Here is a 57,671-nt window from a genome sequence, read left to right on the forward strand (position 1 = left end):
TGAGCTGTACTTTAGTCGGATAACCCATATCTAGTCTAATAACTAGATACAATATCCATAAAAAAAGGCCATAACTCCAAATTATGACCTACTTTTTTTCATCGACTAGTAAAGAGCCAAACATCAGAAGGTGTAGATGCAATCTACACCTAGTCCTAATCAACTTTCTTCTACACCCAGAAGGGGGTTGGGCCCTCCGGCCATTTGGCTGTTCAGCGCCAGTTCGTTCAGCTGATCCAGCAGGGCCGTCTTGCCGCCTGCAGTCAGGAAGCTCGCTTCGTTGACTCGTGCTTTCTTCTTGTCCAGAAACTTGCCGTGTACCGATAGGATCACGCTGTCCCCTTCGAAGATCTCCTGTGTGGTGCCCGGTCCCACCATCTCGCCCAGACTGGCATTCAGCCAGGCCACTTCCTGACCGCCCTGGGTTACGTTGTGCTTGGGCTCCCGCTTTCTGGTCGGCTTGATCTGGGTAAACGTGCTCTCTTCTTCGGCCGCATTGGCCTGCTCCATGGTGGCGATGCGGAAGTTGGCCGAGGAGTTTCGCAGCACTTGGCGCACATTGCCGAGGTGGTCCTTCAGGTAGTATTCGTAGAACAGCCCTCCCGGTTCGGACGCGACACGTCCCTCTTCATGGATCAGGTAGTCCAAGGCACCGTTTTGGTACACGTACTCCCCGATATAGTCCTGGGTGGTGGTCAGAGCGCCTGAGGTATTGTACACCTTCTGAGTGAGCTTCGCTCCTTCGGCATTGTAGGTAAAGCGGATACTGGCCCCCGTGTTGAAAGTCACTTCCACAGGTAGATTCAAGTGGTTGTAAGTGATATTATTGATCTGCTTATCCAGATTGGCTTTCAGATTGCCGTTCGAATCGTAGGCATAGGCCGCGGTGCTTCGTTCGATAAAGCCTTTGGAGGTATAGGTTTGAGTCAGATTCGCATCGGCCACCTGACTCAGCTTGTTGCTGTTGGTTTGGTAGGTATAGGTGAGCTGGTCTACCACATCGTAGGTCCCCGGTGTGCGCTCGTTCCTTCGGGTCATGGCAGTAATATTCCCATTCGCATCATACGCCATCCCGCTGACGGTGTACCAGTTGGTTTCCCCTGTTGCCGAATAGTTGGCTGCCGTGATCCGGTTGGCTTTGTCGTAGAGATAATTGTAGGTTCTCACCTTCGGGGGCTCTGTGGTCACGGACTTGCCGCTCCAGTCGATCCGTGAGATGTTTCCGTTCCAGTGGTTTTCCGTACCTCCTGTTTCGTAGTAGTTGGTCTGCTTGTAGCCCTCTGTCAGTCCGCTGCCCAGCGTCTTCAGCCAGCCTCGGATGTTGTAGCTATACGTCTGAGTCCCGCTCGGAAGCTGGGAAAAGGCTTTGGTAGTCAGCTGCCCTAGATCATTGTAGGTATTTTTTGCAATGGTTTTGGCGGATTGACTTCCTATTTTATGGCTAAGAGAATCAAGCATCCCTGCCACATTGTAGGTGTAGGTTCGAAGAACTGCCTGGTTCGGCGAACTGCTGTTCGCACTCAGCGTCTGGGTCGGCTGATCCTCAAAATTATAGGCCGTGGAAGTCCGTACCGTTCCTCCCAACTGCTGCTGGGACAAGGTTTGGATCACTCTTCCTTTGTCATCGTAGTACATTGCCGTGGTGTAATACACGCCCGTCTCCAGATTCCTTACCCTTTTGCCCGTCTGAAGCCCGTGCACACGGGTGCTGGCCGTGGCCGTAAAGCCTGAATAGGGTGAGGTAGGTACTACATAAGAAAAGCCTGTCAAAAACTGGTAGCTGTCGTAGTAGTTTACCGTCAGGATCTCTCCCTCATCCGTAGGCCAACCCCCGGAAGAGACCGGAGAAGTAAGTGATAGGATGGAGGCATTGTTGGAGGCGGACCCATTTAGGGTAGTCTGTATCGCCGCACGGCCAAGGTCTGTGTTTACCAACCCCGTCATCACCACTCTTCCCAATGCATCGTATTTGGTGTATTGCCATTTCTTCGGAGTTCCTGCCGCCATGTTCCCATCCTGATACCCCACCAGCCTGTCCTGATTGTCATACACCATCGATTCTACTCCCTTGCCGGGAACACGCTTCTCAATCATTCTTCCCCGCTGATCATAGCTGTACCGAAAATACAGTTCATTGCCCAGAGAAGTGTTTGTGCTGGTGCTACTTTGCCAGGAAGCTGCTCTGATCGCATCCACTGCCTTTGGAGGAATCACCACCCGAAGCCTGCCATAGGAATCATAAACATAAAACGTACTCAACCAGCCCGTATATCCCGATGTCGGACTCAATCCAACCTGAACCTTCTTCAGGATCACTCTACCCAGAAGATCTTTATATTCAATGACTTTCTGTCCGTTTTCGTCGATCACCTCTTCTTTGGACAGGGCGCCATTTGGGTAGCTGGCAGTGGTAACAGGCATTCCATTGGAATCCAATGTCCAAACCCCCCTCTGGGTGTAGTCAAATCAACGTTGTGACTGGGTGAAGTTTGCAACTTCACCCTCATATCCTTACCAATTTGCAATTGGCTTAGAAACCTTTATTACCAATAATCTACTTCTATCAAACCCTTCAAACCAGAATAATTCCTAGCACTCGAGTATAAATATTCTTCCTCCTTTTCGACAATTCCTGCCCTAACTGGATTCTCGTGAATATACTTCATCCTACTCTCAATCATTTCTGGCCGATACAATTCTATCGCATGATTGTCATGGGTCCAAAACTGCAAATCGCCTGATCGCTTATTAAACTCAGCATGATACTCAAAAATCATCTTCATCCATTCTCGCCTGCTTTCTTGCGGATTCTCTAGGATCATTTTCAATAACTTTTTACTGGTGAACTTTTTAAAATCCCGCACCCAATCCGAAAGCCTTCCGTCCTTTTGCTGAACTAACAAGTGAATATGATTGCTCATAATCACAAAACCATACAAGTACAATCCCTTTTCTAACCGACAATAGGAAAGGTTCTCCAAAATCAGATCCCGATAAACTTTTCTGGTAAATACATCCGCCCAACCTACAACCTGAAAAGTAAGGAAATAGGGCATTTCTTGATCTCTTATCTGATAGGCCTCTCCCATAAATCATGGTTTTTCGAAAATAGCAAATTACAAATTTGTTTGTATAGAAAGGTGTAGTTACAAACTACACCTAGTCCTTATCATATTCCTACTACTCCCAGAGGGGTATAAAAATTTTATCTTAAGTATTCCAGCAATTCATCTTCTGACACTAAATCCTAATCTTTACAGCAGAATCATCCGAACAATTAAATTACAAATTTTTATTTATATAAATGTATAGATTTAATATACACCTAGTCATATTATTAATTCATTTATTAAAGAGGATCTCTCACCTATAATTTTAAACTACCAACCATTAATTGTTTTGCTAAGAAAAATTCCCGAAGCAATCATTACTAAAAAGCATGCCGAAAGAATTGAAATCGCTACTATTTTACCCCTTTTTTTTGAGTACTTGCCATTATATAGATTGTTTATTTTTTCGTACTTTCTTCCTCTTATCAGCACATAGTAATTACCTCCTATTATTATCAACCCCACAACACCAAATAAATACCTGTAGTCTAAAGATCTAAAAGGAAAAAAATTATAAAAATCATAAAAAAGTACTCCTAAACAAGAAAGAAATATTATAAGTAATAAGGATTCAGAAATTGAAAATAAAACCACTGCTCTAATATGACTTGTATCTCCTTTACTTTTCCAAACAAGACTATAAAAACACCAGAACAAATATGTATAAACATTACCTTTCATCTGTATCCAAAATTTTTATCAATCAATGCATCTACCTGTGAGCCTGCAGTTAAACGATAAACCCCATATGCGATACCTATTGTGGCAACGACAGGCGCCGCTGTAATCCCAGTAACTAAACCTCCAACAAATAGCCCACCTGTTATTGTAGCATCAACCCAAGTGGAAGTGTTATCCTTATTGTTCATAACCGAATTATATGCTGACCCAGCACTTACTAAAACTCCTATCCCACCTAAAATACTACCGCCTACTTTTGCTGCTGATCCTGCAGCCCTAAACGCCTTTTGAGTACCAGAAAGCCATTTATTACTACCATAAAATCCTGTAGAATAAACCTTACCATTTTTGCCAATCCATTGCCCTTCATTTAGGAGCTTTTCATGTCCCCAACTTCTTAAATCCATTAAACCTGCAGGTCCTGATAACAATCCACCAGTTATGTTTAAAGTCGAATTCGTTTGACTATAATTATCTTCCGAAGATTTGTCCCCTCCACTACTTCCTCCTCCAAAGAATCCATTAATCCTAATTCCTTCAGAACTATTTTCAGTCATCGGAGCTCTGGAAATAATTTGCCATTTTCCGTCTCTAAATTGAGAAGATCCAAATCTATTTTGAACGACCGCCCCTTCCCGATAATTCACATTATTTCTTTCTCCTTCACTGCATCCATTTGGACATCTTCCATCAGGGTCAATGTATCTTATTGGATTATTCCATCCATAAGCATAAGGTGACTTATCGATTTGAAGTTCATGGTGGGCCAAAGGATCCACCACTCCCCATCTCCCGATCACCGGATCATACATCCTGGCACCATAATCGTAGTACTGAAGGCCCGCGTCCTCGATCAGCTCCTTGCCGTTGTAGAGGTACTTATTCTTCTTGACCCCTTCGTATGCGTAGCCGATACCCGTCAGTTCCAAGCCCCATGGATCATAGTGTGTCTCTTGTACTAGGATCGATTCCTGACTCAGAATCTTGAAGTTATCGAACCAGACATCTTGCGATGTTTCGTTGACGACAAACGTTTCAATATACCCATTTTTCTTGATTGCCAGTTTCTCTTCCAGTTCCTCGTGTTGGTTGGCAGCGTTGCGTGTCAGGACTCCCGCCCTGCAAGCTGGCCCCTCGCTAAAACAGTCCACTGGACTGTTTCTTTACGCTCGGTCCTCAACCTCATATCGGTTGCTGTCTTGGTCATACAGGGCATAGATCAGGTAGGCTTCCGGAGTCTCCTTCTTCTGCAGGTCCTTGGCCACGATGTCCACCAGATTCAGCACCGCGATCGGGTTGGGCCCTCCGGCCATTTGGGTGTTCAGCGCCAGTTCGTTCAGCTGATCCAGCAGGGCCGTCTTGCCGCCTGCAGTCAGGAAGCTCGCTTCGTTGACTCGTGCTTTCTTCTTGTCCAGAAACTTCCCGTGTACCGACAGGGTCACGCTGTCTCCTTCGAAGATCTCCTGCGTGGTGCCCGGTCCCACCATCTCGCCCAGACTGGCATTCAGCCAGGCCACTTCCTGTCCCCCCCCTAGGTGTAGTCTCTACTCAGCAACTCTGAAGTCCAGTTTGGCGCTGGGTGAAGTTTGCAACTTCACCCTAATATCCTTACCAATTTTTAATTGGCTCACTTTCTTCAGATCTTGCATCATAAGCAAATTACAAATTTGTATTTATATAAAGGTGTAGATGCAATCTACACCTAGTCCTAATCATATTCCTACTACTCCCAGAGGGGAGCGGGGCAAAATCCTTTGGAGAAAAGGAGGCATTATCACCAAGCGGGACTTGATGCAGCAGTTGAAAGGGTTTATCTAATGGAAAAAGGCCTCGATCGAGGCCTTTTTCCATTAGATGTAATATTTCAATCGAATCACTTCCTGCTCGGTAAGGAATCGGTAATGACCACGTTTGAGATCTTTTTTATCGAGACCGGCATACATGACCCGATCCAAGCCAATCACTTCATAACCCAAGTGGGAGAAAATCCTTCTTACGATCCTGTTTCTACCGATATGAATCTCCAAACCAAGAATGGTTCTATCCTTGGAAAGTACCTGCATATCATCCACTTTGGCATCCCCGTCTTCCAAGGTTAATCCTTCAAGGATCGCCTCTTCGTCTTTGTGAGTAAGAGGCTTGTCCAAAGTGACCTGATAGATTTTTTTGATCTCATTGGATGGGTGGGAGAGTTTCGCTGCCAATTCACCATCGTTGGTAAAAAGGAGCAACCCAGTGGTATTCCTGTCTAATCGACCTACCGGGAAAATTCGTTCCTCACAGGCATTTTCCACCAATTTCATCACCGTCTTGCGCTCCATCGGATCTTCAGTCGTGGTGATAAAATCCTTAGGCTTATTCAAAAGTACATAGACGGGCTTTTCAGGATTGATTCGCTTTCCCTCAAATACCACACGGTCGGTTTTCTTGACCTTGTAGCCCATTTCTTTGATTACTTCTCCATTGACCATAACCAGCCCTTTGGTGATCAGGTCATCCGCCTCCCTTCTACTGCAAATCCCTGAGTTGGCGATGTACTTGTTTAGCCTAAGCAAATCGTCAGCTTCTTTTTTATTTTTCTTTTGAGGGAGGTTGTCAAAATTATAATCCGGCCGATCGGGATTCAACTCTACCCGCTTGGGATGTTTTTTACCAAACCCGCGTTTTTCACTTCCGCTTTCCGGAGTATATCGCTTCTCTTCTACTCCGAAGATTGGCTTCTGATCCTTACCTCTGCCCTTGTACACGAGCCTTTCACCGGTCTCAGGATTGAATTTTTCGCCGGAGAACTCCTTCTTGAAAGGCTTATCTCCACCGGTTTTTGGTCCTTTTGAAAATTTATCTTTTCCAAAGTCTCCTCGTGATGGTCTTTCCGAACGCTCCGAATAAGGCTTGCCTCCCTCGGTTCTTTTTGGTCCAAACTTCTTCTCAGAGGCACCCTCTTTCCCAAATCGCTCCGGCTTTTCCCCAAAATATTTCTTAGCAAAAGGCTTGTCCTCGCTCTTTTCCCACTTTTTGGGAGCACCGGAAAACTTATCAAATCGCTTCTCTCCAAATGGCTTTCGCTCACCGGAGTCACTGTCGTTTCGCTTGCCAAATGCCGGCTTCTCAAATTTTTTCCCATCATCCTTAAAAAATCTTCCTTTTGGCTTATCTCCAAAAGTTGGTTGATCCTCAGATTTTTTGCGGAAAGGCTTTTTGTCAAATGAATCTTCCTTCTTGCCGAAAGACTTTCCTTTGAACTCAGGCTTGCCTTCAGATTTGTTAAATTTTGACCCTTTGGAAGAAAAGTCCGGTCTCTTAGGTGAATCGAAGTCCTTTTTGTCTTCGCTGAAAAATGGTTTTCTTGAATTGTTCTTTTTCATGATTTTGCAGCATCACTGCTGTAGTTTGGTGTTAAACTAAGCTTAAGAAAGCAGGATTTGATATAAACTCCCATGCTTTCTCCATCCTTTTGAAATCAATTGATAAACCCATGAATTTCAAACGCTTAATCGGGCATCAAAGATACGCGATATCCATCCAATGTGGCTATCAAATACCGAATTTTATTTAAGCTACTTAGAGATTTTTATAATAATATTCTGTAGCATTCCTAACTGATCCTTGAGAAAGCAGTAATTGATTGGCTACTTCGTAAGTCAAACCAGTGGCTTCCATGATCATTTTGGTTCCTCTATCGACCAATTTGGCATTGGAGAGCTGCATATCAACCATTTTATTTCCTTTTACTCTTCCCAATTTGATCATCACAGCAGTCGAGATCATATTCAGAACAAACTTCTGCGCAGTCCCTGATTTCATTCGGGTACTTCCCGTGACAAACTCAGGGCCCACGACTACCTCGATAGGGAATTCGACTGCTTGAGCTAGAGGAGATCCAGGATTACAGGTGATGCAGCCTGTCAAGAGACCCTTTTCACGGGCCATAGTCACACCTCCGATGACATAGGGAGTCGTCCCCGATGCAGCGATCCCAATCACGGTATCCAACTCAGAAAATCCATACTCCTGAATATCCTTCCAAGCTTGGTTTGGATCATCTTCCGCATTTTCCACGGCTTTGCGGATCGCAGCATCGCCTCCTGCGATCAATCCAATGACCCAATCGTGAGGTACTCCATAGGTAGGTGGGCATTCGGATGCATCCAGAATCCCCAATCTCCCGCTTGTCCCAGCTCCGATGTAAAACAGCCTTCCACCCTCCTGCATCCTCGGCACAATCTGCTCTACCAAAGCCGATATCGCTCCCAATTTTTCCTTTACCGCGGGGGCAACTTTGTGGTCTTCGGAATTAATATTTTGGAGCAATTCCATGACCTCCATTTGCTCGAGGTTTTGATAGGAAGAGCTGCTTTCGGTTACCTTGTTCATAGTTTTTCCTGGTGATAAAGTGTCAGTCCGGCGATAGGACTTTCGATGATGATATTGACCTGAATGCCTGTATCAAAGGCTGCCTTTCTCAAAATATCACTGTTGTAAAAAGCGATCGAACCTACAAAACTCACGGGTTTGTTTTGGTAATCCTGATACTTACAGACATGCTTTGCAAAGAAGTCCTTGAATGCCTGATAAAAAAGTCCATAGCAATAGGGTTCGGCTTTGTGCTCAGTAATAAATCGGCAAAAACTTGCCATGTACCTACTTGGATAGGGCTGAAGGTACACATGGTCCTGAATGATATTCTGGGTAATGTGAAAACGTTCGATCGCAGCTTCTCGGATATTCTCTGGCATTTCCTCATGAATAAAATCCTGGAGGAACTTCCGGCCCACATAGCATCCTCCTCCCTCATCACCCAAAATATATCCGGCTGCAGGCCTCGTGGCTATGATATTTTCCCCATCGTAATCGCAGCTGTTTGATCCCGTACCCAAAATACAGGCGATGCCGGACTTGTGCCCACAGGTAGCATGTGCTGCTGCAGAGAGATCGTGATCGATTTGAATTTCAGCCTCGGGGAAAATAGTGAGCAGGGCATTCTTTACTTCAGCCTGACGCTCCGGTGCTGCACATCCTGCTCCGTAGTAGTAGATCTCGTTGATTTCCCCGGAGAGGTCAATCAAGAAATCCTCTCTCATTTGGATAGCCATCTCCTCAGAGGTCATGTAGTAGGGATTAAATCCTACTCCACGGTGCTGACTGATTTGGCCATTTTTGTGAATTACTCTCCAGTCTGTCTTGCTGGAACCGCTGTCTGCGATCAAAATCATGCTATTCGAGTTGGCCGATGGCCGTAAATTTTTCAAATACTTTTTCGGTGTGAGGGGCGTCCGCTAGCTCTTCTGTCAGGTCCTGACCTGCCCAATGCTCGTAATGCTTTCCATTTTTCCATAACCGAGAGCTGCCTACATCGTAGATTATCCCACGGAATGCTACCCAAATCTCAGGCCTGTCCTGCCCATTTCTAAGTGCCAACTGCTGTTTGGTATACACTCTCATCAAGACAATTTGATCTGTGCATTAATCCAGCGCTCCGGAATCTCACCTTTTTGGGCCAATTGGTAATCAGCATAACTACAAGGTACCGTGCTCACCCGATCAAATCGGAAGGTCTCATGATGGGGAATTTCCATCCACCACTTTCCACTTCGCTTACTCTTATAAAAAACAAGTGTATTGGGCTTAAAATCAAGCGAGACAGTATACTTGATATAATCTGCACTTTTGAAAGAAAGGCTGTCCTTTCTGCTGTAAAATCCTTCAATAAAGTACCAAATCATCACTGCCGCCACTTTTGCGGTTTTGTTGTTGGCATCATCAAAATAAGGATCGTACCCATATACCCCGAAGGAGCTCAATTTTTCATTTGTCCCGGCAAACCAAGCTATCTGACAAGCCTCCTCCCCTGTTAAGCCAAAGGGCTGCGCATCCACTGCACCGGGTGCCACAGAGGATTGTATGGAGCAAAGATCAAAACTCATCAAATCGGCATCACGGATTAAGGGCTCAATTTCTTTGAAATTATCTCTGATTTGTCCAAGCCTGATATGGTCAAAGTACAATTTCTCTAGAACATTGACCAAAGTGGAATCCACTAAAAAACTCTGGTAGGCAAGGTGAGTATTTGAAAATAAAAAGTTGGGTTGGTGTAAAACGATTTCTTGGGTGTGTCTGTCACTTTCTGGACCTGACTCTTCCATATCGATCTTGGCATCTACGGTTACCATGGTGATGAGTTTCTTCATCTTTTGATAGGACAAGTATTGTCCATAATCCAAGTCATGGGAACCTCCAAAAAATACGGGTAATACCTGATGCTTCATCAAATAATCGCCAACCTGACGAATATTTTGATAGGTATCATTCAGGGATTCCCCCGAAATCAGGTCTCCCAAATCCGCGATTTTGTAGGAAGTGGGGCCTTTCTTCAATTCATAAAGCTTTTCTCTAATTTCAGAGCTACCTCGCTCCATACTTTCAGAACGTTTGGCACCTCGGCTTTCCTTCAAACCGATCAAAGCTATGTGGGTATTTTTGAGTTCTGGGAATACATCCTGATAGACTGAAATATGATTAAAGAAGGAGTTTTCCTGATAATTTTTCTCAAGGAGAAAAGAGGCTATAGGCTCAAAAAAGGATTGGAGATTCATAGAGGGTGTTTATGATACTGAAATAAACAAAAATGACACTAAACAAAAAATCCCGCCGAAGCGGGATTCTTGTTTTTCATTAACCACCGAAGTCGTCAAATCTGATATTTTCCTTTGGAATACCCATGTCATCGAGGAGCTTCAATACCGCTGAGTTCATCAATGGAGGACCGCAGAGGTAATATTCCACATCATCTGGCTCAGGGTGATTCTTCAAATAATTGTCATACAACACTTGGTGAATAAACCCTACATAGCCATCCGCCTCTCTGTCATCAAGCGACTTCTTGATTTTCCAGTTGTCTTCAGGAAGTGGTTCGGATAGTCCGATATGGAAATTGAAATTCGGAAACTCTTTTTCGATTTCTCTGAAATGAGGGACGTAGAAAAGCTCTTTCTTAGAACGTCCACCGTACCAATAAGACACTTTTCTGTGGGTCTTTTCAGTGTGAAAAAGGTGGAAAATTTGCGCTCTAAGAGGGGCCATACCTGCACCACCACCGATGTAGACCATTTCTCTTTCAGTAGGGTTAATGTGGAATTCTCCGTAAGGACCAGAGACTGTTACCTTGTCACCTGGCTTTCTTGAGAACACATAGGAAGAACAAACTCCTGGGTTGACATCCATCCATCTGTTGTTTGCTCGATCCCATGGAGGAGTAGCGATACGGATAGTCAACATGACAATGTTCCCTTCAGCAGGGTGGTTTGCCATTGAGTAGGCACGGAAGAGGGGCTCGTCATTTTTCATGACCAACGACCAAAGTCCGAACTTATCCCAATCACTCTTATATACATCGGCAGGGTGCCCTAATTCAGGATGTGGAGTGATATCCATATCCTTAAAATTCACTGTGATTGCAGGTACGTCAATCTGGATATATCCACCTGCTTCAAAGTGAAGTGTTTCCCCTTCCGGAAGTTTAACTTTAAATTCCTTAATAAAGGTGGATACGTTGTAATTGGAGATTACTTCGCATTCCCACTTTTTGATACCGAAGATTTCATCAGGTACACGGATTTTCATGTCCTGCTTCACTTTTACCTGACAGGCTAATCTTACCTTACCTTGCTGCTCAGCGCGGCTAAGGTGTCCGACTTCAGTAGGGAGTACATCGCCACCCCCATCTTCTACTACGCACTTGCACATCGCACAAGTACCACCTCCACCGCAAGCGGAAGGAAGAAAAATTTTCTGATTACCTAGAGTGGAGAGCAAGCTGGTACCGGCAGAAGCTACGATAGGATTGCTTTCATCCCCATTGATGATAATCTTGACATCCCCTGAATTGACCAATTTGGATTGGGCAAACAAGAGGATAAGAACCAGTAGCAGGATAATTACCGTGAATGCTACAATGGACGTAATAATTACAGAACCCATGAAATTTTGGTTTTACTTTTCGTAGGAATTAACCCTTTTTTGGGAGCACAAATATATTTATTAATCAATAAAACAGGCCAAAAGAGATTTCAAATTTGGCTTGAATTCAAGAGAGAATTTGATGGAATAACTGATTAATTGTTCAAGAGGTTTAGCAAAGTGGTCAATCTTGATTTCAACTGCCTTCGATCGATGATGAAATCAAGGAATCCGTGTTCCAACACAAACTCTGCACTCTGAAACCCTTTTGGTAAATCCTTTCCGATAGTCTCCCGGATTACCCTCGGACCAGCAAATCCGATAAGTGATCCAGGCTCAGCGATATTGAAATCACCCAACATGGCGTAAGATGCCGTCACACCACCAGTAGTAGGATCTGTCAAAAGTGATATGTATGGGATCCCTGCCTGATCGAGTAGGGCTAGTTTGGCAGAAGTTTTCGCCATTTGCATCAATGAAAAGCCTGCCTCCATCATTCGGGCCCCGCCTGATTTGGAGATCATCAGGAATGGTACTTTATGTTTCAAAGAATGATCGATGGCTCTCGCAATCTTTTCGCCTACCACCGAACCCATAGATCCACCGATAAAATTGAAGTCCATACAAGCGACTACCAGGTCAAGACCGTTCATTTTTCCATGAGCTGTCCTAACAGCGTCATTCAATTCTGCCTTTTTGATGGTAGCCTCGATTCGGGAAGAATAAGGTTTGGTATCTACAAACTTCAATGGATCGCCTGATTTCATTTCAGTATCCATCTCTGTGAATTTATTATTGTCAAATAAGATCTCAAAGTATTCTTTAGAGCCTATTTTGACATGAAAATCATCATTAGGGGACACATAGGCATTGCTTTTAAGCTCTCTTGTGTGAATGATACTACCTGAGGGAGTCTTAAACCAAAGCCCATCAGGTGCATCTTTTTTCTCCGCAGTAGAGGTTTTAATGCCTTTGTCTGTTCTTTTAAACCAAGCCATATCGTTAGTTGGGTTGTTTTTTGACAAGTCAAAGGACACAAATTTAGACCTAATCTCCAGTAATTAAAATTTAATTGCCTTCGAAGCTCCTCCTATCCCCCAAAGTGAACGATGCAATCCTGATTAAAAATCAAGAGTGCATATCTTTATTTTGAAATGCTAGCAAAAACACGGATTTTCAAAGGCTAATTTCACCTTGCCCAAAATAAACATGAGTCTATCGCTATTGCTTCTGATTTCTGGAATTATCCTATTTGCAGCATACAAGATCTACGGAAGTTTTGTTTACAAGCGATTCGGATTGGATGACTCTCGAAAAGCGCCTTCCCACTTACTGAGAGATGGAGTAGATTACGAACCTAGCAAGCCGATCGTAGTCTTGGGTCATCATTTTGCCTCAATCGCAGGAGCAGGCCCGATCGTAGGACCTATCATTGCGGTGACCTTTGGTTGGGTTCCGGCTGTCATCTGGATTTTAGTGGGTGGAATTTTCTTCGGAGCGGTACATGATTTAGGAAGTATGGCCGCTTCGCTGCGAACTGAAGGAAAATCAATCGGAATAATCATTAAAAATCAGATTGGAGCTAAGGGAAAACAATTGTTTGTCATTTTTAGCTTTTCTACATTAATCTTGGTCATTGGTGTTTTCTCGGACATTATTGCAAAAACATTCGTAGCTAATCCCGGTGTTGCTTCAGCCTCCATCCTGTTTATCTTCCTTGCGGTAGCTTTTGGATATGTCAATCGATGGGTGGGAAACAAAACCACTTCTTTTGTCCTATTGACCGTGGTCGGTGTCATCCTGATGTATTTCTTTGTTTACTTAGGCACTCAGCTTCCTTTTGTCTTAGATTACAAAATATGGATCCTGGCACTTTTGGGTTATGCCTTCTTGGCCTCAGTGACTCCCGTTTCGCTTTTGCTTCAACCAAGAGATTACTTGAATAGCTACTTACTCTATGGAATGATGATCGCAGCGGTAGCCGGCGTAGTCGTTGCTAATCCACAGATTGAGATGAGTACCCAAGTGCAGGCTTCAAGCGAAAGTTTAGGCTATGTGTTTCCAGTCCTTTTCGTTACCATAGCCTGCGGAGCCATTTCAGGATTTCATTCTTTGGTTGCTTCCGGGACTACTTCCAAACAATTGGATAAAGAGAGTGACGCCAAGATCGTAGGTTTCGGAGGGATGCTGATTGAATCATTTTTGGCTATTATATCCGTAGGCGCAGTGGTCGTGCTATCTAGAACAGCGTATATGGAGCGACTTTCCGGCGAAGGTCCCGTTGCTTTGTTTTCAACTGGATTGGGAGGTATGATTTCCGCTTTGGGGATTTCAGAAACATTTGCAGTCGGCTTTGTAGCTCTGACGGTTTCGGCTTTTGCCTTGACCACCTTGGATACTTGCACCAGACTTGCTCGATTTACTCTCCAGGAATACTTCGAAGACATGCCTCAACCGGCTGCAAAAGTTTTGGCGACTAATCGATACCTATCAACCACCGTGGTGGTGATTCTATCAGTTTTACTACTCGCCTCGGGAGAATTTTCCACCCTATGGCCGATTTTCGGATCAGCCAATCAGCTTTTGGCTGCTTTGGCTTTGCTAACCATCGCGGTTTGGCTCATTAAGAAAAATATCCCTGCCACGTTTGTTACCATCCCCATGTTCTTCATGTTTACGGTGACTTTGGCTTCTTTGGGTCTTTTTGCCTGGAAAAATTATCAGGAAAAAGGATATGTACTTGCTGTGATTGCAGCATTGCTGTTTGTTCTGGCTATTTCTTTGATTTTTCTAGCTTTCAAGAGCCTCAAAAGTGAAGTCAAAGAGCCCGCGAAGGCCCTTTGACATTCAAGAATGAGAAAATTAAAGCGTTCCAAACGGGGATTCGACTTTCTTTGAGATTCTCCAGGCCACTCCAAAATTGATCAGGTAGTCAGCAAATGCAGCATCGCCATGCCGAAAATTGTCAGGCGTGGAATCTGCAATATCCGTGAGACTTCGTGTACGGTTTCTAACTAAGGCAACCGGCACATTCAAGGTAGCAGTGATATTACCAAGCATGTAGCTTATGCCCGGCTCGACTGAGATCACATATCCAGGACGGCGAAATCCCCCGCTTTCCCCAATCAAATCCCGAACCGGAACTCCTTCCAGTCTCCCTCCCAATGAAAATCCCAATCCGTGGATTTTTTTAATCCCGAAAAATACCCCGGCACGCAAAGCAAACTGATCTGGCACACTCATGATTGCCTCACTTTGCCTAGCCCTGAAGGTTTGTGTACCATTGGTATTTCTTGGATTTAGCAGGTAAAATGCATTGTAATAGCCAAACAGGGAGGATTTGAATTCCTTTAGTCCTTGAGACTCAAGCGTGATTCCAAATCCACCGTCCCCCAATTGGATACTTTGATCAACAGGTCGAATCAGAGAAGTTCCATTGGGTCCGACATTGTAAAATGTACTTTTAGCATTATAGTTTCCAGTTGGAAGCTTAAAGCCAATACCTAATGCCAGGTTTCCTCTAACCGCTCTTTGTCCGGATAGAAGCCAATATCCTGCCCCGACCCTCACATCAGCCAGTCCTCCAGAGTAGGACAAGTGGCGGGACTGTCTCCCATGCTCGTAAAGTGAGCTTCTTTCATTGTAGGCAAAAGGGACAGAAGCTACAGCATATAGCCTTTCTGTTAGCGCATAGCTGATGTTGAAGTCCACACCATGAGACCAATTGATCACTTCTGTCCCCTGCTCCACTCGCTCAGGCTCTTCATGAGTACCTCTGAAATGCCTGAAAGATTTGAAATATCGATAGTTGGTACTGAGATTCCAGTCTCCTTTGGACTGTACATTAAGCTGTCCGACTGCATTTCCGATTCCCGAAAATTGACGGATAGCTACACAACCTTGAGAAAAAGACAGCTGATGTCCTGCCAAGGCTAAAATCAAGGTAACTAGTATTTTCTTCATTGTGCTCAAGGTCAAGGATTAATCTACTCCGTCCAGTTTTGCTTTGGTGACGGAATAGGCTCCTACAGCTTTGCCCTGTTGCAACCCAACCTCAGCATCAAAGCGGTAGTGGATGCCTCCATAAATCCTTGACATCGCTGCTTCTTCAGCCCATTTTCTAAACTCGTTGGCATCAGTAGGGAAGAAATGAGATAAAACCTCCGCAGCAGCTCCTGAAAATGTACTGTGTCCTGAAGTATAAGCCGGAAAATTAGGTGTGCCCAGAATGGTCTTGAATCCGGGAATTGCCTGAATAGGTCTTGGATAATGGTAGTAATATTTCACATCCCAACAACTGATGCCTGCATCCATTACGGCCATATTCATATAGGCAAACACCCTTGCAGTACGAACAGGACTCAGGCGATTTGCCACAGTTTTTTCCTTGGCCAGCCTATTCCAGTGACCTGGAGGGGTGTAAGTATTTAACCCATCATTCCAAAAATTGGCTATTCTTCGCTGCTCCGGTGTAAGATTTGCCGCAAACTTTTTCAACTCTTCCGCATCCTTATTGAATTCAGGAGACCCTGGGGCCGGTGGAGGTCCCACTCGGACAGCCTCTACGTTGGGGATATTCCATGGACGAACCTTTCCGAATAATGGTGCCAATCCGACTGGTCTTTGAGGAGTTTCCAGATTTTCCCAAAACCAGCCAAATCGCTCTTTAGCTGCGTTTTTGATAGAATCTGACTTAGCTTTAGAAGTTTGGGCATTTTTCATTCCGTCTGTAGACGCTCTAGCCAATGCTGTTTTCGCTACTTCTGCACCGATTACTTTTCCTGCTTCTACATCACTGGAGACATTGATACCTGCAAGGACCAATGATTCAAGATGTTCTTCGGCCATTCTGGCTAAGTATTCCTTTTCCAATGGAAACATGGCGGTAAGTATTTCTCTGGATGAAATCGCCACGACCGCACCATCCGAAGGGTAAGAATAGAGGTTATTGGACTCATAGGCAGACTTGATTTGGGGATCGAGCTGATAAGGAGCCTCCCTCTTGAATTTATATTTATAATGCCAAGCCATGATCAATCCATCATACTGCGCCACACTTAAATACGCAAGCATCCGGCTAGTATAAGGGGGATGAGAGTAGGGAAACAGTGGATACTTTCCAGGGTTGGCAGGATCTGGAGAAGGATAGGTCCCATCTGGATTTGGAGCTGGGATCAAGTTATACTTCGTAGCCAACTCCAATGCAATCTCATTCCATCGGAGAAGGGGATTATTAGTCCAATAGGTAACAGATGCTTTTTGATCTGAAGTAGCGCGCGAGATTTTTTCTCTGGCATCGGCCAATTCGCGATTTAACTGAGCAGAACCAGCACTAGATGGAGTTGGGATAGCAATCTGCTCATTGGAATTATGGAGTATCAACTTCCACTTGCCGGCATTAGCATCCAAGTCTGCAAATTCATAGCCTGTATATTCAAAATACTTAGGCAAATCCTCCACACAACTATGGAAAAGGAATGCAGAGGCAAGAAAACTTATAGTGAGGTAGAAATATTTTTTCATGATAGAATAGATTATAAGGCTTTAAACTGATAGGTCATTCCCAGACCAAATCCAGAAAATTGCCCCATGTTTCGCCCTGAAAACATGTGGTTGTAATAGGCAATGACTCCAAAGCCACGCCCGCCTGTGAAGTAATACTGAGCAAAGCCCTCTATTCGGTCAAAGTCAACCTTGTTGGTGGGCTGTGGCATATTATAAGCCCTAATATCATCCCCAGTTGCGCAGCGAAATGTGATTAGGCTAGCCTCTACTCGCAGCTTTTTATTCAAAAACCATGACCCCAAAGCAAGCTGTCCATGAATGGCATCAGGCACATCCATAGTCGAAGTATAGAATGCACCATCGTTGAAATAAAAATTACGCTCTGCCTCCGTAGTCCCCCGATGCAAAAAAGCAAAAGAGCCCCGAAGGTAAGGTCCTTTATCCAACTCATATTGCCCGATAGCTCGCAGACCAAGCTCATTGGCTCCAAATCCCAAGCTAAATGGCATATAGTCTGACAAATAATTGGAAGCCGGTGTGCTAAAGCTGAGATTGGTAAAACCCGTCAGTTTACCCTTTCCGAGTGCTTTGTCCACTAGCTGAGCTTTGAGGGAAAGACTCAAATCTTGGATTCCTTCGACCCCTGCCATCTGGCCACCCGTAGCAGCAGTTTTGACATAGGGTAGACTTACAATAAAATTGATTTTGTCTGTAATCCCTCCTACCACCATGGGCATTAACATTTGTCTGGTAAAGGTCCCAATGTTGGCATTTTCTCGGGTGAAATTACCCTCCCAATAGCGCCCCCAAGACGCATTTTCATAGATTGCGGCAATACAAATCTCCCCTTTAGGCATCATCAAGCCGTCTGTAGGCGTTTGGGCTCTAGATATAGTAACTAATCCCAAGCTTGCACAAAGCAAGCTCAGAACTCTGAATTTAAAGTTCATAGTAATTGATAGTGAAATGAGGAAAAGATTATTCCATCAATTAATAAAAGAGCGATAGCTCCCAAATCAACCGAATAAGTGGAATTAAAATAGTACCCAGAAAAAGTCAGAATTAGACTTACTAGGATTTTAGGAAAAAATCAAACCTGCTGCGGAGGTGGTGAATCTAAAGTGAAAAAAGGACTCATGTAAGGTGAAAAAATAAACCCAATCATTATTTCATAACCTAGCCGGCTTGGCACTTCCAAACCGAAGGTGGATGTCTCTAAGTAATCTTTTGCAAACAGCTTAAGGAAGTTTTTACCGCTTTGGTCTTGTGGCAATTCATCCTCAATAAGGGAAGAAATCCACTTTTTAACGGTATTATCGAGGACTTTTCTTGCTGTATCAGGCACATAAACAACCTGAAGAGTGTCATTTTGATACCGCTGCTTGATAGCTCTGAAGTACTTCCCGTCTTTTTCAAATCGCGTATTTGTCGACTGAAATTCTTCCTGGTTTGCCATGTAGGGTGCATGGAGCGGGATTTCCATAATCCGTTCCTCTAAAGACCCGATTTGATCACCGTAAATCCGGTCCTTCCATCTGTTTTCAATGGACATATTAGCGGAAAAATAGAATGCGTAGTAGCCAAAATGAAATATGGCAAAGCATACTAGAAGCACTATGGAGACCGCTTTTCTCAAGGGAGATAGATTATAATCCGAAAAGTGAATGAAAATCCGAGAAAAAGAAAATCCAAGGCTGCTTTTTTTCAAAAAACAAGGATATCCAATGAAATTTCTTGTTTCTTGAAATTTTCTTCTGAAATCACGCCAAATAGCTGAGTAAAACCCAAACAGCAAACAAGATGAGGGATACTCCTCCATAAATCTTAATCACCCTGAGTCTGTTAAATCGGTCAAGAAACCAAAGGGCATAAACCGGACGAACGAGTCCAAACAATAAGGACCCAATAGCAATTATCAGAAAAATAAGAATGAGCATCTTAAAGGCAGAGAACATGGCACAAAACTAAAAAAGGAACAGCTTCCACTGTTCCTTTCTTTGATGATCAAGTCAAGAAAATTATTTCTTCCTCTTGATTTCCTTCATTTCATAACCTTCGATGGTATCATCAATTTGGATATTGTTGAAGTTTTTGATGGATATACCGCACTCGTACCCTGCCTTCACTTCAGACACATCATCCTTGAATCGCTTCAATTGGTCAATTTCTCCTTCGTGAATGACAATACCGTCACGAACAATACGAATCTTATTCTTTCTAGTGATGAATCCGTCAGTCACATACGAACCTGCGACTGTTCCCACTTTAGAGATCTTGAATACCTCACGGACGATGATGTTACCAGTGATTACTTCTTCGTATTCCGGCTCAAGCATACCTTCGATGGCATCTTTGATCTGATTGATCGCATCATAGATGATCGAATAGTGACGAATTTCAATTTCTTCCTGCTCGGCCAATTTCTTAGCATTGGAAGAAGGACGAACCTGGAATCCGATGATGATGGCATCTGAAGCAGAAGCCAACAATACGTCTGATTCGGAAATCTGACCTACACCTTTGTGGATAATGCTCACCTTCACCTCATCCTTAGACAGCTTGAGCAAGGAGTCGGAAAGAGCTTCCACAGAACCGTCCACGTCACCTTTGATGATGATGTTGAGCTCTTTGAAGCTACCGATAGCCAATCGACGACCAATTTCATCGAGCGTGATGTGCTTCTTGGTACGCAAGCTCTGCTCTCTGTGAATCTGCTCTCTGGAATTGGCAATTTCTCTTGCTTCCCTTTCGGTGTCATATACTTTGATCGTATCACCAGCCTGAGGTGCTCCGCTAAGACCCAACACCTGTACCGGCGTAGAAGGGCCTGCTTCTTTCAGTTTTTTGCCTTTGTGGTCAAACATCGCTTTTACACGACCATAGTGCTGACCTGCCAGCATGATATCTCCGATTTTTAAAGTACCCGCTTGTACCATGATGGTGGCTACATAACCACGTCCTTTGTCCAAAGAAGCTTCGATCACTGTACCCACCGCATTTTTATTCGGATTAGCCTTCAATTCGAGGATTTCAGACTCTAAAAGCACTTTTTCCAAAAGCTCATCTACACCTTGACCTGTCTTTGCTGAAATCTCCTGAGATTGGTATTTACCACCCCAGTCTTCCACCAATAGGTTCATATTAGCAAGCTCTTCCTTGATTTTCTCAGGACGAGCATTTGGCTTATCCACCTTATTTATTGCAAATATCATAGGAACGCCAGCCACCTGAGCGTGGTTGATCGCTTCCTTAGTCTGAGGCATAATGCTATCGTCCGCTGCAATTACGATGATGGCTACGTCAGTGATTTTGGCACCACGTGCACGCATAGCAGTAAATGCTTCGTGACCAGGTGTATCCAAGAAGGCTATTTTGTGTCCAGTCTTGGTCATTACATCATAAGCACCGATGTGCTGAGTAATACCTCCAGCTTCTGCAGCAGTCACTTTTGACATACGGATGTAGTCAAGCAAGGAGGTCTTACCATGGTCAACGTGCCCCATGATGGTAACGATCGGAGCTCTTTCCTCTAGTTCCTCATCCGTATCGGCCACTTCTTCTTCCATCTCATCTTCGATGGATTTGGTAAATTCGACATCGTAACCAAATTCATCGGCAATGATGGTAATTGCTTCTGCATCCAAACGCTGATTGATGGAAACGAACATTCCCAAAGACAAGCAAGTAGAAATAATCTGGTTTACAGAGACATCCAAAAGCGAGGCAAGGTCATTAGCTGAAATAAACTCAGTAACCTTGAGGATTTTGGATTCTTCTCCCTCCATTTCGACATCTCTGTCTCTTTCAGCGCGTTTATCTCGTCTGGATTTGGTCTTTCCTCCGGGCTTGTTGCTCTGAAGTCTCGCCAAAGTCTGCTTGATCTGATCTTGGATTTCCTTTGGAGTAGGTTCGGCCTTTTGAAGACGCTGTTGAGGTTGCTGATTTCCTCCACCACGGTTTTGTTGGCCACCACGGTTCTGCTGACCTCCTCCACCCTGTCCAGGTCTGTTTCCTCGTTGATCTTGAGGTCTATTTTGACCTCCTTGACCACCCTGATTTCCCTGGCCTTGGCCTGTTTGTTGACCACCCGGAGTACCTGGTTTATCGATTCTTTTTCTTGGACGCTTTTTATCTCTTCCTTTTTCGTCAGAGGAAGCCACCGGACCACCTTTTTTCTTAGCTCGGTCAACCGGCAACTCGATTTTACCCAAAACTGTCAGACCCTTTAGGGAATCAGCCTTAGCCGCAATTACTTCATCCTGAACTGGCTCCACCTTAACCGGTTCTGGCTTAGGCTGGGGAGCAGCTGGCTGAGTTGCTACTGGCTGGGGAGCATTTTGAGGTTTTACAGGTTGTGGTGGGGCAGGTGCCGGTTTCGGCTGAGGAGGCTGCTGTTGCTTTTGAGGCTCAGGAGCTCTTTCCACTTTTTGAACCGGTGCTGGTGCTTGCTTAGGCTGGGGAGCCGGAGCAGGGGCTGGTGCAGGTGCAGGCGCAGGTTTTTTATCCAAATCGATTTTACCTAGGATCTTGATCCCTTCCAGCTTTGGTGTATCTGCGGCAACTTTTTCAACTTTTGGTTCTTCTGCTTTTACCTCCGGCGCAGGCGGTGCAGGTTTTGGTTCTTCCTTATGAACCGGGGCAGGAGTAGGCTCAGGAGCCTTTTCTTGCTTAGGCGTTTCATGTTCGAGCGACACCGGCTCATGACGCTTTCCGATGGAAAGATGGGAAGCCTCTTCCTTTTCAAGAGCAGAGGACTTAAATTCCTTTTCCAACATGGCTACTTGGTCCATGTTGATTTTGGAATTTGGATTGTTCTCCACCTCATAGCCCTTTTTAGCCAAGGACTCCACGATGGTTGCCGTTCCCACGTTGAGCTTTCTGGCTATTTGGCCTAATCGCATCATTTTTTCTTCTGACATAAGCAAAAACCTCTTACGAAATCTTAATTAAAATTAGGGTATTCTCAGGGGGAAATTCCCCTTATTGTTCAAATTCTGTTCTGAGTATTCGGAAAATCTCATCAATGGTCTCTTCCTCCAATTCAGTTCGGCGGATCAAATCCTCCTTGGTCAAAGCCAACACACTTTTGGCAGTATCCAAACCTGTTTTCTTGAGTTCATCGATAATCCACTGATCGATTTCATCAGAAAATTCATTCAAATCTACATCTTCGTCATCGTATTCATTCAATTCTCTGAATACGTCGATTTCATAGCCGACCAGTCTGCTGGCAAGCTTAATGTTAAATCCACCTTTGCCGATGGCCAAGGATACTTGGTCAGGCTTGAGGAATACAGAAATTCTTTTACTTTCCTGATTGACCGTAATCGATGAGACTTTTGCAGGACTCAAAGCTCTGGAAACATAGAGTTCGAGATTTTCTGTGTAATTGATTACGTCGATATTTTCATTCTGAAGCTCACGGACCACCGCATGGATTCTGGATCCTTTCATTCCTACGCAAGCACCAACCGGATCAATGCGGTCATCATAGGATTCCACAGCCACTTTGGCTCTTTCTCCTGGCTCACGCACGATTTTGACGATAGTGATTAACCCGTCATAGACTTCTGGTACTTCGTTTTCGAACAAACGCTCCAAAAATACAGGGGAAGTTCTCGAAAGAATCACCTTGGGGTTTCCATTGATCATGTCCACGCGATGTACAATCGCTTTTACAGTATCCCCTTTTCTAAACCGGTCTTTGGAAATCTGCTCTCCTTTTGGAAGGATGAGTTCATTGCCCTCGCCATCGATCAACAAAATCTCACGACCTAGGATCTGGTAGACTTCTGCTGAAATGATTTCTCCTACCTGTTCTTCATATTTATTATAAAGAATGTCTTTTTCCAGGTCTTTGATGCGTTGAATCAGAGTCTGACGGGCCATTTGAACCGCTCTTCTGCCAAATTCCTCCAATTCTATTTTCTCATATACTTCTTCACCGATTTCAAAATCAGGTTCAATTTTTTGAGCCTCGCTCAAACTGATTTTATCAAAATCCCAAATATCCTCAGAGTTGTCATCAACGATTTCGCGGATTCTGAATATTTCAAGATCACCCTTATCGGCATTGATGGTCACATCAAAGTTTTCGTCTGTTTCGAATTTTTTACGGATCATCGCTCTGAATACATCTTCCAGAATACGGATCATCGTAGGTCGATCCACATTTTTAGATCTCGCAAACTCTGCGAAGGATTCTATTAAGATTTTGGCATCCATTGGAGTTATTTAAAAGATACTTGTACGATTGATTTTTTGATTTCAGCAAAAGGAACTTCTACTTCTTCTTCAATTGCTTTCTTTCCCTTTTCCTTTCTTTTGGTCAGTAATTTAATCGAATCTTCACCGACTTGGAGAAGTTTTCCCTGAAGATCACTTCCTGAAGCTAAAGTCAATTTAAGCTCTCGGTTAAGATTTTTCAGGTATTGCCTGACTGTAGTGAGTGGATAATCCAATCCCGGTGAAGATACTTCCAAGATGTAGGCTTCACCGATTAGATCCTTTGTTTCCAATTCCTCGGAAACTTTCCTACTTACCAAAGCACAGGTGTCGATAGTGATACCCTGATCCGCATCGATAAGAATAAGAAGACGGGTTTTACCTGCCTTCTCCTCCACCTTCACATCTACCACAAAATGGCTTTCATCGGGGAGATATTTTTCTACCAATTCTAAAACCGCCTGTTTCACGTCACTCAACTTTCGGGATAATGAAAGAGGGGACTGTTGTCCCCTCCAGAAACTTTCGAATACGCTGCAAAAGTAATGTAAAGAATACTGAAATACAAAATGGCTCAACTTAAACCTAAGGATTTTCAGAATTTTGTTGACTTATTCTTCAAAAAACTTAAAGTGCTAGGATCCTTGAATTAAAAAGCTTCCAAAAAACAAAAAAATCTTCTTTCACTCAGTTTTATCGATATAAGATAATAATTTTGCCGACCCGCGTTTAAAAACAGTACTGAGGTACTATCTTAAACTCCAAAATCCAATCCACAGCCAATCAAAACTTCAACATGGGATTATTTGATTTTTTCTCTAGTGACATCGCCATCGATTTGGGTACAGCAAATACCCTTATTATCCACAAGGATAAAATTGTGGTCGATGAACCATCCATCATTGCAATAGATAAAACCAACAACCGGGTGCTTGCTGTTGGCCGAGAGGCGATGAATATGCATGAAAAGACCCATGAAAATATCAAAACCATCCGCCCTCTGAAGGATGGAGTAATTGCCGACTTTTATGCTGCAGAGCAAATGATCCGTGGATTGATCAAAATGATCCCCGGTCAGAAAAAAGGCATGTTTCCTCAATCTCACCGTATGGTGATCTGTATCCCATCAGGCATCACCGAAGTAGAAAAAAGAGCTGTTCGTGACTCTGCAGAGCATGCCGGAGCCAAAGAAGTATATATGATCTATGAACCTATCGCAGCGGCCATCGGTATCGGCATCGATATAGAAAAACCTATGGGTTCAATGATTGTAGATATCGGAGGAGGTACTACCGAAATCGCATTGATCGCACTTTCAGGCATAGTTGCCGACCAATCCATCCGAGTAGCAGGAGATACATTTACCAAGGACATCCTTGATTACATGCGTCGTCAGCACAACTTACTGATCGGAGAGCGATCAGCAGAAAAGGTTAAAATCGCTATAGGTTCCGCTCTTACAGAACTTGACGATGCCCCGGAAGATTATGAAATCAGAGGACGGGACTTGATGACAGGGATTCCAAAAGTGATCAAGGTTTCTTATTCCGAAATTGCTTTTGCTTTGGACAAATCTGTTTCTAAAATCGAAGAGGCTGTTCTCAAAGCTTTGGAAATTGCTCCACCGGAACTCTCCGCTGATATTTACGACAACGGCATTCACTTGACGGGAGGAGGGGCTTTGCTTAAAGGACTCGATAAGCGACTTCACCAAAAAACAAAGCTGCCAATCCACATTGCAGAAGATCCGCTTAGAGCCGTAGTAAGAGGTACTGGCACTGCTCTAAAGAATATCCAAAACTTCCGAACCGTATTGATGACCTGATTTCTGAATGCTACGCATCCTCCAGTTCCTTTATCGAATAAGGGCTTTTATTTTATTTGTTTTGCTTGAGGTGTTGGCAATCGGATTGATTGTCTCCAACAATTCTCCCCAGGGTGCAGCTTTCTTTAACAGTTCCAATAGACTTGTAGGAAATATCCTAAAAAAGCAGGCTGATATTGTTCAGTTTTTCTCATTAGCAGATGCGAATGAAGCTCTAACTGAAGAAAATGCCCAAATCATGAGGCAGTTGATTGCCATCCAATCTAAACCGGATAGCATGCCAATCGCTTTGGATTCTGTCTTGTCAACCACCTATGAATTCAGAGGAGCAAGAGTAATTGCAAATTCCTTACGTTTTTCACAAAACTACCTGACCCTAAATAAGGGATCCAAGCATGGTGTAAAACCCGGAATGGGTGTATTCAATTCAGAAGGCGTAGTCGGAAGAGTCAAGTCGGTATCGGAAAACTATTCTGTTGCTTTTTCATTGTTGAATACAGGACTAATGATTTCATCGAAAATCAAATCTTCGGAAGTCCTAAGTTCGGTTCAATGGGATGGCTCTAATTCATCCGAAGCAAAACTGCTTTATGTGCCTAGGCATGTCACTACTCAGGCGGGGGATTCAGTCATTACCTCTGGGTTCAATGCAGTATTTCCTGAAGGAATTCTGATCGGTGTGATTTCCAAAGTGGAACCAGATAAAAAAGACCCGAACTATTTAGATTTAACCGTCAAGTTGAGCACGGATTTCAGTAAATTGACGTATGTCTATTTGGTAGAAAATACCAAGTTTAATGAGCTGGATTCGCTTTACAGCAAATCAGAAATGACCAATGAATATTAGAAGCTTAATTTCTTATGCATTCCTTGTGTTGCTCTTGGGCTTGGTTCAGATTTTCTTTTTGAAAAACCTTGCCCTCTTCGGTCTTGCCTTTGGCTTTTTGTATTTGTTGGGAATATTAATTTTACCTACTTCCATCCAGGCCATTCCTTTGATGATTATCGCATTCTTTATGGGATTAAGCATTGATGTTTTTTACGAGACGATTGGAATGCATGCTGCTGCTTCTACCCTATTGGCATTCCTTAGACCCTTTTGGCTCAAAGTCACCAGTCCCAGTGGGGGTTATGATGAAGTAGCCGAGCCAAACTTATCAGAGCTTGGAATCGGAAGGTTTATCAGTTATTCCTTTCCGTTGATTTTCATTTTCTCAATGGCATTTTTTATAGTTGACCAATGGGGAACAGGCGGCTTTTTCGGAGTGATCAACAAAAGCATTTTATCCTCGATTTTCACCACGCTTTTGGTTATACTTGTACAACTCCTGTTTTTCAAAAGGAAAAGAGGAATCTGATGAAATGCCAAGAGAAAAGCTTCTCACACAGGGCGATGATTATTTAAGGCATTCCATGTGGCAATTAAAATTCAAATTATAAACACATGAAATCGAGCAAGTCTTCAAGGTCAGAAACTGGGATATTGAGTATCCATACGGCCTGCCAGCTGCAGGGATTCTATGTGACCTTTGATAATCAATAATAATCACATGAAAGATCAAAGACCCGTAGTCATTCTCATCGTGATTTTCTTGGTGAGTGCCATCCTGCTTACCAAGCTTTTTATGATTCAAGTGTTGGACGACAGCTTTATGAAAAGAGCTGAACGAAACGCCATTCAGCGAATCGTAGACCACCCTTACCGAGGATTAGTCTATGATCGGAATGGAAAACTGATGGTCTTTAACAATCCGATTTTTGACCTGATGGTAGTACCCAAAGAATTTAAAATTCAGGACACTACACAGTTTTGCCAGCTTTTTAAAATCAGTAAAGAAGAGCTCATCGAGGGATACACCGCCGCCAAGAAGTACTCCTCTGTCAAGCCATCCCCTCTGATCAAACAGATTTCAACCACAGATTTTGCCAGAATTCAGGACTTTCTAGTGGATTTTCCGGGATTGTTTATCATGACCAGGTCTGTCAGGTCTTACCCCCTACCCTCAGCTTCTCATGCATTGGGCTATATCGGAGAGATCAACGCTTCCCAACTCGAAAAAGACACGCTTAAATATTACAATCAAGGTGATTATGTGGGTCTGAGTGGTCTTGAGAAATATTACGAAAATGAGCTTCGCGGCAAGAAGGGGGTAAAGTATAAAATGGTCAATGTCCGAGGGATTGACAAAGGCCCTTTCAAAGATGGGGAATACGATACGGCATCGGTCGCAGGAAAAAACATCACCTCCACCATCGACCTCGAGCTTCAGCGCTATGGGGAGATGCTCATGAATGGAAAAACCGGTTCCGTGGTAGCAATCGAACCAAAAACCGGGGAAATCCTGGCGATGATTTCAGCTCCATTTTATGATCCAAATGAACTGACAGGAGCAGAGTTTAGCAAAACTTACAGAAGGCTAAACAATGACAATTCAAAGCCGCTATTTAATCGGCCCATCATGGCGACTTATCCTCCGGGATCGATTTTCAAAATCGTCCAGAGCCTTATCGGTCTTCAGGAAGGCATTCTGACACCAAGTTCAACCTTCGCCTGCAACCGGTCTCTAGTAGCTTGTCACAATCATCCCAGTCCGGTGGATCTTTTTGGAGCCATCCGCAACTCCTGCAATCCCTACTACCATCAGGCTTTCAGGCAAATTATCAATCAAGAAGTCTCTACCAACACCTTTAAAGACACAGAGATCGGCCTAAATTCATGGAGGGAAAAAGTCCTTAAGTTTGGATTGGGAAGTCCTCTAGGAATGGATATCTATGGTGAAAAAGGAGGAGATATCCCTTCAAGTAAGCTATATGACCGGGTGTACGGCTCGGGAAGATGGAAGTATTCCACCATTTATTCCCTTTCCATAGGCCAGGGAGAAATGCAGGTAACGCCTTTACAGATGGCAAATTTGGCCGCCATATTTGCCAACAAAGGTTATTATTATACGCCTCATTTAGTAAAAGCCATCGACGGAGACCCTAGTCAAATACCCGGTAAATTCCAGATCAAACACGAAGTCGGAATTGATGCTCACCACTTCAATTTGATTCAGGATGCCATGGCAGAGGCACTCTATGGTACTGCAAACAGAGCTGTGATCAAAGATTTGATCATAGCGGGGAAAACAGGAACAGCTCAAAATCCTCATGGCGAGGACCACTCAGTGTTTATTGCATTTGCTCCAAAAGACGATCCTAAAATCGCCATTGCTGTGTATGTGGAAAATGCAGGATGGGGAGGTCGGGCTGCTGCAAGCACAGCCTCTTTGATGATTGAGAAATACATCAAAGGTGAAATCACCAGACCTGAGCTTCAGGAATATGTCCTTGCAGGAAATTTTATCTATTAAATGAAAGAATCAGACATTCATATCAACCGGGTAGATTGGATAGCCGTCTCCATCTATTTTGCACTGGTCATTATCGGCTGGTTTAATATCTATGCAACGGTTTATGACAGTCAATTGGATCAGAGCATTTTTGATCTCTCGATCAACTCCGGCAAGCAGCTGGTCCGAATTGGGGTGGCGTTAGGCTTGATCATGGTAATCATGGTGGCGGATTACCGATTTTTTGAAAACCTCTCCTTGGTCATTTATATCATTTTTCTTTTGATACTAATTGTAACACCTGTTTTGGGTAAGGAAGTAAATGGACAGATACTTTCAATTGGTTTTGGAGAATTCAGGATACAGCCAGGGGAATTTGCAAAATTTGCCACTGCTTTAGCCTTAGCTAAAGTGATGGAGAGGCCCACTTTTGACTTGTCAAAGAAACAATACCAACTCATTGCATTCAGCGTATTATTGATTCCGGTAGTGCTGATACTTCTTCAGCCCGATACAGGTACGGCTATGGTTTATTTCTCGCTTTTGGTAATGTTTTACAGAGAAGGCCTTCCGCAATGGTATTATATATTGGGATTAGGAATGATCGCGATCACCCTTCTGGGTTTGGGCATAGAAAATAACCTCTACCTCGTGGGTGCGATCGTGTTGATCACCGCTGCGCTTATCTTTTTAGGAAGAAAATCTTGGCAACGGGCACTCGTATTTTCCATGATTGCGATCGGATTGATTGCCTACATTTACTCTATTGATTTTGTAGTATCCAAGCTACCTCCCCATCAGCAAAACAGGATCATGGTTCTTTTTAACCCTGATTTGGATCCTTTGGGAGTAGGATGGAATGTAACTCAATCAAAAATCGCGATCGGCTCGGGAGGCTTGTTAGGAAAAGGATACCTCGAGGGTACTCAGACCAAGTTTGATTTTGTCCCTGAGCAGCACACCGATTTTATATTCTGTACCCTAGGTGAGGAATTTGGATGGATCGGTAGCTTAGTAGTGATAGGTCTCTTTTCCGGATTACTCTATCGATTAGTCATCATGGCCGAACGGCAAAAGACCCGCTTTTCCAGAATTTATGGCTATGGGGTAATATCCATTTTGCTCTTTCACTTCATGATCAATATAGCCATGACTATAGGCCTATTCCCTGTGGTGGGTATTCCCTTGCCTTTCTTTAGCTATGGTGGTTCTTCCCTTTGGTCATTTACCGTACTGCTTTTCATTTTTATCAAATTTGATTCTTCCAGGGCTACACAATTAGGAAGAATCAGTTAGAAAATTGTAGAGGATAGGGAGACTTGTCTTCAAAAAATCATAAAAAAAGCGGAAGGATTCTTCCGCTTTTGAGTTTCATTACATTTTTGGTTTAATCCAAAAACTTCCGGTAGATCAATCTCATAAATTCCCAAACTGCTTCTGAGTCAGTTTCCCAACCCAGTTCAGATACGAATCTAGTATTGACTAGCTCGACGGCTTTTTCAAACGATCCAGCCTCATCTATAGATTTCAAAGCATGTCGGAGTAAATCTGCATTGCCGTCAAACAACTCCTTGGTAAACATGAACCGCTGATTCAAGGCAAGGCTTTCGGAAAGTTCACCAATTATGCCCTTCATACCTTTGTAGGACTCTGTTGCAAATTGGGCCTTCAGCTTAGCTGATTCCAAGCTCACCCCAGTACTGTAGGAAGTGTTTCTGACAACCGGAATGGATGCAGGAATTGGTTTTTCGACTATGGTTTCAGATTTGAGTGGTTGGGAAAAAGTAGCTACTGAGCTTTCATCTTCTATTTCCTCAAAGAAAGAGGAGGGGGCTGGTGTTTCAGGAGCATCTTGCACTGTAGCAGACTCATCCAAAGAATTCTCAGAATTATCTTGAGGCAAATACAAATCAAGGTTGAAAGCTTTGACTTCACCCAAAGTAGCCAATAACATATGGGTGGATTCCAGTGAGTCCTTGATCACTTGGAAATTAGCCGAAATGGCCCGGTGGTATGCCTCTGGGTCATGTCCAAAACCGGCCTTATCAATCAGAAAAGAAATCACTCGGTCATGCCACTTGTAATACTTTTTATTCTCCCGGATAAATTCGTTGATCTTGCCGGAAGGTGCCTTTTTGATTTCGCCTTGATAAAAAGTAACCGGATCTACGGCTACTTTTATTGCTTGCTCCACGGCTGTCTTGATCATGGGTTCGAGAAATGTGCGCTCCACTTTGATTCTGCGTGAGAGCACGTTCATGAATTGGGTAAGAGCATCATGGACTGCAATATCTCTGTAATCAAAGTAAGGGCTGCTTTTCAGCTTGGCCAATTCTTCCTGCCAAAGTTCAAACAGTCGCTTGATGATGAAAAAATTCACCTGAGCACTACTGGTAAGCTGAATTATTTCCTGTCCGGTGATAAATTGCCGTCCGTTAAAAAATCGATCGGAGACTGCTTGGGCGTATTCTTTGGAGTAGCTTTCTAAATAATTGCTATTAAATTGAACTGTCATGGGTGGGTCTGGTTTTCAAAAGCAAACGAACTGATGCCCCGAATTATCATTCAAAATCTAGAAAATTTCTCTATTGATTCGGACAGCACCGATCGTAAAGTTATCGAATTAATTCATGAAAATGGCATCGATTGGATGCATGCCTGTGGGAAAAAGGGACGTTGCACGACCTGTAAAATGATTGTGGTAGAAGGTCAAAATCATCTCAGTGTCGAAACAGAAAGGGAACTCTTTTACCGAACACAAAACCGCTTGAAGTCAAACGAACGACTAGCCTGCCAATCCAATTTGCTTTCCGATACATTGACTATTCGCGTGGCAGATGCCAATAAGTTTCCACATATGACCTATTCCAGCTGATCATGTTTGTAGAACCTTCCTTAAGTAGCAGAAAAAACACCGAGCGCAGCGGACAGATCGAGGTGATTTGTGGGTCTATGTTTTCTGGAAAAACCGAAGAATTAATCAGAAGACTCAACAGATCAAGGTTGGCCAAGCTAAAAGTAGAAATCTTTAAGCCTTCTGTAGATAAGCGGTACCATGAGTCCGATGTAGTCTCCCACAATGAGACTAGCATTCGCTCCACACCCGTTCATTTTGCAGGAGATATTCTTCTTCTTGCAGGAGATTGTGATGTGGTCGGAATCGATGAAGCACAATTCTTCGATGAAGAAATCATCCGAGTAGTGCAGCTTTTGGCAAATCAGGGGAAGCGTGTCATTCTTGCCGGTCTGGATATGGATTTTGAGGGTAAACCCTTTGAACCAATGCCAAGAATTATGGCCATTGCAGAATACGTTACCAAGGTTCACGCCATCTGTATGAAGTGTGGAGACCTTGCTGCTTTTTCGCTACGGCTCACAGAAGCTAAAGAAAAAGTGGTTTTGGGTGAAAAGGAAAGCTATGAAGCCAGATGTAGGAAGTGCTTTTTGGAGGATAAAAAGTAACCCTTACAGCTCATGCTAAAAAAGACTCGCGGGATCGTACTCAATTACCTCAAATACAAGGACACCAGCATAATTGTTCGGATATTCACCCGTGAACTTGGGCTTAAAGCCTACCTAGTCAATAGCGTGAGGACACAAAGTAAGGGAAGTAAAATTGCACTTTACCAACCGCTTACCCTTCTCGATTTGGTAGTCTATGACAAAGAAAATGCTGGCCTACAGCGGATCTCAGAAGCCAAAATTATTTTCCCACACCGGCTGATCCCCTTCGATTTTGCCAGGACAAGCATCGCTTTATTTATGACTGAAGTAATCAACAGGAGCATTTACGAGGGCTACCAAAATGATTGGCTATTTGATTTCCTGGAGGAAAGCGTCATGACTCTCGACAAATCAGGATGCAATCTTGGGCATTTCCCTTTGGTTTTTTTAATTGAAAAGGCAAAATACCTAGGTTTCGCACCGGAAGCAGCCGAAGGATTCTTAATTGAAAGTATTCATCATCCATTTGTCCCAGAGGAAATAAATATAACTATAGACTATTTGGAAGACCTACTCACCCATAGATTTGAAAGTTCCTTCACAATACCGATAGCCCTTCGGAGAAAACTTCTTGATTACTTACTCGAATTTCATTCGGAGCACCTTGAACATCCCGCGCCGATAAAGTCTTTACCCATTATACGACAGCTAATGAGCTGAATTCTATTGGATTTAAAACAGTAAAGCAAAAAGAAAAAATTTGTTAAATCCACATGCATCGTTTAATATTGTGACATCACCGTGAATAAAGCAAGTCAGCCCACTTTGACTTGAGCCTTTCCTGCAGACCTTTTTAGCTCAGAAAATTATTCACGTTCCCAAATACCGCATTTTACTGATCTTATTTATTTCACACCCTCTTTATGTACAACATAGAAGAACTCAGAATCAGGCTATTATCTGAACTGAAGGAGATTGCTGAAGAACTTGGAGTTAAAAACTTCAAATCACTCAAAAAAGACGAACTGGTCTATGCAATTCTTGATCAGCAAGCCATCACCCCAGAACAAGCTCTACCTAAGAAAAAACCCTCCATTGTAGAGACTCAGGCCCTAGAAGAAGCCGAAAAGAAACAAGAAATCCCTTCTGTCACCCCGACACCACAGGGAGATCAGCCCGAGTTCAAATCAAAGTTCAGAAGACAAAATGTAACTGAACTCCCTCCTGCGCCTACTGAAACACAAAAGGAAACGCCTCAAGCACAAGAAATCGAAACTTCCCCACAAGAAGAGCCAAAGCAAGAACCCAAAGCAGCGAAAGAATTTACCCCCAGACCTGAACGAAGAGAACCTAGGCCTGATCAAAGGGAGTCTAAACCCGATACCCGGGAACCCAGACCTGAGCGAAAGCCAATCTCCGAACCTACAGCAGAAGAACCCAAATCCTTCAGACCAAGAAGGAGAGTTTTCGAAGAAGTCAACGTATCGGAAAACATCTCTGAAGAAGTACAGACTGATCAACAACCCACAGCACCTGTCGCACAAGAGCAAAAAGCTCCCCGACCTGAGGCAGACGTGGAACTGCCAAGAAGAAAAAATTTCAAGTCTCAAGATGAGGTGTTGATGCCGACCGCTGAGACCATTCCGGGGCCTCCGAGGAAAAAACCTTTTGTGAGTCCAAGAGAATTTGACGGTGTGATCGAAAACGAAGGCGTTTTGGAAATCATGCAGGAAGGTTATGGTTTTCTGAGATCACTGGATTACAACTACTTGGCTTCCCCTGATGATATTTACGTTTCTCCTAGCCAGATCAAACTTTTTGGACTAAAAACAGGAGACCATATCAAAGGCTCCATTCGCCCTCCTAAAGAAGGAGAGAAATACTTTGCCCTACTCAAACTCGGAACAGTCAACGGAAAGACGACAGACGAAATCCGCGACCGCGTACCTTTTGAGTATCTCACTCCACTTTTCCCGGAAGAGAGACTTAATCTCTCCACCAAAGCCGACGGCTATTCTACCCGAATCCTTGATTTATTTGCTCCTATCGGAAAAGGTCAGCGGGGTATGATCGTGGCGCAGCCAAAGACAGGTAAAACCGTCCTCTTGCAGCAAATCGCCAATGCCATCACCGTGAACCATCCGGAAGTCCACTTGATGATCTTATTGATCGACGAAAGGCCTGAAGAAGTGACGGACATGGCACGATCGGTAAAGGCTGAAGTAATTTCTTCTACCTTCGATGAGCAGGCAGAGCGTCATGTCAAAGTAGCCAATATCGTACTCGAGAAAGCCAAGCGAATGGTAGAAGTAGGCCATGATGTAGTCATCCTACTTGACTCCATCACCAGATTGGCAAGAGCGCACAATACAGTGGTTCCAAGCTCAGGCAAAATTCTTTCAGGTGGTGTGGATGCCAACGCCTTGCATAAACCTAAGCGATTCTTTGGTGCAGCAAGAAATGTAGAAAATGGAGGTTCGCTCACTATCATTGCTACTGCACTCGTAGAAACTGGATCTAAAATGGATGAGGTGATCTTTGAAGAGTTCAAAGGTACCGGTAATATGGAATTGGCTCTGGATCGCAAACTGGCAAACAGAAGAATCTATCCATCGATCGACGTACTCAGTTCCGGTACTCGAAGAGAAGACCTACTGATGGACAAAGAAGAAATGCAGCGTGTGTGGATCCTCAGAAAACTGATGAGCGACATGACCTCACAGGAATCTATGGAATTCCTACTCCAGCGAATGAAAGGAACCCGAGACAACGCCGAGTTTTTGATCAGCATGAACGGATAATCCTGCGCAAATTGCACCCTAATTATCAAGCCCTTGAGAGAAAACTCAAGGGTTTTTTTGTTTTTACCTTGCTTCTTGAAAATAAATTTCAAAATGAACTAAAATGCTATTTTTTGATATTTAAATGAGCAAGTAACCTATCAGCAATCATCATTTATTTTGTTTTTAGCTATACTTCAATTTTTTATATCACAAAATTTCTAATCAAAATTATTTTATTCTATTTTTTAATAAAATAGACCTAAAAAATAGAATAAGCATTTTATTTCTTTTTTCATCTTTTATATCAATCCAGAACAATAAGGCACTTATAAAAATATTTTATATTGATTAAATTCAATTTTTTATTGTTTTTAGTTAATTATTAAAATTCAAGATTTGCTGATTTTTGTAAAAATGGAATACAAAATAGTATCTTTGAAATACGGTTTTTTGCACTTCAAAAACTAAATGGGCAATCTTAAGTATCTGGTCTTAATCATCTTCACTGCATTTTTTTCATTAAATGTGGTAGGACAAACTTTCACCTACAATGGTGGAAGCGGATGCTCATTCAATTCAACAAGTTCCACATGTTGGACAAGAACCAATACCTGCAGTAATAACAACTCTGCGATTCCCTTAGCATCTGCCATATTCAATAAGACCAATGGCTGTCCAGTCGTCCTAATTATTAATGCAGACCTTACCATTCCCGGAAACGTAGTGATGGGAGGTGTATTTGACGAGATAATTGTACAAAATGGGGCTACTTTGACTTTTTCTGGAAATGTCACCCTTGACAAAGACCAAGATATGACTTGGGATCTGAGAAAAGGAGGAAAAATTGATGTCCAAGGAGCCAGTGGTATTCTTTTAGATGCTGGCACTACTACTTCTCTTAATCTAAAGGGAGATAATTCATTGAGTTCGGTAGAATCAAGAGTAACCACCACCCAAATCAATTACGCAAATGATGTGAGTATTAACATCGGTAATGGGGCAGCATTGATAGTAACTGGAGATAGCTTTATTTCAGGTAAAGATGTATCCCTGAATATCAAAGGATTCTTCAGAACCGGAGGTAGCATGAAAATCTCAGGCAACAATGCCAGAGTAAATGTCAATACCCCAGGTATTGCCATCATCAATCAACATTTTGAATTGAGTGGTCAAGGAGGAATAAAAGTAACAGGAACCAGTGAGGTGGAAGTAGGTGGCGATTTAAAAGTAGTAGGTAATGCCCTTTTCGATGTAGAAAGCACATCATTTTTCAGAGTCTGCGGTACTCATTCTAGCTCCGGAAACTTCAACGGTGAAATTGCAAGCAAAATACAAGTAGGTAATTGCAGAATTCTACCGATTGGTTTAGCGCAATTTGACGTCAAATTCCAATCAGATGCCAGAAAAACTGAAGTTTTGTTTTCAACAGCCAAGGAATGGGAAATTTCTTACTTTGAAATTGAGCGAGCAATCAATCAAGTAGAGACTTGGGAAACAATTGGATCAGTTGAAGCTGTTGGATTTAGCGATAAAATCACCGAATATAAATTTATCGACCAGACGATCCCAGCCTCTGGAGGAATAGCATATTACAGAGTCAAACAACTTAACCTCAAAGGAGAATTCATCTACAGTGAAGTTAAATCCACAAAGATCGATGCTGTAAAAGGCAACAGCGCCTGGAAAGCCTATCCTAATCCTAGCCATAGAGGAACTTACATCCACCTAGAATTGATGGATAAATTGACCCAATCTGCAAATCCAATAGCTGTGAAGATTTCCGACATGGTAGGCACAGAGGTTTCATCAGCTACTTTTGAACAACCAAAGCAAGTTGAAGAATTTTTAAATCAGCACCTTGTCTCAAAAAATTCAGGGCTATATGTAGTTAATCTCTCGTGGGATGGACAAACTGAGATGATCAAACTCTTTGTAAGATAGTCTAATCACTGTTTTGCTCCAGAACATCTGGATCTAAATCAAAATCAGAGTCTTTGCGCTTTTAAAGGTTCAACAATTCCTGGCCATCTATCAACCTTTAAATTTTTGGAGAATACCAAACGTCTTTAGGTGGACAAAAGATTAGGTTATTTACCTATCATAGAACTTCCAAAACCTAACTATTCCTTCTCGTCCTAACTCATTTGTTGTTTACTCTCCTATCTTTTAGATTTTAATTACCGAATTGTAGGAGTTAGGAACCGAAGATCCAAAATTCCCAAAACCGATTCTTAGGTAATAGGTGACGTTACCTAGTTTACTTTTTTCCTCTAGTTATTCCAAATTCATTTTTATTGATTTGTTTTTCGTTTTTATAATTTCAAGAAGCATTTTAATGCAAGGCAAAGAATAAAAAGACTGGAATAATTGGTAGATAAAACACGTAAAGAGGAGTGAAAAATTCCTTAGGTGATGATCAAAATCGAATTAAACGCCCAGACTGAACCAGCACATTCATTAAAGCCAAAAACGAAATGAAAAGAGTTGAGATATCTGCAAATCAAATATTTAAGACTTTTAATTTACTTTTTATATCATTTCATTTACTATTTTTGGTCTTACTTTAATGGAAAGCCTAAAACTAACCGAGAAGTAATAGAACCCCAAATAGTACGAGTACAAGTAAATAACTAATTAAAAAGGAAATACAGATGTGATATAAAGCCTGAAAAATGGATGAATTGGTATATTAAATGCATTTTTAATGTTATGTAATGCAAATTTAGCTATATTTGTTCGTGATTATCAGGAAAAAGCATCAACCAAGCCTGTGAAAACTTTACGACAGCTTTTTCAAAATATTTTTAAGACCGCCCCATTGCTGATGGGACTTGGAATCATATTGCTTTTTTCAAGAAATGTTTTTGGGCAATCGCAGACTTTTAGCGCTACAGGAGCAGTTCAACAATTTACAGTTCCCGCAGGTGTTACTTCAATCACTGTTGAAGCTTGGGGTGGTGGAGGTAGGGGGAGCTCCGGATCAAACCGTGGTGGAGGCGGAGGTGGAGGTGGCTATTCGAGAAGTATACTTTCAGTTACACCTGGTCAAACCCTTAACCTTTATGTAGGTCGTGGTTCAACTACAACAGGTGCTGGAGAAGATTCATATTTTATTAATTTAACTACTATAAGAGCAAGAGGTGGAAACTCCACAGATAGTAATACGGGGGCAAATGGGGCATTAATCGGAGTTGGAGATATAACCTATACCGGTGGAAGGGGTGCGGATGGGGAGACAGGAGGATCAGCTCGAAGTGGAGGAGGCGGATCTTCTGCAGGTAATGGAAATGATGGAATAAGTGCAACCAATCAAAATGGAGCAATTGCCCCTCCAGGAGGTGGAAACGGAGGAAACGGAAGAGTAAATGATGGGGCTGGAAGCCCTGGCAACTTTCCAGGTGGAGGAGGAGGAGGAAGATATGGAAACAGTGGGACAGGTGGATCAGGAGCAAACGGCCAAATTATCGTCTCTTGGTGCCTAATCTCTCTAACGTCTTCACCAGCCTCTCCAAATCAAACATTGTGTTCTGGAAGCCCGATAGCTCCTATTGAATACGCTTTCACAGGAGTAACAGGCATTACCAATCAGCTGATGCCTGCAGGCCTGACTGCTACCTATTCTGGTGATGTATTAAACGGAACACTTCGAATTATAGGTACACCTCCTACAGCACCAGGTATTTATCCATACGAAGTTGTTCTACAGGGAAACTGCTCAGGAACAGTTATCTCCGGCTCAATCAGAATCTCTGAAAATAATTCCTTCGACCCTATCAGTGAAGACGATTTTTGTCTCGGTAGTCCAATTAGCGGAATTACCCAAGCCACGTTTCGTGCTACTGGAATAGGAACCCCCACAGGACTTCCTCCAGGTATCAGTGCTTCTTGGAATGCCAACCAAATCCTTTTCACGGGAACTCCAACTGCTACGGGAACATACAACTACTCGATTCCTTTGACAGGCGGTTGCGGAACGGTCAATGCTACGGGCACGATCCGAGTAAACGATGTTTTGGCAATTACCAACCCCCAATTGGGAGCACAAGCTTTATGTGTTGGAAATTCATTTACTCCACTTTCAGTGGGAACAGGTTTTGGATACAGTTACCAATGGTTTGAAAATACAACCTCTAGTAACACAGGTGGCACGCCAATTTCCGGTGCAAATTCAAATTCTTACACTCCTAGTTCTAGTACTGCAGGTACCCAGAGATATTATTATGTAGAAATAACCGGATTCTGTGGAGGATCGATCAAAAGTAATCCTTCAGGTTTAATTGAAACATTATCAGGGAATACAGTAAGCGCGGCGCCCACCCCTACAACAGTTTGTATCAATTCAGCTATTCCAACGATCACTCATACTACGACAGGTGCAACCGGAATACTAAATAATGGGGTAGGTGGTGCAAATGGACTTCCTACAGGAGTTTCAGCCACTTGGTTAGGAAATACCATTTCAATAACAGGAACACCTACTGTTTCTGGAACATTCAATTACAGCATTCCTCTAACCGGTGGCTGCGGTACTGTCAATGCTACTGGTACAATAACGGTAAATGCACAACCCTCAGCAATTCCTTTATCAGGCTTTACCACAAATCAATCTCGTTGTATTAATGTGTCCCCAGGCTTCAGTGCACTATCGGTTGAAGCAAGACCAGGTTTTAGCTATCAATGGTATCTAAATACTTCTGGAACAATTGATCCTGGAACAGATACTCCTGTTGGGACAAATTCAAATAGCTATTCTCCTTTAAATGACGGATCTGTTCCAGCATCGAGTCGTTACTATGTAGTAGTTTCATCTAATACATCTTGTGGAACAGCATCAATTAGTGCGCTTTCAGGTGTTTTTACTGTCAATCCACTTCCTACCGTTTTATTTGAGCCCACCCAACCTAGCGGTAGCCACTGTGTAGATACAAATCTGACCTATACTACCCAATCTGGACAATCCAATTATTTATGGACTATTCCAGGAGTTGCTAATACAGATTATACCATTGTTTCAGGCGGAAATTCAACTTCAAATTGGGTCACTATAAAATGGCTTACACCTGGAAATAAATCAATTTCTGTTAATTACATTTCACCTAGTGGTTGCACCGCATCCTCTCCTACTTTTTCCAATACCATAACTGTCCAAAAAAATACGGTAGCGGCACCTTCACTACCTCTTAGCGCATGTTCTGATGGAACTTTTATTACAATAAACCTTATTACATCCGGAGCTACAGGAATCGGAACACCAGTCGTACTACCAAACGGTCTCAACGCCACATTAAGTGGGAACATGCTTACAATTAGCGGTACTGTTGACCCATTATTAGTCCCTCCGGGAAATTACACTTATAACATTCCTTTAACTGGGGGTTGCGGAACCGTTTCAGCTTCAGGTTCCATTGAAGTTCAACCTGCATATCAATTGACCTCTACTACTTCTGTAGCGCCTTCAGCATCAGGAGGCCTTGCTAGGGTGACCATAACAGGAAATCCAAGCATTCTAACAAACGGTACTTACGAGGTAACTTACGATTTCGGTCTTGCCAATTCGGCATTGGGTACGAGGACGGCGAGTGTTTCCGTAACCAATGGAAGAGGTACTTTCAATACAATTCCAATTCCAAATGATCAACTAACCTCGCTTACCATTACCAGTATTCGAAAAACAAATGTTTCCACTAGTTGCCCAACACCAATAAGTAACAACAATGAAACATTTTTTGGATTCGGAGACACTGCATTCCCAGACGGAGGGATTTTCTATGTTCCTGCAGGGATTTTTGAGATTACAGTTAAAGTATGGGGCGGCGGCGGCGGCGGTGCCAGAAATGACGGCGGCGGCGGTGGTGGCAGCGGCTATTCTGAAGTCACCATAGCAGTTGTCCCAGGGAGCACGCTTTATCTCTATGTAGGCAATGGAGGCGCGGGTGCTACAAATAGCAGTGCCCCACAGAATGGTCAACCAAGCTATGTGTCTAGGACACCTAATCCTACAAATCCGGAAACAGGAAGCGTAGCATATGCCTCGGGAGGTATAGCTGCAAATGGAACCACTGGAGGAAATGGCGGACAAGGAAATAATAGACCTGGAAATCAGGGACAAAATGGTGTTTTAGGAACATCGGCAGGTCGTGGAGGAAATGGAGGAGCACCTGGTTCTCAAGGAGGCAATTCTGGTGTTGGCAACAATGCTGATGGCGCTAATGGTACATTAGGCGGCGGTGGTGGCGGAGCAAGAGGCAATGGAGATGGAGGTACAGGTGGAAAAGGCTTGGTAGTAGTTTCCTATGGTTTGCCGCCTGTGGGTCCATGTTTTGTCGTACTTGACGACGGAGCTAGATCTGGCAATACGATTATTGAATTTACATGCTCGGGCGTTTGGCAGGCACCCGAGGGATTGATTGAATTCACAGTCACTTCCGTTGGCGGCGGCGGCGGCGGCGGTAGGGGTAAAGCTGCAGGAGGTGGCGGCGCTGGAGGCTTTGCACAGGAAACAATCAATGTAAACGCCACATTCGGATTACCTGCGAACTCTAATTTCAATGTAACTGTGGGACAAGGTGGGCAAGGTGCATCAGATCTTTCGCAAAGAGGTGGAAAAGGTGGTAACTCATCAGTGACTGGTACCGTGGATGGAGTATCTAGAACCATCGCACCAGTAGAAGGAGGAGGAGGAGGAGGTTCGACTAATTCAATAAATGGGGGATCAGGAGAATCTGGAGCCTCAGGAGGTGGTGGTGCATATGATGACAATGTCAATGGGCTTGATGATCGGAACAATGGAGGAAATGGTTCCAGTGGATTTTCTGGTGGAGGAGTTCAAAAAAAGACATTTACGAATGATATCAATAAGGGAGCTGCTGCTGGCGGCGGCGGTGGCGGTGCAGCTGGTCCTGGTTTAAATGGAGGAGCATCAGGAGCAGGAAATGCCAGCGGAGGAAATGGTGGGCCAGGGTTATCATACGTAATTGGAACCACCACTTATTATCGCAATGGAGGCGGTGGAGGAAATGGATTCAATTTTGAAGGCAACTCTCTCCAACAAGCACCCGGACTCGGAGGGACTTTCTCAGGAATTCCACTTGGAGGAGACGGTAGCGTCAATGGAATAGGAGGAGCTGGGGTTGCAAGAACTGGTTCAGGTGGAGGAAGTGGAATTTCAGGAGGTGGAACTGGAGGGTCAGGCAGAGTATTTATCACCTATCCAGTCTTCCGTATCCTCCCACTCGACTACCTCTACTTTAACGCTAAATATGATCCAGCCGATAGGGAAGGTAACCTCTCTTGGGCGGTGACCAAAGAATGGGAAAATTCACACTTTGAGGTAGAACGTTCCATTAATAACGTGCAGCATTGGAATAAAATCGGAGAAGTCTCAGGAAAAGGGTATTCAGACAAAGTAACTGAATACCGCTACATCGATAAAACAATCCCAGCTGCCGGTGGTACAATCTTCTACCGACTCAAGCAAGTTAATTTGAGTGGTTCTTACTTCTACACCGAAACAAGAGCTATTCAGGTTGATCCAATATTGGGAACTTCCTCATGGGTCGTTTATCCCAATCCAACTTCAGGTATCGGCTTCAAACTTGAACTAATTAGTGATGACCAACTCCTCGAAGGAGATGTTACCGCAACGGTATCCAGTGTTTTGGGGCAAGTTGAATATTTTAATGATCCAGATATCAGCAGATTAAGCAGCAGACTTGGATCCTATCTGCAAACCAAGGCAGCTGGAATATATATTCTTACGCTCAATTGGTCGGGTAAAACGGAGTCTTTCCGAATTATCAAAAGGTAAGGTTACACTCCTTGAATCAGGAGTAAACCCAGTGTAATTCTGCTATCGTCCAGCTTTTCGACCTGTTAAACCTGAAATATGCATTAGAAAATTTATTACGAGCTAAAAATACGGCTTGGAACCAACCTGATAAAAATCAATCTTCTTTCAGGAAAGCTTCCTCTGGAACTTTAGGCCTGCCAAGGCCAACAGTACTCCTCAATCCGTTCAAGGTTGCCTTCCACCAGGCACTGAAAATAAATTTTCGCTTATCTCGTTTTAGATAAATTGGCCTCTTCTGTATACTGGTTGATGCAGATCTTGGATTGGAATTCTTTATCAAAATATTGGCTCCTACACTGTATAGCTTAAGTTTTCCCTTTCCCTGGTCCAAAGTCAGACTGTCTAGAAATTCAATTTTTAAATCTTGGTAAGCAAATTTCATCCATCCCATTGCAGATTCATCATCTAACTGAAATTCCCACTCCCCTCCTACAGAAAAGCCCTTTTCTGCCCTTGCAAAAACTGTTTTTGATAAAAAATCGGAAGCATCTTTAAAATCAAAAGCTCCAGATTCAAAGCTTAAATCCATAGGATAGGGTTTCTTGAAATAAAGGACGCTATTGACTTGAATTGGTGTTTTATTCATCAGTTTTGCCTCAATACCCATTCTGACTTTTTCTAAAGGATAAGAAGTATTCTCTTTTCTTAAAAAAAACGGAGCCATATCCATCCTCACTGAGTCAAAAGAAATCATACCGGGCATGGTGCCTTCTTTAGCAAATTCGAAATACCGAATCCTACTGTCTCTTACCCTTACCGAAAAAGCATCCGCATTAACACGAGAATGCTCCATCAGATATTGAGGCATAAACTTAATTGCCGTTGAATCCATCGGTATTCTTTTATCCCTCATCAAGTCCACCCTGGCTCCCTCGATTATGACGTCATCAGCCTTAATTGTCCCACTCGCTAAATAACTCAATGGATCAATTCCCCTCAATTGAATCCGTTCAATGGTAGCATTGACTGCATCTTTCTGGAAAGGAAACTTTCTCAAATAAGCATAAGTGCCCAGTAGGGGATTATAAGAGATTTTTTCCACAAAAAGATCTCCTTCTTCATATCTGATTCTGCCCAACTTCGCATGATACAAGCTATCCGGTGTGAAAAACTGATAATTTTCTAAGTTGAAATCAGTAACCTTCTTCACCAATTCATTAGTGGCCGGCAATTGACCGGATGACAATAAATCAATTCCCAAACCGCTCATTCTTACATCAACTTTGGGAAAGTTTAAGTTTGGAATCGGCCCTTTTCCTTTTCGATGAAATTGTATAGCTGCATTATCCAAATTGAGCTCATTCAACAAAATAGACTGAATCAGCTTTTCACCCTTTTGAAAAGATTGTTTTGTTTTATTAGAACTCGTAAAAGCCGAATCCAAATAAACTGCAATTTCAGGGTTTAAAAGTTGAATCTGCCTTAAATCGAGTCGTTTAGACTCAAACATCTCCTGAATTTTATTTTTCCTGATTGCTAATTGATCAATTTTGGCCTCTACAACTGGATTACCAGATATCCCAAAATAATCCCTGGGAACTACGGACAGGTCTGAAAAAACAAGTTCGTCAATTTTGTCTCCAAATCTGACCTTGGAAAATTGAAGCGTGTGGACACTATCAGGTAGCGCAAAAACAAAGTTTTTCAAATCAAGATTGGCCGAACCATACATTTCTGCTACATCTTCCGCATCAACTCCGAGCGTATCAAGGTAAAAATCAGAGATAAGCAAATCAAAGCCGGTTTTGACAGATTGCAGGCTTTGGTTTGATCCCAAATAGCTAAGTTTTAGGGTAGAATTTGACACACTAACTGTGTCTATTTTTAGCTCTTCAAGTGTTTTTCGGGAAGAAAGGCTCTTTTTAGCAATTTTTTTTGGCAAAGACTCAATATCCCGATTTATCCCGAATTCAACTTCTCCCTCATCAATTTCAAGCTTTTGAAAAATCAGGTTACTTTCAAAAATGAACTCTTCCATGTTCACTCCTTGGAGACGTACCTTAGGGAGATTCAGTGCCAGAGCAAGTTTGCTTTTGATTTGGGGTGTGGGGGTTAAAATAAGATCCTCAAAATCTATTGTTTTCGTCCTTGAATTGTAATTCAGGTAATCAGTCTCCGCAATGTATTTCCCTCCTGCAAGAGTGAAGGAATAATTGTTGAAAATCAGATTTACTTCATCTGAAAACAGGGTTTTCTCAGAATCTAAACTATCATCTATACCAAGGGTAAAGTTTTTGAGCTTGAGTGACATTTCATCTTCCTCAAACCTAGAGCGCTTATTTTCAACCAAGCTCTCGTATTTGACTTTAGCTTTAGATAGATCAATAGAGTCAATTTGAATGGAATTAAAATATCCCAGCAATAAATCTTGAATTTCTGCTGATGAGGTTGGAGTATTTTCTGTGCGTTCTAATTCCTTTGACCTGTAGGAAGAGATCAAAAACCTTGGACTAGGAAGCAGCAACTGATCGACTATCAATCGCTGATTGAAAAACGCTTCTTTGACATCCAGTCCATTAGCCTGAAATAAGGGAATGGAAAAATCAACCACATAGGTTTTTCCATAAGTGTCCAAAAGGGACTGGATTTGATCCGGATTTTCGGGCTTGATGGATAAATTCTTGACTTCGAGCAGCTTTCTTTTGGAGTCTATGGTCAACTGATTGGCAAAAATCAAATGCAAATTATCCTTCAGTTTGAGTTTGTATTCATTTAAACTCAAAACAATATCTCGTACGAGAAACTGCTCCTGAATTGGAAGAAAGCGATTTGGCTTTACCTGCAACTCATCTAACTTCAAACTGAATCTTTCAAATCCGATATTGTTGCTTCGTTGACCTTTGTTGTCTTTGAAAAAGACTTTTCCATCAATAATTTGAAAATCACGAATTGCGGCTCCATCTAAAATCCCTTCAATTACTTGAGTAAAAGGCTCCTGCCTTGCGGTATCCATTACCGAAGTCAATTGCTCTGTAATCTCAATGCTTGGCTGATCGATGACCAATCTATCTACCTCAAGGACATCTGATTGATACAACTTTTTCAGATCTACCTCCAATAGGGAGAGTTCTGATAATCCGATTTTCACCAGATTTTTAGAAGACCTCAATTTTAATAAATCGGAAGTGGGGTAGACCGATAGGTCTTTTATAACCAATTCTTTTTTAAATGAAGAGACACTGACATGGTTTCCCTCCAAAATATGGATCCCATCTCCAAGAAAAAGTTTACCTCCTTTAATTTCCATAGAGGCATCTTCTCCGTAAAAAAATTGGTTTTTCTTTCTTTCTTCCTCCTCTCCCAAATAAAATCTCACCATTTTAAAATCAAGGTCATCGAGTTGGATTCTATTCTTTAAGGAATCTCCTCTATTTTCCTTTAGAAATTGAGCGTCATTAATGGAGAGCTCTTTAATAGAAATTGATTTGAGTTTTCCTTGAATAAATTCATTCAAATCACCTGATGCAATTGTGTCTCCTTGCACCAAATCAGATTTAATCACCTTGATTACAGGGTGATCCATGATCAGCTCATCAGCTTCCAATTCAGAGGTCATGAAAGCCTTATCCAAATCAGCGTTACCAAGCCTAAGTCTATCAAGAGTAAGTTGATAATGGGATTTGCTTTCTTTTTTTAGATCAGGGGTCAATGAAAATCCCTCGATTTCAACTGTTTTTCCAAGGGAAGAGATGTGAACCTTTTCTGACCCTATGGTATGTACCCCATCCGGAAGTGGAAAAGTAGCCTCTTCAAGATCAAAGTCTATCCCCTTTGCATTAAACGGAGTGAGCCAATCTTCAGAAGTTGTCCAATCTAAATCAAAAATCCTGATCGCTGTGTTTTTTGCACTGAGCTCACCTTGGCTCAAAAAATTAAAGAAAAAGAAATTGGCGTGATCAATTTCGATCAAATGAACATAAAAGCCCCGCAAACTCAGACGTCTGATACTTTTTCGGATTTCTCCCTCCAAGATCTTAATCGCTGAACTTCTAGATGATACATTTTCGGATTCAACTTTACTTGAATCTAGATTGATCAGTTTAAGGTTGGGATTGTCAAGATGGATTCTGGAAACCGAAAATTCATTCTCTGAAAAGTCATACCACAGTCCTGAAAAAGAAATCTCATCCAGGGTAAATTCAAAAAGGGATTGGTCAACTTTAGATTTTTCAGGATGGATTGGCTTTAAGACAATTCCATCTAAAAAAAAACCTCTCCGCAGAAGAGAAAGGTTAAATCGGTTAAATCCAATTTCATAAACGCCACCAGAAGATTCATTCAGTTTCTGCCGGGCAATTCCTGCCAAAAATAGGTTAGAACCAAAATAGACAACAGATTCCAATAAGAGAATTGCCAAAATCCCCTTAAGAACAAGTCTAAGAATCTTCTTGCGAAGCGGATGATGGCTATGTTTCTTTTGATTGTCAGAAGACATAAGTTGAAAAACGACTAAACCTCCGAAAAGATACGCACAAAAGGACAAATAAGGCTTAAACACTAAAAGCAATGCGTTTTGCATTGCTTTTAGATTTAGGCTGTAGGAGAAGGATTCGAACCTCCACGGGGCAGTTAGGCAATAGTCCGGTTTGAATTACGCTTTATACTGGAATCCCCACCCCCGAGACAGGAGGGCTTGTCTGCCAATTTCAACACCCTACAGTATGAGTGGTTTTGGGCTCAGGAATGAACTGGAATAGTTACCGCCTTCCAAACTCCCTGATAATCAAAAAGCTCTTGCGAGCTTTTCGAAATCGATTGAATAGGTTTGAGATAAATGATATGCCAAAGGTAGAAAACTGATTGATTTATTAAAATTATTGCAACATTTATTTTATTTTTTTACATTTTTTTTAATAAAAATGGTATATAATTAAATATATAAAAATTAAAGCGCGGAAATTGGTGGACTCATTATAAAATTGTTAACCAAAGCACGAAAGGAAAAAACAAGAACGATAATTTGGATATTTTGATCCTATATAGAATTTTATTTGCCTTTGAAAAAAATAGGCAATAAAAAAACCACGGAATAAAATTCCATGGTTTTAGTCAATTAACAATAAACCCAAAATAACCTGCTGTAGGAGAAGGATTCGAACCTCCACGGAGTAGTTAGGCAAAATTACGAGCTCGCTAATTGCTTTATCCCAGCATCTCCACCCCCGAGACAGGAGGGCTTGTCTGCCAATTTCAACATCCTACAGTATGTGTGTGAACTTTTAGCTTAATAGCTGATTCAAATATAGCAGGCCTCGCGCTGATTTTGCAAATTATTCAATGTTTATTGTAAAAAATTACAGTTTATTTAAGGAAATCGATTGAATTATGACGAAATGGAAAATAATTAAGAGGTTTTAAAAGCGGAATTGAAAAAATGGCAACAAAAGATTTATTGATTATACTTAATTCATCAAAATGATCATTTTTTTGCCGTTTTTATTAAAAAATATTTCATTCATTAATTATTTCACAATCATTCGTGTTTTACATAAGATTGCCATTTTTCCAAAACAGCTAAAAAATCCTCTGGCAATGGGGCTTCGAAATATAGCTTTTCCTTCGTGACAGGATGAATGAATCCCAGACTCATTGCGTGTAGAGCTTGACGAGGCATTAGGTCAAAGCAGTTTTCAACAAAAGATTTATACTTGGCAAATTGTGTACCCTTTCGAATCTTATCTCCTCCATACATGGCGTCATTAAACAGTGGATGATTGATAAATTTCATATGTGCACGGATTTGATGGGTACGGCCCGTCTCCAGATTGCACTGCATCAAGGATACATATCGAAGGCGTTGGAGCACTTTCCAATGAGTAACGGCATGTTTTCCTTGACTACCGTCTGGATAGACATCCATTACTTTACGGTCTTTGGCACTCCTACCCACATGACCTCTCACTGTACCGGAATCTGCCTCAGGTTCTCCCCAAACCAGCGCCAAATATGTTCTATCAATCGTATGGTGGAAAAACTGTGCCGCGAGAGGTGCCATAGCTTCCTCTGTTTTAGCAATCACCAATAATCCGGAAGTATCTTTATCAATCCGGTGCACCAAACCAGGACGACCAACATTTCCTTTCAACTCCGGTAAATGCTCAAAATGATATACCAATCCATTTACCAGAGTACCTGTCCAATTCCCATGGGCAGGATGTACCACCATACCGGCAGGCTTATTGACCACCAAGAGATGAGTATCTTCAAAAACTATGTCTAATGGAATATTCTCGGCAAGAACCTCGGTGTCTCTTGGAGGCTTTTCGAGCAGAACTCGAATGTCATCCAAAGGTTTGATCTTATAGTTTGACTTAGTAGGCTGCCCATTGACCAAAACTGCCCCGGAATCAATAGCTTGTTGTACTTTATTCCTTGTGGCGTTTGCTACTTTTTCAGTCAAAAATTTATCAATGCGCATCAGAGACTGACCTTTGTCCACGAGGATACGGTGGTGCTCATACAGTTCTAGCTCATCTTCTTCTAAGTCTTCTTCAATGCGCTGGCTCATCACACAAAAATAGGAGGATGTGGCTTAACTTTGACAAAAGTCCCTAAATGCTTCACCCACAACCTGTAAAAACAGTCCCTTTGCTCCATCCTATTTTCGAAGAAAAGAGAATAGAAGTAAGTATGTTGAGACTGGACCAGGTCCACTTTTCTGTACCGGGAAACAAATTTTTTAAACTCAAATACAATCTGGAAGAAGCCAAAAATCAAGGTAAAACTACCATTCTGACTTTTGGAGGTGCTTTTTCAAATCATATCCATGCTTCAGCCGCAGCAGCTAGGAACCTTGGTCTGAAATCCATCGGAATAATCCGTGGAGAAGACTCAGACAAAAGTAACCCGACGCTAGCTTACGCCCGTGGGCAGGGCATGCATCTGTATTTCATCTCGAGAGACGAATACAGAAGGAAGAATACCGAGGAATTCATTGCCAAGCTAATGGGCACTTTTGGCGATTTCTACTTGATTCCAGAGGGAGGCACCAATCCTCTTGCGATCAAAGGAACCTCTGAAATCCTGACCGAGCAGCACCAAGAATACTCCCATATTTGCACTTCAATAGGAACTGGAGGAACCTTAGCTGGCTTGGCCCAAAGCCTTCGGCAAGAGCAAATCCTAATCGGATTTTCATCCTTGAAAGGTGAATTTATCCTTGAAGAAATTCAACAGTTAATGGTAAGAAATTCCATTCAACCTCTTGGCAAACTGGAAATAAACACAGCTTATCATTTTGGGGGTTATGCAAAATGGACTTCTGAATTGATTGACTTTATAGGTTGGTTTTGGAAGGAATTTGGAGTTCCTCTTGATCCCATTTACACTGGAAAAATGGTGGCTGGTTTTTTTGACTTGGTACAAAAAAATCATTTCTCAGAAGGTTCAAAGATTTTACTGATCCATACAGGGGGACTACAGGGGAATGCTGGTTTCCACCATCAGACCGGGATCCGTCTTCCTAGTCTTTGATCGTGAAAAAATCTTCTGTTTCCTGTGGGTGAATGGTCAGAACATTGGCGGCAACCAGTCTGACTAGGGTTTTTGAAGCCAAGAAAAACGGAATTCCTGCCAGTTTGGAATACTCCTTCATGGTGATTTTTCCTTTTTCACCCAGGGCTTTCATCAGCACTTCCTCCTTTTTCCCATAGGTGAATACGACGTCTTCTGGGGTTCTGCTTTTCTTCAGCACTTCCCACACTTCTCGACTAGCCTGCACGCTGCGATCCGCTACTCGGATAAAAGACTGCTTTTTATCACCTGTTTTTAGATAATGTGGACGATCGGGACTCAATGGTATCCTAAAAACAGCCACCCCCTTTTTTTCGGTCAGCTTAATGGTGAATACTTCAAAACTCAAAGCAGGAAAAATCAGCTCCCGAATCGCCTTTTCCATCACAAAAATCTCTTCCTCTATAAACCGTTGCCCGCTGACAGTCCCGTCGTCATCGACTCCAATAAGCAAGTCTCCACCTTCTGTATTTGCCAAAGCAATGACTTCCCGGACAATTTTCTCCGGATAGGCTGCCTTTTTCTTAAATTCAATGCGGAGCCCCTCGCCTTTCGCGGCCAAGGATTTGACTTCTTGGAGGGTCATGAGTGGGTTGGTTTAGATATGGGTCATTTGCCAGGCCCCCGATTCAACTCCTCGAGGCGTTTTTTCTGTGCTTGCCACTCGTCTCTCAACCGTGCTGCTTCCATGAAGTTTAACTCTTTGGCAGCTTTTTCCATTTGTTTTTGAGTCTGTGCGATGAGCTTTTCCAGTTTATCCTTGCTGAGGTATTGCACCACCGGATCTGCAGCGATTTCCATTTCGCCCGGCATTGGTTCGGCATATACCTTGGCATTTTTCTTAGAATCAGCGACTTTAGTTTGCCCCATGATTTTGTCCCGAGACTTGATGACTGTCTTCGGTGTAATGCCATGCTCTTCATTGTAAGCCATCTGCAGGGCTCTTCTTCGCTTGGTTTCGTCTATAGCCGCCTGCATAGAATCTGTAATTTGATCCGCATACATGATCACACGTCCTTCCGAGTTTCTCGCAGCGCGGCCAATGGTTTGCACAAGGGAGCGCTCATTTCTAAGGAAACCCTCTTTGTCTGCATCCAAAATGGCTACTAATGAAACTTCAGGCAAATCCAAGCCTTCTCTCAACAAGTTTACCCCAACCAATACGTCAAAAATTCCCAATCGAAGCTCTCTCAAGATTTCTACCCGATCCAGAGTTTTTACCTCTGAGTGAATGTATCGTGACTTAACTCCAGCGCGTTCGAGATACTTTTGAAGTTCCTCCGCCATTCGTTTGGTGAGCGTGGTAACCAAAACCCGTGCATCTGTTTTGATGGTTTGATCGATTTCTTCGAGAAGATCGTCAATTTGATTTTGACTGGGTCGCACCTCGATGGTAGGATCGAGAAGACCTGTAGGCCTGATAATCTGCTCAACCACGACCCCTTCGGTCAGGGCCAATTCATAATCTGCCGGAGTCGCCGACACATAGATCACCTGATTGGCCAACTGCTCAAATTCATCAAACTTTAGCGGTCGATTGTCCAAAGCTGAGGGCAATCGGAATCCATAATCCACCAAGTTCACTTTGCGGGACCGATCTCCTCCCCACATCGCCCTGATTTGAGGTACCGTTACGTGACTCTCATCGATAACCAACAAGTAATCATCCGGAAAATAGTCCAATAGACAGAATGGGCGTGTACCGGGTTTTCTCCGGTCAAAATACCTGGAGTAGTTTTCCACTCCTGAGCAATATCCAAGCTCACGGATCATTTCCAAATCAAATTCGGTCCGCTCCTGAAGCCGTTTAGCCTCCAAAAATTTGCCTTCTTTTTCGAAAAAATTGAGCTGTGCTACCAGATCATCCTGGATTTCATGAATGGCAGTTTCGATCGTGTCTCTTCCGGTGACAAACAGGTTCGCAGGGAAAATGGAGATGATCTTTTCATCCGAAAGTTTCTTTCCTGAATCCGGTTCCACCCGCTGAATGGCCTCGATTTCATCACCCCAAAAGAAGATACGATAAGCAAAGTCGGCATAAGCCACAAAAATGTCTACGGTATCCCCTTTCACTCGAAAGGTTCCGTGAGTCAAATCCTGATGGGTACGGCTGTAGAGAATATCTACCAGTTTGAAAAGCAACTGATTTCTTGGGATTCGGTCCCCTTCTTGTAAGCGAATCACATTTTTCCCAAACTCTTCCGGATTGCCGATACCATAAATACAGGACACAGAGGCCACGACAATCACATCCCTTCTCCCAGACAATAAGGATGAAGTGGCGCTTAGGCGAAGTTTCTCGATCTCTTCATTGATGCTGAGGTCCTTTTCGATATAGGTACCTGAGCTGGGGATGAAAGCCTCGGGCTGGTAATAGTCGTAATAGGATATGAAATATTCGACCGCATTTTGAGGGAAAAATTGCTTGAATTCCCCATAAAGCTGAGCAGCGAGCGTCTTGTTATGACTCAAAACAAGCGTGGGACGCTGAGTCTCTTGGATCAGGTTGGCAATGGTAAAGGTTTTACCCGATCCTGTTACTCCAAGGAGAACCTGCGCAGGCTCACCCGCCCGTACCCCTTCGGCCAATTCTTTGATGGCCTGTGGCTGATCTCCGGTGGGTTGGTAATCTGAGGTGAGTTTGAATTCCATGACTTATTCCAACACCAAATGGTAGCATAAAGGTTTGGCCAAATTACAAATCATGATGCTTTTTGAGCCAGCCTCTCCAAGTTATAGAAAAGGAAATTAGCTCTGAGCAAGATGATCAGAAATAGAGGGACTAGCGATGGATGAAAAGTCTGCATTCCAGTAATCCATATCACCAGGGCCAAAGATGTCGCAATCAAGACACCAAGCAGATACTTGGAAATCCAGGCTTTGGTAGGGTTTTTTACCAAGGCCCAAGCCAAGGCCAAGTGACCCGGAAAAGCCCAGAGAATATTCCAGTTCCAAAGGGTAGCGGAATGATCGGTCAAAAACCAAAGGAAAGCAACCACCACACCGATCAATCCAAGCAGACTGAAGAGTGCCACATCCAATCCTTTATATAATTTTCCCCTGCGAAATCCTAAAAAAGTCACCAATCCATACCCCACTGCTAATACCCAAAATACAACATAGGGATTCAGAAGTCCAATTGACTTTTCCTCTTCGGGATATTCCAAAATCACCCGTGTCTCCTTCACCAATGGACGGCTGGGGCCATCTCCTACGATGGTTGCTTTTGCAAAAGCTTGCTCCATGTAATCCGGTAAAAACTGCTTTTCTCGCTCGGTGGCATTGCGGTCAATCACAGCACCCAACGCCAAATCAATCCCTAAATCAGCCCAAGGCAAAAGATAGACAAACTCATCAATGAGGGTACGAAACGTCTTCTCTTCGGTAACCACTGAGTCATTCCAAACCAGCTGCTTACCAATCGCTATCTCAAAGGCATCCCTAACTTTAGTCGCGCAGTTATTGAAAAAGAAATCATACTTGTAGAACCTTCTCGCAGGATCATAGAGTGCATCCAAATGCTGTACAAGAAGATCCTTTTGATCCAAGCTCATATTGAGGACTTGTTCGGTCACTCCCCTTTTATAGTAATCATATTCGATGATAAAGCGATCATAGGTCGTGACGCTTAGCATATAGTTCAACTTGCCCGTGGCAAACTTGCCGTAGAAGTTTGGAGTATCAAAGTCAAAGGTGCCAAAGTTAAAAACCATATCACGACCCTCTGAACCAATCTCCCTCACCCGGATGGCGCTGTGGCCAAAGGAAGAATAAAGCTGATCTCCAGGCTCACAGGTAAGAAGGCTAATTTCATAAAACTGGGCTTTGGCAGGAGCTAAACCCATGATTATCAGAAAAAAAATAAGCAGACCTATTTTATTTTTAGTCATCATTTTTTATTTTCAACTACTTTTTACAATACAATTTTTATGCTTTATTCTGGTTTTTTACTTTGCTGGGTAGCATTTTTTACCTGCCGAATATACAGGATATTCTTGGCAGTTGTAATTACCCTATTGACCATTGGAAATGCCTTTTGCCAAGAAATCGGAGCTTATAAAACTGTGGCAACAGGTGATTTTACCAACCTCGGGATTTGGGCAGTTTGGAATGGTTCGGGATGGGTTTCTGCTTCGGTAAAACCGGGAATTGCCAATGATATCTACATTGACCAAAGTCACACCTTACGCCTCATAGGAAATGAAGAAGTCAAAAGCGTTTTTATCAATGCAGAAACTGGAGCAGGCCAAAAATTAAATCTCAATGGATTCAATCTGGATGTTTACGGTACACTTCAAGCTTTCACCGGTCCTGCACCTGGTATTGCCGGCAATGCTTGGAACAGCCAAAATTGGATTGGCAACTCGCCAACAAGCACACTCACTTTCAAAGGAAGCAGCAGGACGATTGTTGACCGAAACAGCTGGAGTGCCCAAACTACACAAAGCCGATTTGGGGTAATTTTTGATCCGGGATCCGGTGTAGAACTTATCGTAAATGCACCCATGAAAGCACTTTCCTTTACAGTAAGGTCAGGAACAGTAATCCAAAGACTAGATAACTCCGTCAATCCGGCAGTATGTCACACGTTTTCCTTCAACACCGAAACTACTGTTTATGGGACTGGGCCTTATGGGGTGTTTACCATTGAGGATGGAGCAACTCTGATTTCTGAATGCAACTCAAACCTAATTAACAGATCCACAAGCGGGAGTGTGAGTGCACTGAATTTTGATCTTCAAAATGGAGGAAATTTGATCTTGGAAGGAAATGCTCCAAGGATTGAATCTGCCAATTTTCAACTGAATGGCAACTTGATTTTCAGGGGAGGAGCTGCTCCAAAAACATTTCTTGCCAGTTCATTCCCAGATGCTGCGACCCCAAATTCGGTCAGAAATGTAGAACTACGAAGTAACCAAAACCTCACATTGCCTACCCAACTTTTTCTGCTTGGCAACTTAATCAAATCGGGAGCGGGAAATATCAACTCTCTAAATACCCATTTAATCATTTTCGGCTCAGGCAACCAAGAAATCCAAGGATTCCCGTTAGTCACACGCGATCTCACCTTGAATAAATCAGGGGGTATCTTTTACCCTAGAAACCACCTGTCCGTCGAACGAAATCTAACCCTATCGCAAGGGCGGATGGATTTACAAGGAAACCATCTCAATATTAACACTTCACTTTTAGGAGGAATTACATATTCTGGAGGCAGTTGGCGAAATGTGGGAAATCTCACGCTATTCGGGCTTCCGACAACTCTGACCGCTAGCAATGCCAGTTTTCCATTTGAAGATGTGCTCAACGGAGGGATTCGAAAAATCCAGCTCTTGGGACCCTCTCCGGGAGGATCCATCTCGATCAAGTTTTTGGAATACAAAGGCGCCAACCATGATCCAAATTTCAATGACACAGACGGCACGCCTATTTTGTACCAACTTTACAGCCACTTTCAATTTTCCGGATTGACACCAAGTGCTCAGACTGTCGAACTCCGGCTATCTGCAGCTGACCTGATTGTGGACAATGTGGATGACCTTCGGATCGTCGGTACCGGCCAACCTGCTCCAGGATCTCACCTTCCTGGGTCAGATGCCAGTCTACTTTGGGCTAGAAGATCACTGACTTGGAATGAACTTTCAGGTATGAATTTTACTATAGGCAGCTATCGAGAGTTGACGATTCTTCCCGTGACTTGGCTTGGTCTTGAAGTGATGACCAAAAAAGAAGGAAATCTGATCCAATGGAGCCTCAGTCAAGAAAAGGGGAATCTTCTTTTTGAAATTTATAGGAGTAAAAAAGGCTCAATTACTTGGGAAAAAATCGCTTCGATCGGGTCAAATGGCGATTCAAATGAGGCCATCACTTACACCTACCTCGATGAGCAAAGCAATCGATTTGAAGCTTATTTTTACCGAATCCGACAATTAAGCTTGGACGGAACCGAATCCTGGAGTTCGGTCGCAAGAGCATTTTCTGCAACCGGAGAAAAAGAAGGGACTATTTTTCCAAACCCATATCAACATGGCCCTTTACAGATATATTTTCCTGAAGAGGACACACAATTCCTCGGTCTTAAGATCTCCAGTCCTGAAGGGAAGATCCTCATACAGCAGAAGGTCCTCGAAGAAATTCCCGAGCAAATGATGTCAACTCTTCCTTCAGGAGTCTATTTTATTCATCTCGAATTTTCTGATCGACTGGTTACCAAACGCTTCATCAAGCTTTGACTCCGATGGTGATGGAAAAATCGAAGGTATTTCCTCATTTTTCCTAACTTTCTTCAGTAACACCAAACCCAACCTATGACCCTATTTCTTGTATTGATCAGCATTGCGCTTCTTGTATTGCTGATCGTTTGGGCCAAGCTCAATCCCTTCCTTTCCTTTATGATCTCCGCTATAGCAGCAGGGCTGATGCTTGGTCTTCCGGCAGATCAGGTAGCCAAATCCATTCAAAAGGGAATGGGAGCGCTACTGGGTGATTTGGTCATTGTGATTGTGACAGGTGCCATGTTGGGAAAGCTTGTGGCAGAAAGTGGCGCAGCGCAGCGCATTGCGGGTTTTTTGATGCGATTCTTTGGAGAAAAGTACATCACTTGGGCCATGGCCTTTACCGGATTGATCGTAGGGATACCGCTTTTTTATAATGTAGGATTCGTTCTCTTGGTGCCTTTGGCATTCACGGTTTCGTATCAATACCGTCTTCCCGCTGTGTACGTAGGCATGCCTTTATTGGCTGCGCTCTCGGTCACCCATGGATTTTTGCCTCCACACCCATCCCCTGCCGCCCTAGTGGCCCAGTTTGGCGCGAATATGGGTTTGACACTTCTTTATGGATTTATCATTGCCATTCCGACCATCATTATTGCTGGACCTCTGTTCGCACCTTTTTTAAAGGGAATACATTCCCAACCCTTGAAGACTTTTCAGGTAGATCCCAAACCAGAGTCCGAATTGCCTGGAATAGGGAACAGCCTTTTCACTGCACTTTTGCCGGTTTTATTATTGATCGGAACGACCATTTTGAGCTTCAGCATTCCAAAAGAGGATCCACTCAGTCCCTTGGTTACTTTCATCGCTGACCCGGGAATCGTCATGCTGGTTTCTCTTTTTTATGCCACCTTTTCCCTTGGATTGAAAAGAAATCAAACCATGACCCAACTCATGGAAGTGTACACTGCAGCGACCAAGGATATTTCGATGATCCTGCTCATCGTAGCAGGGGCTGGAGCACTGAAGCAGATATTTACCGATACTGGAGTAAGCCAAACAATTGCCGATGGGCTGAAAACTTGGGAAATGCATCCATTACTATTGGCTTGGTTGATCACTTCCGTGATCAGAGTCTGTGTAGGATCTGCAACTGTAGCAGGATTGACCACCGCGGGGATTATTGCCCCACTGGTTACGACAATGAATGTAGATCCAAATCTGCTTGTCTTAT

General features: G+C 42.9%; 40 protein-coding genes (1 of these 40 running past the window's edge). 16 read left to right on the forward strand and 24 right to left on the reverse strand.

The genetic code is table 11. The annotated features are described in order from the left end of the window. Window positions 1-159: 159 nt before the first annotated feature. The 4 genes from ACFPIK_RS06330 to ACFPIK_RS06345 form a co-directional block, all read right to left on the reverse strand. A complete protein-coding gene (locus tag ACFPIK_RS06330; RefSeq protein ID WP_377913376.1) occupies window positions 160-2,421 on the reverse strand; it encodes an RHS repeat domain-containing protein in 2,262 nt (753 codons plus the stop codon). A 122-nt stretch (window positions 2,422-2,543) separates the two neighbouring features. Then, the gene (locus tag ACFPIK_RS06335; RefSeq protein ID WP_377913378.1) at window positions 2,544-3,089 is read right to left on the reverse strand and encodes an REP-associated tyrosine transposase; all 546 of its coding nucleotides are present in this window, start codon (window positions 3,087-3,089) and stop codon (window positions 2,544-2,546) included. A gap of 698 nt (window positions 3,090-3,787) precedes the next feature. Next, the gene (locus ACFPIK_RS06340; protein WP_377913380.1) at window positions 3,788-4,942 is read right to left on the reverse strand and encodes an RHS repeat-associated core domain-containing protein; all 1,155 of its coding nucleotides are present in this window, start codon (window positions 4,940-4,942) and stop codon (window positions 3,788-3,790) included. Window positions 4,943-4,954: 12 nt separating this feature from the next. After that, window positions 4,955-5,308: a hypothetical protein gene (locus tag ACFPIK_RS06345; RefSeq protein ID WP_377913382.1), complete on the reverse strand. Its 354-nt coding sequence runs from the start codon at window positions 5,306-5,308 to the stop codon at window positions 4,955-4,957. Window positions 5,309-5,480: 172 nt separating this feature from the next. On the opposite strand from ACFPIK_RS06345, the gene ACFPIK_RS06350 reads away from it, so the two are divergent. After that, entirely contained in the window at window positions 5,481-5,609 is a 129-nt protein-coding gene (locus ACFPIK_RS06350; RefSeq protein WP_377913384.1) for a hypothetical protein, read from the forward strand. A 32-nt stretch (window positions 5,610-5,641) separates the two neighbouring features. On the opposite strand, the gene ACFPIK_RS06355 is transcribed toward ACFPIK_RS06350, so the two are convergent. The 7 genes from ACFPIK_RS06355 to accD form a co-directional block, all read right to left on the reverse strand. Continuing rightward, window positions 5,642-7,156 carry a pseudouridine synthase gene (locus tag ACFPIK_RS06355; protein WP_377913386.1) on the reverse strand — a complete coding sequence of 505 codons (1,515 nt, stop codon included), beginning with the start codon at window positions 7,154-7,156 and terminating at the stop codon, window positions 5,642-5,644. A gap of 196 nt (window positions 7,157-7,352) precedes the next feature. After that, on the reverse strand, window positions 7,353-8,165 hold the full coding sequence (gene murQ, locus ACFPIK_RS06360; protein ID WP_377913388.1) for an N-acetylmuramic acid 6-phosphate etherase: 813 nt from the start codon (window positions 8,163-8,165) through the stop codon (window positions 7,353-7,355). Then, window positions 8,162-9,004, reverse strand: a complete 843-nt coding sequence (locus ACFPIK_RS06365) for an N-acetylglucosamine kinase (protein WP_377913390.1) — start codon at window positions 9,002-9,004, stop codon at window positions 8,162-8,164. Before ACFPIK_RS06365 ends, murQ begins: the two co-directional genes overlap by 4 nt. A 1-nt stretch (window position 9,005) precedes the next feature. After that, complete coding sequence (locus ACFPIK_RS06370; RefSeq protein ID WP_377913392.1) at window positions 9,006-9,233, reverse strand: cytochrome b5 domain-containing protein; 228 nt, start codon at window positions 9,231-9,233, stop codon at window positions 9,006-9,008. After that, window positions 9,233-10,384 carry a formimidoylglutamase gene (locus ACFPIK_RS06375; RefSeq protein ID WP_377913394.1) on the reverse strand — a complete coding sequence of 384 codons (1,152 nt, stop codon included), beginning with the start codon at window positions 10,382-10,384 and terminating at the stop codon, window positions 9,233-9,235. The genes ACFPIK_RS06370 and ACFPIK_RS06375 overlap by 1 nt, the downstream gene beginning before the upstream one ends. Before the next feature lie 79 nt (window positions 10,385-10,463). Continuing rightward, the gene (nqrF, locus tag ACFPIK_RS06380; RefSeq protein WP_377913396.1) at window positions 10,464-11,768 is read right to left on the reverse strand and encodes an NADH:ubiquinone reductase (Na(+)-transporting) subunit F; all 1,305 of its coding nucleotides are present in this window, start codon (window positions 11,766-11,768) and stop codon (window positions 10,464-10,466) included. A 134-nt stretch (window positions 11,769-11,902) separates the two neighbouring features. Then, window positions 11,903-12,745 (reverse strand): acetyl-CoA carboxylase, carboxyltransferase subunit beta, encoded by an 843-nt coding sequence (accD, locus tag ACFPIK_RS06385; RefSeq protein ID WP_377913398.1) that lies wholly within the window; start codon window positions 12,743-12,745, stop codon window positions 11,903-11,905. A 211-nt stretch (window positions 12,746-12,956) separates the two neighbouring features. On the opposite strand from accD, the gene ACFPIK_RS06390 reads away from it, so the two are divergent. Then, the gene (locus ACFPIK_RS06390; RefSeq protein WP_377913400.1) at window positions 12,957-14,591 is read left to right on the forward strand and encodes a carbon starvation CstA family protein; all 1,635 of its coding nucleotides are present in this window, start codon (window positions 12,957-12,959) and stop codon (window positions 14,589-14,591) included. An 18-nt stretch (window positions 14,592-14,609) separates the two neighbouring features. Here ACFPIK_RS06390 and ACFPIK_RS06395 read toward each other — a convergent pair whose 3' ends face one another. The 7 genes from ACFPIK_RS06395 to ACFPIK_RS06425 all read right to left on the reverse strand — a co-directional run bounded on the left by ACFPIK_RS06395 (window position 14,610) and on the right by ACFPIK_RS06425 (window position 23,947). Next, a complete protein-coding gene (locus tag ACFPIK_RS06395) occupies window positions 14,610-15,710 on the reverse strand; it encodes a hypothetical protein (protein ID WP_377913402.1) in 1,101 nt (366 codons plus the stop codon). Between the two features lie 18 nt (window positions 15,711-15,728). Further along, window positions 15,729-17,270, reverse strand: coding sequence for a vanadium-dependent haloperoxidase (locus ACFPIK_RS06400; RefSeq protein ID WP_377913404.1), 1,542 nt, complete (start codon window positions 17,268-17,270; stop codon window positions 15,729-15,731). 11 nt (window positions 17,271-17,281) lie between these two features. Continuing rightward, the gene (locus ACFPIK_RS06405; RefSeq protein WP_377913406.1) at window positions 17,282-18,202 is read right to left on the reverse strand and encodes a transporter; all 921 of its coding nucleotides are present in this window, start codon (window positions 18,200-18,202) and stop codon (window positions 17,282-17,284) included. 140 nt (window positions 18,203-18,342) lie between these two features. Continuing rightward, the gene (locus ACFPIK_RS06410) at window positions 18,343-18,888 is read right to left on the reverse strand and encodes a hypothetical protein (protein ID WP_377913408.1); all 546 of its coding nucleotides are present in this window, start codon (window positions 18,886-18,888) and stop codon (window positions 18,343-18,345) included. A 382-nt stretch (window positions 18,889-19,270) separates the two neighbouring features. Then, window positions 19,271-22,171 (reverse strand): translation initiation factor IF-2, encoded by a 2,901-nt coding sequence (infB, locus tag ACFPIK_RS06415; RefSeq protein ID WP_377913410.1) that lies wholly within the window; start codon window positions 22,169-22,171, stop codon window positions 19,271-19,273. Window positions 22,172-22,232: 61 nt separating this feature from the next. Beyond that, the gene (nusA, locus tag ACFPIK_RS06420; protein ID WP_377913412.1) at window positions 22,233-23,477 is read right to left on the reverse strand and encodes a transcription termination factor NusA; all 1,245 of its coding nucleotides are present in this window, start codon (window positions 23,475-23,477) and stop codon (window positions 22,233-22,235) included. A 5-nt stretch (window positions 23,478-23,482) separates the two neighbouring features. Beyond that, a complete protein-coding gene (locus ACFPIK_RS06425; RefSeq protein ID WP_377913414.1) occupies window positions 23,483-23,947 on the reverse strand; it encodes a ribosome maturation factor RimP in 465 nt (154 codons plus the stop codon). A 326-nt stretch (window positions 23,948-24,273) separates the two neighbouring features. Here ACFPIK_RS06425 and ACFPIK_RS06430 point away from each other — a divergent pair, with 326 nt between their 5' ends. From ACFPIK_RS06430 to rodA, 5 genes are all read left to right on the forward strand, one after another. Continuing rightward, window positions 24,274-25,302, forward strand: coding sequence for a rod shape-determining protein (locus tag ACFPIK_RS06430; protein ID WP_111394575.1), 1,029 nt, complete (start codon window positions 24,274-24,276; stop codon window positions 25,300-25,302). 7 nt (window positions 25,303-25,309) lie between these two features. Beyond that, a complete protein-coding gene (gene mreC, locus ACFPIK_RS06435; protein WP_377913416.1) occupies window positions 25,310-26,149 on the forward strand; it encodes a rod shape-determining protein MreC in 840 nt (279 codons plus the stop codon). Beyond that, the gene (locus tag ACFPIK_RS06440; RefSeq protein ID WP_377913418.1) at window positions 26,139-26,660 is read left to right on the forward strand and encodes a rod shape-determining protein MreD; all 522 of its coding nucleotides are present in this window, start codon (window positions 26,139-26,141) and stop codon (window positions 26,658-26,660) included. The genes mreC and ACFPIK_RS06440 overlap by 11 nt, the downstream gene beginning before the upstream one ends. Window positions 26,661-26,852: 192 nt before the next feature. After that, window positions 26,853-28,655, forward strand: coding sequence for a penicillin-binding protein 2 (gene mrdA / locus ACFPIK_RS06445; protein WP_377913420.1), 1,803 nt, complete (start codon window positions 26,853-26,855; stop codon window positions 28,653-28,655). Beyond that, entirely contained in the window at window positions 28,656-29,930 is a 1,275-nt protein-coding gene (gene rodA, locus ACFPIK_RS06450) for a rod shape-determining protein RodA (RefSeq protein WP_377913422.1), read from the forward strand. Window positions 29,931-30,021: 91 nt separating this feature from the next. Here the strand turns inward: rodA and ACFPIK_RS06455 are convergent, their stop codons facing one another. Next, the gene (locus ACFPIK_RS06455; RefSeq protein WP_377913424.1) at window positions 30,022-31,149 is read right to left on the reverse strand and encodes a hypothetical protein; all 1,128 of its coding nucleotides are present in this window, start codon (window positions 31,147-31,149) and stop codon (window positions 30,022-30,024) included. 33 nt (window positions 31,150-31,182) lie between these two features. On the opposite strand from ACFPIK_RS06455, the gene ACFPIK_RS06460 reads away from it, so the two are divergent. The 6 genes from ACFPIK_RS06460 to ACFPIK_RS06485 all read left to right on the forward strand — a co-directional run bounded on the left by ACFPIK_RS06460 (window position 31,183) and on the right by ACFPIK_RS06485 (window position 42,668). Then, the gene (locus ACFPIK_RS06460; RefSeq protein WP_377913426.1) at window positions 31,183-31,509 is read left to right on the forward strand and encodes a 2Fe-2S iron-sulfur cluster-binding protein; all 327 of its coding nucleotides are present in this window, start codon (window positions 31,183-31,185) and stop codon (window positions 31,507-31,509) included. Window positions 31,510-31,511: 2 nt separating this feature from the next. Next, window positions 31,512-32,096: a thymidine kinase gene (locus ACFPIK_RS06465; RefSeq protein ID WP_377913428.1), complete on the forward strand. Its 585-nt coding sequence runs from the start codon at window positions 31,512-31,514 to the stop codon at window positions 32,094-32,096. Window positions 32,097-32,108: 12 nt separating this feature from the next. Beyond that, entirely contained in the window at window positions 32,109-32,798 is a 690-nt protein-coding gene (recO, locus tag ACFPIK_RS06470; protein ID WP_377913430.1) for a DNA repair protein RecO, read from the forward strand. 203 nt (window positions 32,799-33,001) lie between these two features. Then, the gene (gene rho / locus ACFPIK_RS06475) at window positions 33,002-34,879 is read left to right on the forward strand and encodes a transcription termination factor Rho (RefSeq protein ID WP_377913432.1); all 1,878 of its coding nucleotides are present in this window, start codon (window positions 33,002-33,004) and stop codon (window positions 34,877-34,879) included. Between the two features lie 450 nt (window positions 34,880-35,329). Then, complete coding sequence (locus ACFPIK_RS06480) at window positions 35,330-36,802, forward strand: T9SS type A sorting domain-containing protein (RefSeq protein ID WP_377913434.1); 1,473 nt, start codon at window positions 35,330-35,332, stop codon at window positions 36,800-36,802. 829 nt (window positions 36,803-37,631) lie between these two features. Next, window positions 37,632-42,668, forward strand: coding sequence for a glycine-rich domain-containing protein (locus tag ACFPIK_RS06485; RefSeq protein ID WP_377913436.1), 5,037 nt, complete (start codon window positions 37,632-37,634; stop codon window positions 42,666-42,668). A 136-nt stretch (window positions 42,669-42,804) separates the two neighbouring features. On the opposite strand, the gene ACFPIK_RS06490 is transcribed toward ACFPIK_RS06485, so the two are convergent. Then, window positions 42,805-47,145, reverse strand: a complete 4,341-nt coding sequence (locus tag ACFPIK_RS06490) for a hypothetical protein (protein WP_377913438.1) — start codon at window positions 47,143-47,145, stop codon at window positions 42,805-42,807. A gap of 1,038 nt (window positions 47,146-48,183) precedes the next feature. Continuing rightward, window positions 48,184-49,218, reverse strand: coding sequence for an RluA family pseudouridine synthase (locus ACFPIK_RS06495; protein ID WP_377913440.1), 1,035 nt, complete (start codon window positions 49,216-49,218; stop codon window positions 48,184-48,186). 47 nt (window positions 49,219-49,265) lie between these two features. On the opposite strand from ACFPIK_RS06495, the gene ACFPIK_RS06500 reads away from it, so the two are divergent. Beyond that, window positions 49,266-50,183 carry a 1-aminocyclopropane-1-carboxylate deaminase/D-cysteine desulfhydrase gene (locus ACFPIK_RS06500; RefSeq protein ID WP_377913442.1) on the forward strand — a complete coding sequence of 306 codons (918 nt, stop codon included), beginning with the start codon at window positions 49,266-49,268 and terminating at the stop codon, window positions 50,181-50,183. Here ACFPIK_RS06500 and ACFPIK_RS06505 read toward each other — a convergent pair. From ACFPIK_RS06505 to ACFPIK_RS06515, 3 genes are read right to left on the reverse strand one after another with little or no spacing between them, the layout of a single operon-like run. Next, the gene (locus ACFPIK_RS06505) at window positions 50,173-50,808 is read right to left on the reverse strand and encodes an AlbA family DNA-binding domain-containing protein (protein ID WP_377913444.1); all 636 of its coding nucleotides are present in this window, start codon (window positions 50,806-50,808) and stop codon (window positions 50,173-50,175) included. The genes ACFPIK_RS06500 and ACFPIK_RS06505 overlap by 11 nt on opposite strands. Before the next feature lie 23 nt (window positions 50,809-50,831). Beyond that, window positions 50,832-52,874 carry an excinuclease ABC subunit UvrB gene (gene uvrB, locus ACFPIK_RS06510; RefSeq protein WP_377913446.1) on the reverse strand — a complete coding sequence of 681 codons (2,043 nt, stop codon included), beginning with the start codon at window positions 52,872-52,874 and terminating at the stop codon, window positions 50,832-50,834. 50 nt (window positions 52,875-52,924) lie between these two features. Further along, entirely contained in the window at window positions 52,925-54,067 is a 1,143-nt protein-coding gene (locus ACFPIK_RS06515; protein ID WP_377913448.1) for a lipoprotein N-acyltransferase Lnb domain-containing protein, read from the reverse strand. A 150-nt stretch (window positions 54,068-54,217) separates the two neighbouring features. On the opposite strand from ACFPIK_RS06515, the gene ACFPIK_RS06520 reads away from it, so the two are divergent. Both ACFPIK_RS06520 and ACFPIK_RS06525 read left to right on the forward strand, forming a co-directional pair. Beyond that, window positions 54,218-56,455, forward strand: a complete 2,238-nt coding sequence (locus ACFPIK_RS06520) for a T9SS type A sorting domain-containing protein (RefSeq protein WP_377913450.1) — start codon at window positions 54,218-54,220, stop codon at window positions 56,453-56,455. Between the two features lie 75 nt (window positions 56,456-56,530). Beyond that, window positions 56,531-57,671, forward strand: partial view of a gluconate:H+ symporter gene (locus ACFPIK_RS06525; protein WP_377913452.1) — the 5' portion only. Its footprint extends 173 nt past the window's final position; only the first 1,141 of its 1,314 coding nucleotides appear in the window; its start codon is at window positions 56,531-56,533; the stop codon falls past the right edge of the window.

The organism is Algoriphagus aquatilis, from assembly GCF_042657405.1.
Taxonomy (GTDB): domain Bacteria; phylum Bacteroidota; class Bacteroidia; order Cytophagales; family Cyclobacteriaceae; genus Algoriphagus; species Algoriphagus aquatilis.

Coding starts and splice junctions, on each gene's coding strand:
- murQ (WP_377913388.1), bottom strand. CDS start 8,165: ATGAACAAGGTAACCGAAAGCAGCTCTTCCTATCAAAACCTCGAGCAA.
- ACFPIK_RS06440 (WP_377913418.1), top strand. CDS start 26,139: ATGAATATTAGAAGCTTAATTTCTTATGCATTCCTTGTGTTGCTCTTG.
- nusA (WP_377913412.1), bottom strand. CDS start 23,477: ATGGATGCCAAAATCTTAATAGAATCCTTCGCAGAGTTTGCGAGATCT.
- ACFPIK_RS06515 (WP_377913448.1), bottom strand. CDS start 54,067: ATGGGTTTAGCTCCTGCCAAAGCCCAGTTTTATGAAATTAGCCTTCTT.
- ACFPIK_RS06390 (WP_377913400.1), top strand. CDS start 12,957: ATGAGTCTATCGCTATTGCTTCTGATTTCTGGAATTATCCTATTTGCA.
- ACFPIK_RS06480 (WP_377913434.1), top strand. CDS start 35,330: ATGGGCAATCTTAAGTATCTGGTCTTAATCATCTTCACTGCATTTTTT.
- mrdA (WP_377913420.1), top strand. CDS start 26,853: ATGAAAGATCAAAGACCCGTAGTCATTCTCATCGTGATTTTCTTGGTG.
- ACFPIK_RS06355 (WP_377913386.1), bottom strand. CDS start 7,156: ATGAAAAAGAACAATTCAAGAAAACCATTTTTCAGCGAAGACAAAAAG.
- rodA (WP_377913422.1), top strand. CDS start 28,656: ATGAAAGAATCAGACATTCATATCAACCGGGTAGATTGGATAGCCGTC.
- ACFPIK_RS06335 (WP_377913378.1), bottom strand. CDS start 3,089: ATGGGAGAGGCCTATCAGATAAGAGATCAAGAAATGCCCTATTTCCTT.
- ACFPIK_RS06405 (WP_377913406.1), bottom strand. CDS start 18,202: ATGAACTTTAAATTCAGAGTTCTGAGCTTGCTTTGTGCAAGCTTGGGA.
- recO (WP_377913430.1), top strand. CDS start 32,109: ATGCTAAAAAAGACTCGCGGGATCGTACTCAATTACCTCAAATACAAG.
- mreC (WP_377913416.1), top strand. CDS start 25,310: ATGCTACGCATCCTCCAGTTCCTTTATCGAATAAGGGCTTTTATTTTA.
- ACFPIK_RS06500 (WP_377913442.1), top strand. CDS start 49,266: ATGCTTCACCCACAACCTGTAAAAACAGTCCCTTTGCTCCATCCTATT.
- ACFPIK_RS06375 (WP_377913394.1), bottom strand. CDS start 10,384: ATGAATCTCCAATCCTTTTTTGAGCCTATAGCCTCTTTTCTCCTTGAG.
- ACFPIK_RS06365 (WP_377913390.1), bottom strand. CDS start 9,004: ATGATTTTGATCGCAGACAGCGGTTCCAGCAAGACAGACTGGAGAGTA.
- ACFPIK_RS06350 (WP_377913384.1), top strand. CDS start 5,481: ATGCAATCTACACCTAGTCCTAATCATATTCCTACTACTCCCAGAGGG.
- ACFPIK_RS06395 (WP_377913402.1), bottom strand. CDS start 15,710: ATGAAGAAAATACTAGTTACCTTGATTTTAGCCTTGGCAGGACATCAG.
- ACFPIK_RS06460 (WP_377913426.1), top strand. CDS start 31,183: ATGCCCCGAATTATCATTCAAAATCTAGAAAATTTCTCTATTGATTCG.
- accD (WP_377913398.1), bottom strand. CDS start 12,745: ATGGCTTGGTTTAAAAGAACAGACAAAGGCATTAAAACCTCTACTGCG.
- ACFPIK_RS06330 (WP_377913376.1), bottom strand. CDS start 2,421: ATGCCTGTTACCACTGCCAGCTACCCAAATGGCGCCCTGTCCAAAGAA.
- infB (WP_377913410.1), bottom strand. CDS start 22,171: ATGTCAGAAGAAAAAATGATGCGATTAGGCCAAATAGCCAGAAAGCTC.
- uvrB (WP_377913446.1), bottom strand. CDS start 52,874: ATGGAATTCAAACTCACCTCAGATTACCAACCCACCGGAGATCAGCCA.
- ACFPIK_RS06400 (WP_377913404.1), bottom strand. CDS start 17,270: ATGAAAAAATATTTCTACCTCACTATAAGTTTTCTTGCCTCTGCATTC.
- ACFPIK_RS06430 (WP_111394575.1), top strand. CDS start 24,274: ATGGGATTATTTGATTTTTTCTCTAGTGACATCGCCATCGATTTGGGT.
- ACFPIK_RS06490 (WP_377913438.1), bottom strand. CDS start 47,145: ATGTCTTCTGACAATCAAAAGAAACATAGCCATCATCCGCTTCGCAAG.
- ACFPIK_RS06505 (WP_377913444.1), bottom strand. CDS start 50,808: ATGACCCTCCAAGAAGTCAAATCCTTGGCCGCGAAAGGCGAGGGGCTC.
- nqrF (WP_377913396.1), bottom strand. CDS start 11,768: ATGGGTTCTGTAATTATTACGTCCATTGTAGCATTCACGGTAATTATC.
- ACFPIK_RS06455 (WP_377913424.1), bottom strand. CDS start 31,149: ATGACAGTTCAATTTAATAGCAATTATTTAGAAAGCTACTCCAAAGAA.
- ACFPIK_RS06495 (WP_377913440.1), bottom strand. CDS start 49,218: ATGAGCCAGCGCATTGAAGAAGACTTAGAAGAAGATGAGCTAGAACTG.
- ACFPIK_RS06370 (WP_377913392.1), bottom strand. CDS start 9,233: ATGAGAGTGTATACCAAACAGCAGTTGGCACTTAGAAATGGGCAGGAC.
- rho (WP_377913432.1), top strand. CDS start 33,002: ATGTACAACATAGAAGAACTCAGAATCAGGCTATTATCTGAACTGAAG.
- ACFPIK_RS06465 (WP_377913428.1), top strand. CDS start 31,512: ATGTTTGTAGAACCTTCCTTAAGTAGCAGAAAAAACACCGAGCGCAGC.